This is a genomic window from Pseudomonas sp. OV546, from assembly GCF_900116845.1.
Taxonomy (GTDB): Bacteria; Pseudomonadota; Gammaproteobacteria; order Pseudomonadales; family Pseudomonadaceae; genus Aquipseudomonas; species Aquipseudomonas petroselini.
The window spans coordinates 1-55895 of record NZ_FPCE01000022.1 but is presented as its reverse complement, the minus strand read 5'-3'; the positions used below and the strand labels follow the sequence as shown (position 1 = coordinate 55895).

Here is a 55895-nt window from a genome sequence, read left to right as displayed (position 1 = left end):
CACTGCGGGTAGTCGGTAGCCAGGTGCTCCATGATCATCTGCAGTGCATCCCAGGCGGCCACTTGCATGTGTGGCATCACCAGGTAGCGGCGCGGGTCCTTGTCCAACACCAGGGCGCGCTCGGCCATTTCCGAGCGGTAGTGCTCGTCGATGTCGAAGGCGTGCTCATAGATCGAGCCGGGGTCGCGGGAGATGGCCGGTTCGATGTTCACCGAGTACAGGTAGCTGTCCTCGATAAAGGGAAAGGGAAAACGGCGGATCGCTGCCGGGCTGTTGCGAAAACTGAAATCGTCGCGATAGCTCAGCACGGGGCTCGTTTGCAGGGGCATGGCACTCACTCCTATAGGTCCAGCGAAACGCAGGGGCCGCTGCCGCGCGAGACGCAGGGCATCAGAAAGTCGGCCTGCTCGGCCGGGCTGAGGAAGCTGTCACGGTGTTCGATGGCGCCGCCTTGGTGGCGCGTGATGCATTGCCCGCAGACCCCGCCACGGCACAGGTTGGGCACTTGCAGGCCGGCCTGTTCCAGGGCTTCGAGCAGGCTTTGCTCGGCCTCGACCCGCAGTCGTCGGCCGCTGCGCAGCAGGTGCAGGTCGAACGGCTGGCCGGGTTGTGCGCCCTTGAAGGCTTCCGAATGCACGCGCTTGAGCGGCCAGCCGAGGCGTGTGGCGTGTTGCTCAACCGCCTCGAGCAAGGGCTGCGGACCACAGGTGTAGACGTGGCTGCCCAGCGGCCGGTTGTCGAGAATTGTGTTCAGGTCCGGGCGCCGGTCGTAGGCGTGCAGGCGCGGGCCGAGGCGCTGTTGCAGCTCGTCGAGATACGCGTCGCTGAGGCCCCGGCGGAACAGGTAATGCAGTTCGAAGTCGGCCTGCTGTTGTTCCATTGCGGCGATATAGGCCATGAACGGCGTGATCCCGATCCCGGCGGCGATGAGAATATGCAGGCGCGCGGTGCCATGAGGGGCGAACAGATTGGCCGGCGGCGAAATCTGCAAGGTGTCGCCGACCTGCACCTGCCTGTGCAGGTACTGCGAGCCACCGCGCGAGGCGTCTTGCAGGCGCACGGCAATGCGATAGTGCTGGGGGTGCGCCGGGTCGCTGGTGAGTGAATAGGCGTTGCGCACCGTGCCTTCGGCCAGCGGCAGGTGCACCTGCACATGGCTGCCGGGCGAGAAGCCGGGCAGGCTGCCCGTGGCGGGCGTCAGGGTGAATTCGCGAACGACGGGCGTGAGCATGCGTGCTGCGCTGACCTGGACGTTGAGGGCCGCGCTCATGGCTGGAACCCCGCGTAGGGCTGGTCAGGGTTGATGCACACGCCGAGGTACGCCCCCAGGCGCCGGGAAAAATGCGTGCGGACCTCCAGCCCGACGTGGCAGCCGATGCAGTTCAACAGCGGCGCCGGCCCGGCCGCCTGGGTCAGGCCGCAGTGCGCGCAATACACCTGGCGCAGGCCCGGCGTGGTGCAGGTCATGTCGATCTCGTCGTCTTCCAGGCCCGCGGCACGGGCCTCGCCGTGCACACGCCAGATAAAGGCTTCGTCGCCCAGCAGGTAAAGCCGGCAACCCACGGTGGCGCTGGCCAACGCGTGTTGCAGGCGCCGCGCAAAGTCGGGGTGTTCGCCGTTCAACAGCACGGGCATGTGCAGTTCGCTGATGAACGCTGCGCGGGCGGCGGCGGATTGCATCACCACGATGGGGCGGCTGCGGGTAGGCGTCATGCGGGCTCTCCACGGTGCGTTTTTGTTTCCTGTTGGGAGAGATACTTTCCTATGGGGAAAATCTTCTCAATCTGGAAAAAGGGCTATGCCTTTGGAGATAAGCCTTGTGCGCCGGCCATTCGGGGCATGGAAGTTGCTGGGCTTCTTGACCACGCAGAGCAACCGGACGGGGAGTTATCAAAGAGTGCTGACACGACCAAAAGGCTGGCCGCTCTGGTTGGGGCCTGTACGCCCCGAACAGGCGCGCAGCGTGCGCAGGTTGTTGGCCGGGTTGCCCCTGCACGCTGACGGTGCCTTGTCGGGTTTCCTGGACCGTTTCGACGCACTGCTGCCGCCTGCCAGGCTTAACCTGATCCTCGGCGGCGAAGACCTGGGCCCGACGCGGCGAGGGGCGGTCGACGGCTGCCAGGCCGTCGACCGCTGCCCCTGGCGCGACGCCAGCGTGACGGACGCTCCCCAAGCCTGCGGACCTTGCCGGCAAAGGGGCGTGCACCGTCTGGTGTGCGCTTTGCCCGAGGGTGAAAAGGGCGCATTGCTGCTCGACACCCCTCGGCGGGCCGGTGCCAGTTGGCGCCGGATACTGGAGGAGGCGGCGCAGGCGGTGGGCGTGACCGTACGCCTGCGCTGCCACAACCGTGAGCAGCAGCGCAAACAGGCGACTTCCCGCCACGGCGCCCTGGCCCGTGAGCTGCACGATTCGGTGGCGCAGCAGTTGGGCTACCTGTCGTTCCAGGCCCATGGCTTGCAGTCGCAACTGGGCGAGCCGGCCCTGCAGGACCTGTGCACCGGCCTGAGCCAACTGCAACGCCAGGTGCGCGAGCTGATCACCAGTGCGCGCCTGACCATGGACGGGCGCTCGCTGCGCCAGGCCCTGGCCGATTCGGTCGCGGAGTTCTCGCGGCGTTGCATCATTGTCTTCGAACTCGACAACCGCCTGGCCGACGACGCCCTGAGCCCGGAAACCGAATTGCAGATTCTGCAGATCATCCGCGAGGCCCTGACCAACGCAGTGCGGCATTCCCACGCGCGCCACGTGCGGATCGAACTGCGCCAGACCCAGGAGGGCGACGCCTCGGTGTCGGTGGAAGACGATGGTATCGGCTTGATCCCGGCCTGCGACGAGCACAACCATTTCGGCCTGGCGATTATCCGCGAGCGCGCCGCCAGCATCGGTGCACGGCTGAGCATAGAGGCGATCCGCCCGCACGGGGTGCGTGTGCACCTTGGCCTGCGTCGCCACCACGATCTGCCACAGGGGAGTCTCGATGGACTGCACGACCTTATTACTGATCGATGATCACCCGTTGTTTCGCAAGGGCCTGGCGCAGTTGTTCGATGCCAGCGGCGACTTCGAAGTGGTGGGGCAGGCGGCCAGCGGCCGCGAGGGCATCAACCTTGCCGTGAGCCTGACGCCGCAACAGGTGCTGCTGGATTTGCACATGCCTGGCCTCAGCGGTTTGCAGGTACTGGACGAACTGCGCCAGTTGCGCCTGGATTGCCAGGTGGTGGTGCTCACCGCCTCCATGGACCGCGCCGAGTTGCTCACGGCCTTGCGCCTGGGTGCCAGCGGTTATGTGCTCAAGGAAACCGAGCCGGATGCGTTGCTGGCGTATATGCGCAACTGTCACAAGGGCGCGATCGTACTGGACTCGACCCTGATTGCCTTGCTCGCCGACCAGGCTGAGCCGTCGCCGTCGTGCGACCCCATCGACAGCGGCAACCTCACCGAGCGCGAAGGCCAGACCCTGGCGCTGATCGCCGCCGGCATGAGCAATAAACAGATCGGTCGCGAACTGGGGATCAGCGACGGCACGGTGAAAATCTACGTGCGCAGCCTGTTGCAGAAACTCGGCCTGCATTCGCGCCTGGAGCTGGCGGCCTGGGTGCACAGCGGCGCCTTGATGAAACACGAGGAGCGCCACTAGATGAGGGACAGCCCCGAAGCATTTGCGGCGCCGCCCATGGACGTGATGGATTGCTTTCCCGCCGCCTTAGTGCAACTGCGCGACAACGGCCAGATCGCCCACTCCAACCTGGCCTGGGCCGCGTTGATGGGCCCGCACGGCGCGGAGCGTAACCTGATGGACTACGTGCACCAGGAAGACCGCCCGCTATGGCGCCAGGCCTTGAATGAACTGCGCCGCCGCCCCGACACCTCATTCAACCAGCGCCTGCGTTTTGTGCACCCCAGCGGCGAATTGCGCTGGTTTGACATCAGCCTCAAGCGCGGCCCCCAAGGCTTCTACCTGGTGGCCGGTGACGTTACGGCCCACAAACGCCGCGAAATCGCCTTGCAGGCCAGCCAGCGCAGCAGCATGAGTTTGCTCGACAGCATGCCGGGCCTGATCTATCGCGGCCGCAACAACCGCGACTGGACCATGGAATTCGTCAGCGCGGGCTGCCTGCAACTCACCGGCTACCCCGCCGAGCGCCTGGTGGACAACCATGAGTTCACCTACAACAGCCTGATCCTGGCGCAGGATGCCGACTATGTGTGGCGCGAGGTGCAATACGCGCTGTCACGGCAGGAGCCGTTCGAACTCAATTACCAGATTCGCTGCGCGGATCAGTCGATCAAGCAGGTGTGGGAGAAGGGCGTGGGGATTTATGCGGATACCCGTGAGGTGCTGGGGATCGAGGGGGCGATTTTCGAGCGCAAGCTTTAACGGGTAAACGCACTTCAAATGTGGGAGGGGGCTTGCCCCCGATGAGGGAGTGTCAGTGAATGCATCTTTAACTGACACAACGCTATCGGGGGCAAGCCCCCTCCCACATGGGATTCAATGCGCGCCTGCGGCCTTGTTCAGGTCGCTTTCGGCCCACTCCGTATACACACACGCATCCGCCGTCGCCCAGCGCACACGCACCGGGTCGCCGGCCTTGAGCGGCATGCCGGCAGCGGACAGCGCCTTGACCGTCATCGACGTGCCGCCCAGGGTTTTCACGGTGCAGGTCTGGCTTTCGCCGAGGAACAGCACCTCGCCAACAATCGCCGACACTTCATTCCAGCCCGCCGCCAGCGGTTGTTCGGCGGCCTGTTCGACGCTCAGCGCCAAGGCTTTTTCCGGGCGTACCATCAGCAGCACATCCTGCTCGGTGTGCAGCCCGGTGGTCAGGCGGATCGACAGCGCCTGGCCTTCGAACGACGCCACTGCGTTGCCCTGGGCCTTGAGCTTGAGGAAGTTGGAGTTGCCGAGGAACGAGGCGACAAACGCGTTCGGCGGGTTCTGGTAGAGGTCGAAGCCGCTGCCCAGGCCGACGATCTTGCCGTGGCTGAAAATCGCGATGCGCTGGGACAGGCGCATGGCTTCTTCCTGGTCGTGGGTCACGTAGACGATGGTGATGCCCAAGCGCCGGTGCAGCTGGCGCAGTTCGTCTTGCAGGTCTTCACGCAGCTTCTTGTCGAGGGCGCCGAGGGGTTCGTCCATCAACAGGATGCGTGGCTCGTACACCAGCGCGCGGGCGATGGCGACCCGTTGCTGTTGGCCGCCAGATAATTGCGAAGGGCGGCGATGGGCGAACTGTTCCAACTGCACCAGCTTGAGCATGGCGTCGACGCGCTTTTCGCGTTCGGCGCTGGCCAGTTTGCGAATCGCCAGGGGGAAGGCGATGTTGTCGCGTACCGACAAATGCGGGAACAGCGAGTAACGCTGGAACACCATGCCGATGTCGCGCTTGTGCGGCGGCACGTTGACCAGGGATTGGCCGCTGACCAGGATCTCGCCGCTGCTCGGCGTTTCGAAGCCGGCCAGCATGGACAGCGTGGTGCTTTTGCCCGAGCCGCTGGAGCCGAGGAAGGTGAGGAATTCGCCGTCCTGGATGTCCAGCGAGATGTTGTCCACGGCAGCGAATTCACCGTAGTGCTTGTTCAGGTTGCGCAGGCTGACCAGGGGTTGGCCGTGGCTCTGTGCGACATCGTTGATCACTGCACTCATGTTCTTCTCCTCGGCGCTCAGGCGCGGGTTTCGGTACGCCGGCGAACGGCGGCGGCAATCACCATGACCAGCACCGAGAGGCCGATCAGCAGCGTCGACGCGACGGCGATCACAGGCGTCAGGTCCTGGCGCAGGGTGGTCCACATTTTTACGGGAAGGGTTTGCAGGGTAGGGCTGGCCATCATCACGCTGAGCACCACTTCGTCCCACGAGACCAGAAAGGCGAACAGTGCGCCGGCCACCATCCCCGGGCGAATCGCCGGGAAGGTCACCTTGAACACTGCCTGCAAGCGCGAGGCGCCGCAGATCACCGCCGCGTCTTCAATCGACTGGTCGAACAGCTTCAGCGAGTTGATGATCGAGATGATGGTGAACGGCAGCGCAACGATCACATGGCTGACCACAAACGCGAACATCGTGCCGGTGTAGCCGAGCTTGAGGAACAGCGCGTACACCGCCACGGCGATGATCACCAAGGGCACGATCATCGGCAGGGTGAATAAGCCGTAGAGCAATTCGCGGCCGGGGAAGCGCCCGCGCACCAGGGCAAACGCGGTGGGCAGGCCCAGGGCGACGGCGAACACGGTGGTCAACACGGCCACCTTGAGGCTGGCCATGGCCGCGTTCATCCAGTCGGCGTTGGAGAAGAACTGGCCGTACCATTTCAGCGTCCAGCCGGGCGGCGGGAACACCAGCCATTGCGACGAGCCGAACGACAGCAGCACGATAAACACAATCGGCAGCAGCAGGAAAAGGCCAATCAACCCGGTGGTGGTGTAGAGGCCCAAGCGCATCCTGCGGCTCATGGCATTGGGGGTCAGGAGCATGACGGCTTACCTCGCGTTGCTGGCGCCAACCGGGGATTCCGGCTGGAGCTTCAGGTAGAAGTAGAACAGCACCAGCGTGATGAAGATCAGCAACGCGGCGCCGGCACTGGCCAGGCCCCAATTAAGGAACGATTGCACCTGCTGGATGATGAACTCGGGCAGCATCATGTTCTGTGCACCGCCGAGCAGCGCCGGGGTGACGTAGTAACCGAGGGACATCACGAACACCATCAGGCCGCCGGAAAACAAGCCCGGCCGGCACAGCGGCAGGAAGACGCGGAAGAAGTTGGTCCACGGGCTGGCGCCGCAGATCGAGCCGGCCTGCAGGATCATCGGGTCGATGGCCTGCATGGTCGCCTGCAACGGCAGCACGATGAACGGGATCATGATGTAGCTCATGCCGATCACTACGCCCGTGAGGTTGTGCACCATCTCCAGGGGCACATCGATGATGCCCATGGCCATCAGCGCCTTGTTGATCACCCCGGAGGCTTGCAGCAAGACCAGCCAGGAGTAGGTGCGGGCGAGCAGGCTGGTCCACATCGACAGCAGCACGATGTTGAGGATCCAGCGTCCCCAGCCGCGTGGCACCAGGGTGATCACCCAGGCCAGCGGAAAGCCCAGCAGCAGGCTGAACAGGGTCACCAGGCCTGCCACTGAGAACGTGTTGAGCAGCACTCGGGCATAGGCGGAGTTGGCGAACAGCTGTTCATAGTTGCCCAGGCCCGGCACCGGCTCCAGCACGCCGCGCAGCAACAGGCCGATCAGCGGCGCCAGGAAGAACAGGCCGAGGAACAGCAGGGCCGGGATCAGGTTGCTCGACCCCCGCCAGCGCTGCGCCAGGGACGGCGCCCCGGCCTTGGCCGAAACCGCGCCGGCAGCGCCGAGGGCGCTCCCGGTCGGTGTGGTTGCCGTCATTTTCATTTGACTAGCCATTCATTCCACCGTGTCGCAATGGCCGGGCCGTTCTTGGCCCAGTAGGCGAAATCGAGGGTGATTTGGTCCTTGACGTAGGCGGTCGGCAGGTTCGGCGCGAGCACCGAATCCAGGCGCTGCACGCTGTCGATGTTCACCGGTGCGTAGGCGGTCAGGTTGGAAAAATCCGCCTGGCCCTTGGCGCTGCTGGCATTGGCCAGGAATTTCATCGCAGCCGCTTTGTTTTTCGAACCTTTAGGCACGACGAGGATGTCGGCCATCACCAGGTTCTGCTTCCAGCTCACGCCCACGGGCGCGCCGTCTTCCTGCAGGGCGTGGATGCGACCGTTCCAGAACTGGCCCATGCTGACTTCGCCGGAGGCCAGCAACTGTTGCGACTGCGCGCCGCCGCCCCACCAGACGATGTCTTTCTTGATGGTGTCGAGTTTCTTGAAGGCGCGGTCCAGGTCCAGGGGGTAGAGTTTGTCGGCGGGGACGCCGTCGGCCAGCAGCGCCAGTTCGAGCACGCCGGGGCTTGGCCATTTGTAGAGGGCACGTTTGCCGGGGTAGGTCTTGGTGTCGAACAGCGCGGTCCAGTCCTGAGGCTTACCGGCGCCGAGCTTGCCTTCGTTGTAGCCGAGCACGAAGGAGAAGAAGAACGAGCCCACACCATGGTCGGAGACGAAGCGCGGGTCGATCTTGTCGCGCTGGATCACTGAGAAATCGAGGGGTTCGAGCAGGCCTTCGGCGGCGGCGCGCAAGGCGAAGTCGGCCTCCACATCCACCACGTCCCACTGCACGTTGCCGCTTTCGACCATGGCCTTGAGTTTGCCGTAGTCGGTGGGGCCATCCTGGACCACGGTAATGCCGCTGGCCTTGCTGAACGGGTCGGCCCAGGCCTGCTTCTGCGCATCCTGGGTGCTACCGCCCCAGCTCACGAAATTGACGCTTTCGGCTGCCATGGCCGCGTGAGTGGCCGTAGCCAATAAACCCGCGAACAGCACCGCGGTTGCACGTTTGTTCAACACCATTTTCACGCCCTCATTTGTTTTGTTATTGAGCGGGCTTGGTAATGCCCGCCTATCGGGAGCAGTAGGTCCATCGGGAGCCTCTAATCGAGACCCCAAAAGGCGACCGTGCCAAGGGCTGTTATTGGTGCTCTCCCTGGCGGGCGCACTTGGCAGAAGCGTTCGGTCTATGGAATATCATATTATGGTATTCCAAACTTTGTGCAAGCATTTTGCCTTACCGGTTATCCGTCATTCGGTGAAGGGAATGCTCTCGATCACCTCCAGGTCGTAGCCGGTCAGCCCGGCGTATTTGAGGGGCGGGCCGAGGTGACGCAGCTTGCCGACGCCGAGGTCCTGCAAGATCTGCGCCCCGGTGCCCACTTCAGAATAGATGCGCGACTGCGAACGGTTGAACTGGCGCTGCGCCTGGGTCAGTTGCGGCACGCGTTCCAGCAGCGCCTGGGACGACTCATGGTTAGCCAGCACCACCACCACGCCGCTGCCTTCAGCGGCGACACGTTGCAAGGCCGCCCACAGCGTCCAGTTGGACGGGCCGCTGTAGTCGGCACCGACCAGGTCGCGCAGCGGGTCGATCACGTGCACGCGTACCAGCGCAGGGGTATCGCGGCGCAACTGGCCCATGACCATGGCCATGTGGACGCCGCCGTCGATGCGGTCTTCAAAGGTGATCAGGCGGAACGTGCCGTGCACCGTCGGCAGCTCGCGTTCACCGATGCGCACCACGGTGCGTTCGGTGCTGAGGCGGTAGTGGATCAGGTCGGCGATGGTGCCGATCTTGATGCCATGCTTGCGCGCGAAGATTTCCAGTTCCGGGCGGCGGGCCATGGTGCCGTCGTCGTTCATCACTTCGACGATCACCGACGCCGGGGTGTGCCCGGCCAGGCGCGCCAGGTCGCAGCCGGCCTCGGTGTGGCCGGCGCGGGTCAACACGCCGCCGTCCTTGGCGCGCAGCGGGAAGATATGCCCCGGCTGCACGATGTCGGCCGGCCCGGCATTAACATCGACGGCCGCCGCCACGGTACGCGCGCGGTCGGCGGCGGAGATGCCGGTGGTGACCCCACTGGCGGCTTCGATGGACACGGTAAACGCGGTGCTGAACACGCTGCCATTGCTTGGCACCATCTGTTCCAGGCCCAGGCGCTGGCAGTGTTCGTCGGTGAGGGTCAGGCAGATCAGGCCACGGGCTTCGCGGGCCATGAAACTGATAGTCTCGGCGGTGCAGCAGGCCGCAGGCAGCAGCAGGTCGCCTTCGTTTTCCCGGTCTTCGTCGTCCACCAGGAGCACCATCTTGCCTTGGCGGTAGTCTTCGATGATGTCTGCGATGCTGTTGAAGGACATGGAGAGTGCTCGATTTGTTGGTTGTATGTATTATGGTATACCACAAAAATTCAACAAGAGGATGTCACGATGAAGGCCTACTGGATTGCCCATGTGGATGTGTCTGATGCAGAGCAGTACACCCAGTACACCCAGCGCGCGCCGGCGGCGTTTGCAAAGTTTGGCGGGCGGTTCCTGGCCAGGGGCGGGCGCAGCGAGGCGATGGAAGGCGGGCCGTCACGGCAGCGTAATGTGGTGATTGAGTTTGAGAGCTATGAGCAGGCGGTGGCGTGTTACGCGTCTGCCGAATATCAGGAAGCGAAGGGGCACCGGGAGGGGGCAGGGGTGGCGCAGATTATTATTGTGGAAGGGCTGGCACCCTAGGTCATCAGGCCAAATATGGGCCAAATGTGGGAGGGGGCTTGCTCCCGATAGCGGTAGTTCAGTCACTTCATGTATTGACTGACACACTGCTATCGGGAGCAAGCCCCCTCCCACATTTTGATCCGTGTTTGGCGGTGCGGTCAGCGGATGAAATGAATCTTGCCGCTGTCATCGTTCCCGATATAGATGCCATACACCCCAGCCTGGCGTTCCTCGATATACCGCTCGAGAATCTGCCTGATCGCCGGGTAGTAGATACTGTCCCAGGGAATATCCTCAGGCGCGAAGAACTTATAGTCCAGGGTCTCCGGCCCGAACTGGCCGGTGATCTCCAGCGCGATGGCGCGGAAGATGATGTAGACCTCGCTGATCCTGGGCACGCTGAAGATCGAGTAGGGCGATACGATCTCGGCACGTACGCCGCTTTCTTCCCACACTTCACGCAGCGCGGCCTGTTCGGTGGTTTCGCCACCTTCCATGAAACCGGCAGGCAATGTCCAGGTGCCGGGGCGGGGCGGGATCGCGCGTTGGCACAGCAGGTATTTGCCGTCCTGCTCGATGATGCAGCCGGCGATGATCTTGGGGTTGATGTAGTGGATATAGCCGCAGCCCCGGCACATCAGGCGCTCATGGGTATCGCCCGGTGGCAGTTGGTGACCGAGGTCACTGCCGCCACATGTCGGGCAAAAGCTGGGGCTGGCCAAGGTCAGTGACCTATGCGCGGTTCTTTCAGCGCGATGGGCAGGGTGATTTCCGGAAGCTTGCCGGTTTCTTCCTGTTTGCGCTTGAGGTAGTCCAGGGCCACGGCGGCGGCGGCGCGCACGTGATCGACGCACGCCTGGTGGGCGGCCAGCGGGTCGCCGCTCTTGATCGCCTGGACCATGCGTTCCATTTCCTGGTTGCTGGTGCCGCGACGGTTTTCCTGGGACACCGAGGTGGCGCGCAGGTAGCTGATGCGGGCCTGCAACTGGCGCAGCTGGGTGGCCGCCACATGGTTGCCCGAACCTTCGAGCAGCACGTCGTAGAAGCCCTGCACCGAGTCGATGACCTGTTGCAGTTCTCCGTCCTTGAGGGCCTTGCGGTTTTCTTCAAGGGCTTTTTCCAGGGCCTTGATGTCCTTCGCCTTGGCGCGCAGGGTGAACAATTGCACGATCAAGCCTTCGAGCACGCAACGCAGTTCATAGATGTCGACGGCGTCGGCCAGGGTAATGATCGCTACCTGCGGGCCCTTGGCGTCGGCGAATTCCACCAGGCCTTCGGACTCCAGGTGACGCAAGGCTTCGCGCACCGAGGTGCGGCTGACCCCGAGGCGGTCGCACAGGTCGCGCTCCACCAGGCGGTCACCGGGCAGCAGTTGGAAGTTCATGATGGCGCTGCGCAGTTTTTCCAGCACGATTTCGCGCAGGGTGACCGGGTTGTGATTGACCTTGAAGCTGTCGTCGAGGGGCGCGCGTTTCATGGGGTCTGCTCTGAATTTAGCGGTTAACTGGAGGCCTCGGCCGGCCGGGGCCGATTGAGGGCCGAAAATCGTGCCCAAGTTTATCATGCTGCGTTCTTTAAGCGACAAACCCTCATGGCGCCCTCCCTCCTGCCCCGGCGCGCCTCAGGCCAGGGTCGGCAGCGGGCCCAGCTTGCCCTTGTGGTAGATCATCGGCGTGACCGGTTCCTTGGGCAGGATCAGGTTCTTCACCGCGCCGACGATGATCGCGTGATCGCCGCCGTCGTATTCGCGCCACAGTTCGCACTCGATGATCGCCGTGGCCTTGGCCAGCAGCGGGTTGCCCAGCTCGCTCAGGTGCCACTCGATGCCCTTGGCCTTTTCCTTGCCTTTGCTGGCGAACGCATAGGCCTCGGCGGTCTGGTCGGCGGACAGCAGGTGGATCGCGAAGCGCTTGCTGTCGCGCAGGATCGGGTAGGTGTCCGACGCATAGTTGGGGCAGAACAGCACCAGCGCCGGGTCGATCGACAGCGCGCTGAACGCACTGGCGGTAATGCCGACGATGCCGCCGTCCGGGTCGAGGGTGGTGACAACCGTGACGCCCGAAGGGAACGAGCTCATGACGTCTTTGTAAATGCCGGGTTCGATCATGGTCGGGGTCTCTTAACGCATCACGAAGGGATCAGGCATGGGCGCCTGGGAGAGGTTGATCCACACTGTCTTAAGCTCGGTGTAGGCGAGTACCGAATCGATGCCGCTTTCACGTCCGTAGCCGCTGTTCTTGAAGCCGCCGATGGGCGCCATTGCCGACACGGCACGGTAGGTGTTGACCCAGATGATCCCCGAGCGCACGTCCCGCGCCAGGCGGTGGGCGCGGCCGAGGTCGCGGGTCCAGATGCCGGCGGCGAGGCCGAATTGCGAGTCGTTGGCGATGGCCAGCGCTTCGGCTTCGTCCTTGAAACGGATGACCGAGGCCACCGGGCCGAACACTTCTTCCTGCATGATCTTCATCGAATTGCGGTCGCATTCGAACAGCGTCGGCTCATAGAACCAGCCCTCACCGAGGTTCTGCGGGCGTTTGCCGCCGGTGCGCAGGCGCGCGCCTTCGGCGATGGCATCCGCGACCAGGCCTTCGACCACGGCCAGTTGCTGTGCGGTGGCCATGGGCCCCATTTCGCTGGCGTCGTCCTGCGGGTTACCGATGCGGATGCGCTGGGCGCGTGCCACCAGGCGCTCGACGAATTCGTCGTAGATCTCATCCTGCACCAGCAGGCGCGAACCGGACACGCAGCTCTGCCCGGATGCCGCATAGATCCCGGCAATCGCGCCATTGATGGCGCTGTCGAGGTCGGCGTCGGCAAAGATGATATTCGGCGATTTGCCGCCCAGCTCCAGGGACAGCTTGGCGAAGTTCTCCGCGCTGCTGCGCACCACATGGCGGGCCGTGGCCGCGCCGCCGGTAAAGGCGATCTTGCGCACCAGTGGGTGGCGGGTGAGGGCGGCGCCGGTGCTGGGACCGTAGCCGGTGACCACGTTGACCACGCCCGGCGGGATCCCGGCTTCAAGGGCCAGGCGCGCCAGTTCGAGGATGGTCGCCGAGGCGTGTTCCGACGGCTTGATCACGATGGTATTGCCCGCCGCCAGAGCCGGCGCGAGTTTGATCGCGGTCAGGTACAGCGGGCTGTTCCACGGAATGATCGCCGCCACCACGCCCATGGCTTCGTGCACGGTGTAGGCGAACAGGTCCGGCTTGTCCAGTGGCAGGGTGCCGCCTTCGAGCTTGTCGGCCAGGCCGGCGGTGTAGTGGAAGAACTCCGGCAGGTAGCTGACCTGGCCACGGGTTTCGCGGATCAACTTGCCGTTGTCGCGGCTTTCCAGCTGGGCCAGTTGTTCCTTGTTGTCGGCGATCAGGTCGCCCAGGCGGCGCAGCAATTTGCCCCGTGCGGTGGCGGTGAGGCCACGCCAGGCCGGGCTGTCGAAGGCGCTTTGGGCGGCCTGTACAGCGCGCTCCACATCGGCTTCATCGGCGTCGGGCAGTTGCGCCCAGGGTTCGGCCAGGGCCGGGTTGAGGCTGTCGAAAGTCTTGCCGGACAGGGCATCGACCCATTCACCGCCGATGCACATCTGGAAGCGTGCGAGTGTCATGCAACGATCCCCTTGATTGGATTGTTTTGGGCGTACACCGTGTCGAGGAAGCCCAGCAGCAGCTGGTTGACCAGGCGTGGCGATTCTACCGGCATCATATGCCGTTGCTCGGCCAGCACCGCAACGGTGGCGCCGGGAATACGATCGGCCAGTTGCCGGGCCATTTCCGGGGTTGAACCGGGGTCGAGTTCGCCGGTGGCGACCAGGGTGGGGACGCGCAAACCCTTGAGGTCGTCGGCGCGGTACATGTCCTGGGTCGCAAACAGTTCGTAGGTGGTCAGGTAGCCCTGGGGGTCGTTGCCCGCCAGGGTTTCACGCAGGGCGGCGATCTGCGCCGGGTTGGCGGCCTGGTATTCACGGCTGAACCAGCGCGACAGCGCAGCTTCGGCATTCGCATCCGGGCCGTGTTCGGCGGCCTGGGCGGTGCGTGCGATCACGCCGGCACGCTGTTCGGGGCTGCGGTTGAACACGCTGTTGAGCACCACCAAGGAGGTGAGGCGCTCGGGGTAGTGCAGGGCAAACGCCCGGGCGACCAAGCCACCCATGGAAAAACCGATCACTGTGGCCTGGGGCAGTTGCAGGTGGTCGAGCAGCTCCAGCAACTGGTCGGCATACCCCAGCAGCGGCGTGCCGGCGGCCGGGCGCGGGCTGGCGCCATGGCCGAGCATGTCATAGCTGATCACGCGGTAGTTCGTGGCCAGGCCAACGACTTGCCCGCCCCACATTTCTTTATTCAGGCCCACGCCGTGGATCAAAACCACAGGCTGGCCTTGGCCGGTCGCCAGATAACTGGTGCCAGCCGGGGTGCGTTCAGCGGTGAGCCGAATCATGGAGCGCTCCTGCATGTTTTTTGTTGTGGTGGCCGGCCGTGCTTACTGGGCTTTTTCGGCCGCCAGCTCTTCCAGGTCGATGTAACGGTTACCGATCCGTGGGTGCAGGCGGCCACCGTCGGCGCAACCCAGGACCACGACGATTTCGTCGGCACGCGGCGAATCTTCGATGTGCATTTCCAGGGTGATGTAGTGCGAACGCAGGCCTTCGTCGTCCTTGTGCATCATCGGGATCTGGATCGAAGTGCCCGGGCCGCCGCGCTTGTTGGTGAAGCTCAGGTAGCTCTTGGCCTTGACCGCTTCACGGTAGTGATTGCCGAAGCGCAGGGTGTGGATGATCGCGCTGGCGTGTTCGATCTCGCCATCGGCACCGACCACCGCTGCCTTGCCATACGCCTCGATGTTTTCGGCGCCGCCAATGATTGCTACCAGACGCTCGACCATCTGCGCGCCGAGGTCGGAGCAATTGGCGCGGATTTCCGGCTTGAGGTCTTCGACGAAACCACGACCCAACCACGGGTTCTTCAGCACCACCGCGAGGCCGACCATTTTCACCGGGGTGTCTGCGGCCTTGCCGCCTTCGATAAAGGTTTCTTCTACATAACTGACGATCTTGCGGATTTCGAAACTCATGAGCGGCTCCATCAGGTGTGGGGGAGTGGTTTGCGTATGATGGTATACCATAATACGCAAAGCACAAGCGTCGCAAATGAGTTTGCGTGGGGTGAGGCGATAAAGGGTGATGTGTGAAATTCTTCCGCTGGCGATGTTAAAAAATGTTAGATAGAAAAAATACTTCACATAATCTGTTCATTGGTGGATGATCGATTCCAATTCCAACGCGGCTCGCCGGTGTGGTGTCAGCCGCCGTTTTCCCCTGGAGTACCCCATGAATAATAAGAATGTCGGTGTGATCGGTTTGGGCGCGATGGGGCTGGGCATTGCCCGTTCGCTGTTGCGCGCAGGTTTCAATGTGCATGCCTGTGATGTACGCGAGGCGGTCACCCAGCAGTTCGCTGGCGAAGGCGGAGTGGCGTGCGCGTCACCGGCGCAGATGGCCGAGGCCTGTGATGTGCTCATCACCGTGGTAGTCAACGCCGAACAGACCGAAACCGTATTGTTCGGCGAAGGCGGTGCAGTGGCTGTATTGCGCCCTGCGAGCCTGGTGATCGGTTGTGCCACCGTGGCCCCGACCTACGCCGTCGACCTCGGCCAGCGCTTGGCCGACCACGGCCTGCTGTACCTGGATGCGCCGATTTCCGGCGGTGCGGCCAAGGCCGCCGCCGGTGAAATGACCATGATGACCTCGGGCCCGCAGGCCGCCTATGCCAAGGCCGATGCGGTGCTGGCAGGCATGGCCGGTAAGGTGTATCGCCTGGGCGACGTCCACGGCCTGGGTTCCAAGGTCAAGATCATCAACCAACTGCTCGCCGGTGTGCACATCGCGGCGTCCGCCGAGGCCATGGCCCTGGGCCTGCGCGAAGGGGTGGACGCCGAGGCCTTGTACGAGGTGATCACCCACAGCGCCGGTAATTCGTGGATGTTCGAGAACCGCGTGCCGCACATTCTCAAGGCCGACTACACGCCACTGTCGGCGGTGGATATTTTCGTCAAGGACCTCGGCCTGGTGCTTGATACCGCGCGTGCGAGCAAATTCCCGCTGCCGTTGTCCGCCACCGCGCACCAGATGTTCATGCAGGCCTCCAGCGCCGGTTTTGGTCGTGAGGACGACTCGGCGGTGATCAAGATTTTCCCCGGCATCGACCTGCCGACTGCCAAGCCCGAGCCGGTGTAAGGAACGCTTTATGACTAACCCCACCACGCGCCCGTTGCTGGGCTGCATCGCCGACGATTTCACCGGCGCCACCGACCTGGCCAACATGTTGGTACGCGGCGGCATGCGTACAGTGCAGAGCATTGGCATCCCCAGTCGCGAAGTCGCGGACGGGCTGGATGCAGACGCCATCGTCATCGCCCTCAAGTCGCGCACCACGCCGGTGGCAGAGGCTGTCGAGGAATCCCTGGCCGCGCTGGACTGGCTGCGCGAGCAGGGCTGCGAACAGATTTTCTTCAAGTACTGCTCCACATTCGACTCCACCGCCGCCGGCAATATCGGCCAGGTCAGCGAGGCCTTGCTCAAGGCGCTGGGCAGTGATTTCACCTTGGCCTGCCCGGCGTTCCCGGAAAACGGCCGGACGATTTTCCGTGGCCACCTGTTTGTGCAGGACCAGTTGCTCAATGAGTCGGGCATGCAGCATCACCCACTGACGCCCATGGGCGACGCCAACTTGGTGCGCGTGCTGCAACGTCAGACTGCATTGCCGGTCGGGCTGCTGCGTTACGACGCGGTTGCCGCGGGGGTGGACGCGACCCGCACGAAGATCGCCGAACTGCGCGCGCAAGGCGTGGGCATTGCCATCGCCGACGCGCTGTCGGACCAGGACCTCTACACCCTGGGCAGCGCCTGCGCCGACTTGCCGTTGCTCACCGGGGGCTCGGGCCTGGCCCTGGGGCTGCCGGGCAATTTCCGCCGCGCGGGTAAATTGCGCGACTTCGATGTGAACACGTTGCCCACGGTCAGCGGTGGCGAAGTGGTGCTGGCCGGCAGTGCGTCGGTGGCGACCCTCGGCCAGGTCGCGGCCTGGTGCGAGGCGGGCCGCCCGGCGTTGCGCATCGATCCCATCGCCCTGGCCGCCGGTGAGCCGGTGGTGGCGCAGGCGCTGGCCTTTGCCCGCGACAGTGCACACACCGTATTGATCTACGCCACCAGCACCCCAGCCGAGGTCAAGGCGGTGCAGCAACAGCTGGGTGTCGAACGCGCCGGCGCCTTGGTGGAGAACGCCTTGGGCGAGATCGCTGCCGGCTTGCGCGAGCAGGGTGTGCGGCGCTTTGTGGTGGCGGGCGGGGAGACCTCCGGCGCGGTGGTCAAGGCCCTCGGCGTCAACCTGTTGCAGATTGGTGCACAGATCGACCCCGGCGTGCCGGCCACGGTCAGCAGTTCCACCGAGCCGCTGGCACTGGCGCTGAAATCGGGCAACTTCGGGGGGCGCGATTTCTTTGCCAAGGCCCTTGCGCACCTGGCCGGAGGTGCCCAATGAGCGGCATTGACGAACAGGCCCTGCGCGAAGAAATCTGCGACGTCGGCCACAGCCTGTATCAACGTGGCTACACCGTCGGCAGCGCCGGCAATATCAGTGCGCGCCTGGACGATGGCTGGTTGATTACGCCCACCGACGTCTGCCTGGGTCGCCTGGCGCCTGGGGCGATTGCCAAGGTCAACCTGAAGGGCGAGTGGGTGTCCGGCGACAAACCCTCGAAGACCCTGGCCCTGCACCGTCAGGTGTATGACCGCAACCCTACGGTGGGGGGGGTGGTGCACACCCATTCCACCCACCTGGTGGCGTTGACCCTGGCCGGGGTGTGGCGGGCGGACGATATTCTGCCGCCGCTCACGCCCTATCAGGTGATGAAGGTCGGGCACATCCCCCTGATCGGCTACCAGCGTCCGGGCTCGCCCGACGTCGCCGAGCAAGTGGCGCAACTGGCCAACAGCGTGCGAGGGGTGATGCTCGAGCGCCTGGGGCCGGTGGTCTGGGAAAGCTCGGTGGCCAAGGCCAGCTACGCCCTGGAAGAGTTGGAAGAAACCGCCCGGCTCTGGCTGATGAGCACCCCCCGGCCCGAGCCGCTGAGCCAGGCCGCCTTGGATGAACTGCGCGAGACGTTCGGCGCGCATTGGTAATGCCGTAGACCGACACTGCAAGCCCCCCCGCGAGACCCGCCTGCGGAGCGTGACGGGAGCGGCTTGCGCCAAAAAACAATAACAACAGGACATTCTCGAATGAGCCCACTGATTTTGATGTTGACCGCCGGCGCGGGTATCGCGCTGCTACTGTTTCTGGTCCTCAAGTACAAATTCCAGCCGTTTGTCGCGCTGATGCTGGTGAGTATCGTGGTGGCGCTGGTGGCCGGGGTGAAACCGGCTGACCTGGTGGCGACGATCGAAGGCGGCATGGGCAAGACCCTTGGCCACATCGCAATCATCATTGCCCTGGGGGCGATGATCGGGCGGATCATCGAGCTGTCCGGCGGTGCCGAAGCCTTGGCCAAGTCGCTGATCGAGCGGTTTGGCAACAGCCGTACGCCGCTGGCGCTGACCATCGCCGGGTTCATCATCGGCGTGCCGGTGTTCTTTGAAGTCGGGGTGATTATCCTCATGCCGCTGGCCTACGGCGTGGCACGCCGGGCCCGCAAGCCGCTGCTGATGTTCGCGTTGCCGATGTGTGCGGCGCTGCTCACGGTGCATGCGTTCCTGCCGCCGCATCCGGGCGCCGTGGCCGCCGCCAGCCAACTGGGTGCCGACCTGGGCCGGGTGCTGATGTTCGGCCTGCCGATCACCGCGTTGCTGTGCTACGTCGGCTACCGCGTGGCGGGGCGCATGACGCGGCGCTTCTATCCGATGACCGATGACATCCGTGCCGAAGTCTATGGCCCCCACGTGACCAATGAAGACCTGCGGGCCTGGACCAACGGCAACCACCAGGCGGTGCAACCGAGCGCTGTGGCCGAGTCCCCTATGGGCCTGGAAGAGTCCACCAGCGCCATCGCCGCCAAGTTGCCGGCGGCGCCTGCGCCGGGGTTCGGGCTGATCGTCGGCCTGATCCTGCTGCCGATTGTCTTGATTCTGCTGGGTACCCTGGCCACCTCGCTGCTGCCGATCGAATCGACGTTGCGTGGGGTGATGACCGTGCTGGGCGCGCCGTTGGTGGCGCTGCTGATCGACACCTTGCTGTGCGCCTGGCTGCTCGGCTCGCGCCGTGGCTGGAGCCGCAGCCAGGTCTCCGACGTGATCGGCTCGGCGTTGCCGGGCGTGGCCATGGTGATCCTGATTGCCGGTGCCGGTGGGGTGTTCGGTAAAGTGCTGGTGGACACCGGGATCGGCGCGGTGGTCTCCGACATGCTGCGCACCACCGGCCTGCCGGTGCTGGCCCTGGGCTTCTTGCTGACCATGCTGTTGCGGGCGGTGCAGGGTTCCACCACAGTGGCGCTGGTGACCACCGCCGGTATCATCAGCCCGCTGATCGCCACCCTCAACCTGACGCCCAACCACCTGGCGCTGCTGTGCCTGGCCATGGGCGGTGGCGGGCTGGCCATGTCGCATATCAACGATGCCGGCTACTGGATCTTCACCAAGCTTGCCGGGCTCAACGTGGCCGATGGTCTGCGCACGTGGACGGTGATCACCACCTTGCTCGGCACCTTGGGTTTCGTGATTACATTGCTGATCTGGCCTTTTGTCTGATTTCCAGGAGTTCCTATGCCTCGTTTTGCTGCCAACCTGAGCATGCTTTACCCGCAATATGACTTTCTCGAGCGCTTCAGTGCCGCGAAGGCCGATGGGTTTGACGCGGTGGAGTACCTGTTTCCTTACGAGTACGACGCGCAGGTGCTCAAGCAGCGCCTGAGTGATAACGGCCTGGTGCAGGCGTTGTTCAACGCACCGCCCGGTGACTGGGCTGCAGGGGAGCGGGGCATCGCGAGCCTGCCGGGGCGTGAGGCCGAGTTTCGCAGCGGCTTCGACCGCGCGTTGGAATACGCCGCCGTGCTCGGCAATGACCGCGTGCACGTCATGGCCGGTTTGCTGCCCTCGGAAAACCTGCGCCAGCGCCATCAGGCCGTGTACCTGGAAAACCTCGCCTACGCCAGTGCGGCGGCGGCTGAGGTCGGCGTCACCGTGTTGCTGGAGCCGATCAACACCCGCGACATGCCGGGCTTTTTCCTCAACCGCCAGGACCAGGCCCACGCCATCTGCCGTGAAGTCGGCGCGCGCAACCTCAAGGTGCAGTTTGACTGCTACCACTGCCAGATCGTCGAAGGCGACTTGGCCACCAAGCTGCGCCGCGACTTCGACGGCATTGGTCATATCCAGATCGCCGGGGTACCGGACCGTCACGAGCCTGACCTGGGCGAGCTGAACTACGCGTACCTGTTCGAACTGATGGACCAGTTGGGCTATGACGGCTGGGTCGGCTGCGAGTACCGGCCAAAGGGCGACACCTCGGCGGGCCTGCAATGGTTGCGGGACTGGAAAGGGGCTCGATAGTCGACGAGCCTGTGCGTCGCTTTGGTTCAAAGGGGAAGGGGCGGTGCGACGATTCGACTTGCCCCTGATAGCGGTGTGTCAGCCGACACCTCTACCCGCAATGCCGCCGCCATCGAAGCCTCGCTAACGCTCGACATCTCCCACAGGGGACCAGCGGTGACCCACTTCCCACCTGCCAACCGAACTCAAATGTGGGAGGGGGCTTGCCCCCGATAGCTGTGTGTCAGCCAACACACCTGCCAACCCTGGCACCGCCATCGAAGCCTCGCTAAAGCTCGACCTCTCCCACAAAGGAAGGGCATCACGCCGGCAACGGATCACCTGGCAGCATCAATTCAATCCCTCGCTTGCGGATGCCATCCGCCGCCGCCGGCGCCAGGCCGTCGTCACTGATGATCACGTCGAACGGTTCCAGCCCGGCGATGCGGTACATGCTGAAGGTGCCGTACTTGGAACTGCTCGCCACCAGTACGACCTGGGACGCCGATTGCATTGCCACTTGCTTGACCTCGACTTTCAGCGCCGAGGGGGTGGTGATGCCTCGGTGCAAATCCCAGGAGCTGGTGGACACAAAGGCGATGTCCGTGACTACCTGGCGCAAGGTCGCCACCGCCAGCCCGCCGACCGAAGAATGGTTGTCATGGTCCAGTTGGCCGCCGGTGTGGATCACCGTGACCTGCGTCGCATCCATCAAGGCCTGTACGATCCCGAAGTCGTTGGTGACCACCGTCATCCCCGACAGCGCCTTGATGTAAGGGACGATCTCCAGGGTGCTGGTGCCTGCATCCAGGTACACCGTCATGTCCGCGTGCAGCAACCGCGCGGCCAGTCGTGCCATCGCCTGCTTTTGCGGCAATTCCACCACGGCTTTGGATTGATGGCTGGGCTCGCTGTGCAGCTGGCTGGCGATCCTGACCCCTCCGGTGACGGAGTACGCCCGGCCTTCCTGCTCCAGCAGTGCAATATCACGGCGCACGGTCATGTGCGAGCAGTCGAACATCTCCATCAACTGGTGCACGCTCATCACCTGATGCTTGCGCAACTGCCGCAGGATTTGTTCGCGACGCTGCTCGGGGATCATCGGGGTGCTGCTGTCGGCGGCCGTGTCCTTGGGGGTGGGCATTAAGGCTCCAAAGGTAAGGTGCGGGGGAGTGCGTGGCTATAGTAGCCAATACACGCCCCCGCAAGCGACCCCGGTGTGACGGCGGTTAGAACTTGAACCGCCCCACCAAGCCCTTGAGCTGACCCGAAATATCCGTCAACCGACCTGACCCGGTCTGCGCCGAGTGGGCGAATTCTTCAACCAATTGCGCATCGGCATGGATCTGCGCGATGTGCCGGTTGATCTCTTCGGCCACTTGGTGTTGTTCCTCGGCGGCCGTGGCGATCTGGGTATTCTGGTCGCGGATCGAGTCCACCGAGCCACGGATCTTGTCGAAGCTGTCGCGGGCCTGCTGGATGCGTTCCACGCTGGTGTGGGACACCTGCAGGCTGCCTTGCATCTGCTGCGTGACTTCCTGGGTGCGGCGGGCGAGGTTGCCGAGCAGGCTGTCGATTTCACCGGTGGAGTCGGCGGTGCGGCGCGCCAGGGCGCGGACTTCGTCGGCGACCACGGCGAAGCCTCGGCCCTGGTCACCGGCGCGCGCGGCTTCAATCGCGGCGTTGAGCGCCAGCAAGTTGGTCTGTTCGGCAATCGAACGGATGGTGTCGAGGATGGTGTTGATGTTTTTGCTGTCCTGCTCCAGCAGTTGCATGGTCTGGGTCGACTTCTGCAGGTCCTCGCTGAGTTTGAGGACGCTGCCGGTGGCTTCGCCGATGTGCTGCTGGCCGTCGTGCACGTCGCGGTAGCCTTCGTCGGCACTGGTGGCGGCGGCGCTGCAGGAACGGGCGACTTCGTTGGCGGTGGCCACCATTTCGTTGAACGCGGTGCTGACCAGCTCCACCGCTTCACGCTGGCGGCCGGCGGCCTGGTTCATATTGTGGGCGACTTCGCTGGTGTCGGCGGCGGCGGTTTGCAGGTCGGAAGAGGCGTTGCCGATGCGCTGCACCAGCTGCGCGATCATGCTCAGGAACTGGTTGAACCAGCCGGCCAGGCTGGCGGTTTCGTCCTTGCCTTGCACCTTGAGTTGGCGCGTCAGGTCGCCTTCGCCTTCGGCGATTTCTTGCAGGCCGTCGGCCACGCCGCGAATCGGGCGCACGATGACGCTGGCAAAACTGGCGCCGACAATCGCGAACACCAACGCCAATACTGCTGCGATGGCCGCGATCAACCAGGTCAGGCGGGTGGCGCCGGCCATCACTTCGTCGCGCTTGATCAGGCCGATAAACCGCCAGCCGAGGTCCTTGGAACTGACCATGTTGGCCATGTAGGCCACGCCATCAATGTCGATCTGGCTCACGCCGTCGCCGCGCTTGGCCAGTTCGGCGTAGTTGGGGCCCAGGTCGGCCAGGGGCTTGAAGTTGTGCTTGGCATCGCTGGGGTCGACCAGCACGTTGCCGTTGCCTTCCACCAGCATCAGGTAGCCGCTGTCGCCCAGCTTGATGTTGCGCACCAGCTCGGTGAGCTGCTTGAGCGACACGTCCAGGCCAACCACGCCGAGGATATTCCCGCTGCCGTCGGCGACGGTGTGTACGGTGCCGATCAGCGTCACATCGTCCGGCGCCCAATAGTAGGCGCCGGTGCGCACGGTTTTACCCGGCGCGGCGATGGCCGCCTGATACCAGGGGCGTACGCGCGGGTCGTAGTTGTTCAGTTTGGTGTCATCAGGCCAGCTGGCATAACCGCCGTCGGCGAGGCCCAAAGACAAGTAGGCGGTGCTCGGGTGGCTTTTGGCGAACTGGTCGAAAATCGCCAGCAGGTCTTTGTTGGTCTGGGTCAGGGGGATTTGCGCGGCGTCGGCGCCGGCGTAACTCTTGAGGTCCTTGGCCGCGACAACGCGCGGGTCCTTGGCGACGAAGTCGACGTTCTGGCTGATGCCGTCGAAGAACTGTTTCATGCCATTGTCGATCTGACGGATTTCGCGGCCGCTGCTGTCGAGGAAATTGGCCACGGCCCCCTCGCGCACATTCAGTACAACTAACACAGCGACCAAAATAACCGGGACGCACGCGATGGCGGCAAACGCCCAGGTCAGCTTTTGCTTGATATTCATGACTTCACCCGCGGGTATTTATATTTTTGGCAAGGAGAAAACAGTAGTGTCGAGCGTCGCATGTGTTGTTGTGAGGGGGATATGGCCCATGCGTACCCCCTGTATATCGACCGCGGGGGCAAGCACTTGAGGGCCGAGGGCAGGTTTAACCGATGCGCTCGCCACCGAGAGCGTCACGCTGCATCGACTGCAGGTTTTTCTCGATGGTTTCGCAGATGGTTTCCATCTGGATCTGGTGTTCGCTGGAGTTGAACGGGCTTTGCAGGTCGGTGCCGATGCGTTCGATGGCGAGCAGCATAAAACCGACCACCGTCGACGCCAGCGGGGTAAACCAACCCAGGGATTCCACCAGGCCCACCGGCACGATCAGGCAGAACAGCGAGATAAACAGCCGTGGGAAGTACACGTAAGGGTAGGGCAGTGGCGTGTTGGCGATGCGCTCCATGCCGCCCTGGGCGTTGGACAGATCCACCAGGGTCGACTCCAGCCGCGCCAGGCGGATGCTGTCCAGGTGCCCGGCCTTGTATTCCTTGGCCAGCAACGCCGCCGACCCGGTGAGTATGTCATTGGCAAAGTTATTGGTGGCACCGTTGCGCGCAAATTCCTCGGCCGGGATAAACGCCCGCACTTCTTCGGGGCATGGCTCGCCTTTAAGGTGGGCGGCCAGGCAATTCACGTAGGCCACATGGCGGCGCAGCAGGGTGGCCTTGACCGGGTTCACTTCGCCGTCGGGGTCGTCCAGCAGGGTCAGTACCTGGCGGGCAAAGCTGCGCGAGTTGTTGACCATCGCACCCCACAGGGTACGGGCTTCCCACCAGCGGTTATAGGCGCTGCTGTTACGGAAACTGATCAGCACCACCAGCGCCGAGCCCAGCAGGGTGAGCGGCATCAGCGGCAGATTGATCTTGGCGGTGAGAAACAGCATGAAGTCCACGGTGACGGCGACGTCCCACAGCAACAGCCAGAACAGCGCCCAGCCCACGTAGCCCATGGTCTTGATGATCAAACGGTATTTTTTGATGATGGCGGCTTTCAAACGAGGCCCTCGCGGCGAGCAGTAAGCAACAGTGCTAAAGCTCGGACGTCGGCTTGCGGGGAAGGTTCGCTGCGGCGACTGAAACGGTTAAGCCATCGAGGTCTTTTTGGAACAATTTTGGTAGCGACGGTGTCCTCTGCGCTAATCACGATAGATTGCGCTCAAGGCAAAACGCCATTATCGGTGCTGCAATTGAGATCAGTGAATCCAAGTTGTTTGATCAGGGCTCTTTCTCATGTGCAGTGGTTCGTTGAAGTTGGCGATAGAACAGTCGGCGCGGGCGTTTGAGCGTCATGTGGATTTTGAAGCGTGTATTCGTTCCCATTATTCGATTTTGTTGGAGTGCTATTCAAAAAGACCGTTTTTCTATAAGACCGCACTCAAGTTCAGTCGCTTGATGGTGTCCTTTACCTTATTGAGCACGTATTTCTCCAAGCCCGTTCCCTTACTGTCCGAGGTGAAGGCGTTTTGTGTGGCGCGCGGGTTCTGTTCCAGAAACAGCCTGGAGTCGATCTTCCTGCTGTTCAGGGCGCTGGGGTTCATGACGGTGTCCAGGCATCCGGATGACAGCCGTTTGCGGGTATTCAGCCCGTCATCCCAAGCCTGCGAGGAGATCCGGCGGATGCTCACCTCCGTGGTCGAGCCGCTGGGTGTGATGTGCTCGGGAACGGCGGTGTGCGGGTCAATGGGCGGGTTGGATGATCGCGCCTATCTGGCACGTTATTTCAAAGGATTTTCGGTCCTTCTCTCCCATAACGTGACCATCGACCTGTTGATGCCTGATTGTTATTGGCTGGTAAAACGCGATGCCGGGCATATGTTGATGCTGGCGATCTATAACGATGCGTGTGCGCTCGATAATCAAGGGGCAAGTTTCAGGTCTTCGTCCTACCTTTCCATCGCTGAGCAACTCTCGGTATCCAAGACCCACGTTATTCGTCTGGTTCAAGAGGGGGCCGACCGGGGCTATTTCAAGATTCATTCCAAGACATTGCTTGAAGTCCTGCCACCTTTTATGGTGTTGGTCAGGCGGTTTATGGCTTACTCGTTTGCGACCGGCCTCCACAGTCTTCAACTGAGTCATGCCGATAGCACACCGGCCACTCATTCACAGGGAGTGACGGGATGCCGGCTAATGTGAAGCTCAGGCCACGGATGCAAAGACTGTTGTCGCCCGCGATCGCCAAGGCTGAACTGATCGGGATTTTCGCCTGGCTGGCGGTGTTGCTGGTGGACCGCTGGGCGATGTTTGGCTGGCCGGTCGCGCTGGTCACGATCGGGCTGTGCGGGGTGTATGGGGTTCACCGAGTGGTGACTCATTATGTGCTGTGGCGGGCGCTAGGTGTGGCCTACATGGTGCTGCTGTCTGCGGGTTTTGCCTATGTGGTTCACGTCCATCCCGCGCTGCAGGTGTTTGCCTTGCCGCTGGCCGTGACCTTGGTGCTGAGCAGTGCAATCCTGTTTATCGTGGTTCAGGATTTTCTGGTCTGCGCCGCCTTGGTCTGGTTACTGACGTGGCCCAGCATTCAGATGAGCCTTTACGAAGGCGTCGATATCTACGTGTTTATCTTTTGTGCCGCGTCGGTGGCGATCGGCTTTATCTTGAATGTCTACTACCTGAAGAACCTGCGTTCGGTGTTAATGGTGGAGAGTGAGTTTAGGGAGTTGGCCGAGACCGATTACTTGACCTCCATCCTGAACCGGCGGGCCTTTATGGAGAGCTTTGCCAAACTGATTGCGGCCGGTGATACCGGCTACTTCATGATGCTGGATATCGACAGTTTCAAATTAAAGAATGACCAGTTCGGTCATGACGTCGGCGACAGGATTCTCTGCGCCATGGCCGCGTGCCTTAAATCCACCCCAGGCAGCCACAGTTTCGGCAGGATTGGCGGCGAAGAATTCGGAGTGTTGCTGGTGGGCGATGACCCTGGTCTCGCCACCGATTACGCGCTGCGCCTGCTGCAAGCGATCCGCAGCAGTGTCGCGCCGCCCCATGACTACACCTGCAGTGCGGGCATGACGCATTTTACGCTCGGGGCCGATATGTCGGCGGTTCTCAAGCGTGCCGACCGCAACCTCTACACCGCCAAGGGCAACGGCAAGGACCGCGTGTACCTAGATGGCGCGCGGGTGTCTCACGGTTCGATTTCCACCCCGGAGGCCCTATGAAAGTTGGCGTGATTTCCGATACCCATGGCCTGCTGCGACCTGAAGCCGTGGTGGCTTTGCAGGGATGTGAGCAGATCATTCATGCCGGCGATATCGGCAGCCCTGAGATTCTTCAGCAATTGGCGCAGATCGCGCCCCTGCACGTGGTGCGCGGCAACAATGACCAGGACGCGCCGTGGGCAGAGCAGGTGCCCGACCATCTGCTGCTGGATGTGGACGGATGGCGGACGTTGGTGGTGCATGACATCGCCGACGTACCCGCCTTACTCGACACGTCTACTCGGCTGGTGATCACCGGCCATTCGCACAAGCCCCTGATCGAATGGCGCGGCGCAATGCTGTATGTGAACCCCGGCAGTGCAGGGCGGCGGCGCTTCAAGTTGCCGGTGACGTTGGCGGTGCTGGAGGTGCAGGAGCTGACGATCGAGTCGCGGCTGGTTGCGCTGCTGGACTGAGCCGGGTTTTATTGTTGCGCCAGGATGCTCTGCAATAACCCCGGAAACCGTTCCTCAAGCACATCGCCGCGCAGTGAATTCATATGGGTAGTGCCCACGCTGCGGGTGTGTACCAGGCCGGCATCGCGCAGCACCCGGAAGTGATGGGACATGCTCGACTTGGGCCGCCCGCCATCCAATTCGCCGCAGGTGGCTTCGGGCACACCGGCCAGGCAACGCACGATTTCCAGGCGCACCGGATCACTCAGCGCATATAGCAGGCGCTCGAGGGTCAGGTCTTCCAGAGGGGGATGTTTAAAGGCTCGCATGAAACGAATCATAACAGGGGGGTATCATCGAATACCATAGTTCGATTACCATCGAACTATCGAATCATCCACTCGCTCCCGGAGTTCTCAATGTCCGCTTTGTTCGAACCGTTCAAACTCAAAGACGTCACCCTGCGCAATCGCATCGCCATACCGCCAATGTGCCAATACATGGCGGATGACGGCATCGTCAACGACTGGCACCTCGTGCACCTGGCCAGTATGGCGCGTGGCGGCGCCGGTTTGCTGGTGGTTGAAGCCACCGCTGTAGCGCCCGAGGGGCGTATCACCCCCGGTTGCGCCGGTCTCTGGAGCGACGCCCACGCCGAGGCCTTCGTGCCCATGGTCAAGGCCATCAAGGCCGCCGGCTCGGTGCCAGGCATCCAGATCGGTCACGCCGGTCGCAAAGCCAGCGCCAACCGCCCGTGGGAAGGGGACGACCATATGCCTGCCTCCGATGCGCGCAGCTGGGAAACCATCGCACCGTCGGCCATCGCCTTTGGTGCCAACCTGCCGCAAGTGCCACGCGCCATGACCCTGGACGACATCGCCCGTGTGCGCCAGGACTTCGTCGATGCTGCCCGCCGTGCCCGTGACGCCGGCTTTGAGTGGATCGAACTGCACTTCGCCCACGGTTACCTGGGCCAGAGCTTCTTCTCCGAGCATTCCAACCAGCGCACCGACGCCTACGGTGGCAGCTTCGACAACCGCAGCCGTTTCCTCCTGGAAACCCTGGCCGCCGTGCGTGAAGTCTGGCCGGAGAACCTGCCGCTGACCGCGCGTTTCGGCGTGATCGAATACGACGGCCGCGACGAGCAGACCCTCACCGAATCCATCGAACTGGCCCGCAACTTCAAAGCCGGTGGCCTGGACCTGCTGAGCGTCAGCGTCGGTTTTACCATTCCCGACACCAATATCCCGTGGGGCCCGGCTTTCATGGGCCCGATCGCTGAACGTGTACGTCGTGAAGCCGGTATCCCGGTGACGTCGGCCTGGGGCTTTGGCACACCGCAACTGGCAGAAGGCGCATTGCAGGCCGGGCATCTGGACCTGGTCTCGGTCGGTCGTGCGCACCTGGCTGACCCGCATTGGGCGTACTTTGCGGCCAAGGAACTGGGCGTGGAGAAATCCTCCTGGACCTTGCCTGCGCCTTACGCCCATTGGCTGGAGCGCTATCGCTGATCGGATCCTGACGTCGTATAGCAATCCAACTGTGGGAGGGGGCTTGCTTCCGATAGCAGTGTGGCAGTCACAACATCGGTGTCTGGCACACTGCTATCGGGCGCAAGCCCCCTCCCACATTGAGTTCGCATCAAACTTGCTGCTTATCGATACAAAGCTGTTACCTGAAAAATAATGAATGAGAATAGATGTCAAACGCGAATGGATTGGTATACCATCCCCGCGAATTTTTGGCAGGTTTGCCGCCCCTTCTGGCTCATTCACTAGGTTCAACATCCATGCGTCGTACCTTGATTTCCCTCTGTGTGCTTCAGGCATTTTCGCCTTTTACTTGGGCTGAGGTTGTCCCTGCCGACAAAGCCAGTCTTGAGCTGCAAGCCACCAATGTCACGGGCGAGGCGGACTACGAGACGGCTCAAGGGCCGGTCAAGGGCTACCACGCCACACGTTCAGCCAGTGCGACGCGCACCGACACCTCCATTCATGAAACCCCGCAGTCCATCACCGTGGTGTCCAAGGCCGTGGTCGACGACATCGGCGCCACTCGCCTGCAGGACGCGCTGGATTACGCCGGCGGTGTCGGGCGTGCGAACAACTTTGGCGGCCAGGGGCTGACCACGTTCACCGTGCGCGGCTTTACCACCGGCGAGTTCTACCGCAACGGTTTCCCGATCAACCGCGGTTACCCGAACATGCCGGACGCCAACACCATCGAGCGCCTGGAAGTGCTGCGCGGCCCGGCGACCATGCTCTACGGCCGTGGTGATCCCGGCGGCACCTTCAACGTGGTGTCCAAGCAACCGCTGGCCGAACCCACCGTCACCCTCGGCAGCCAGTTGGATGACCAGGGCATGCAGCGCGCCACGCTTGACGCATCGGGCCCACTGGACGAGCAAGGTCGCCTGGCCTATCGCCTGAACGTGGTGGGCGAGGGCGGCGATACCTTCCGTGATCATGTCGAAACCGAGCGCTACGGCGTGACCCCGGTCATCACCTGGCAAGCCACCGACGACACCAAGGTGATCTTCGAAGGCGACTTCATGCGTAACAACCACCCGTTGGACCGTGGCTTGACGCGGTACCCGAACCAAAAAGGTACGCCTTCGCGCGACACTTTCTGGGGGGATAAAGATGTCGGTAAATTGCACAACGACAACAACATGGCTCAGTTGCGTTTCGAACATATGCTCAACGACAACTGGACCCTGGGCGGCGGTATGCAATGGTTGGATGGCACGCTGCAAGGCAACGCGATTGAGGCCAATGGTACGACCAGCCTCAACGCTGACGGCCGCACGCTGCAACGCAACTTCAATTACCGTAAGTTGGAATGGACCGACAAGGACTACCAGCTCAACTTGACCGGGCACTTCTCTACCGGCGGTTTTGATCACACGTTGCTGACCGGTATCGAGTACGAGGACTACGACTACAAGTCGATCATCCAACGTTCCAGCGCTGCCGTGGGTACTTACCCGATTGATATCTTCGACCCGGTCTACGGCCAGGCGCGTCCACCGCTGACCCGCACGCCGACACATGACAAGGAAAACCTCAAAACCTACGCGGCGTTTGTCCAAGACCAAGTGGCACTGACCGAGCGTTTGAAAGTGTTGGCCGGTGCGCGTTTCGAACGGTTTGAGCACGATTACGAGAGTTACGTGCCAGGCACTAAAAGCTGGCAAGCCGCTGATAACGCCGTCACCCCACGTGTCGGTGTGATCTACGACCTCACCGACACCGTCGCGGTGTACGCCGACGCCGCGCGCTCGTTCAAGCCCAACACCGGCGCCAGCCGCCAGGGCGGCGGTTTTGCGCCGGAAAAAGGCAAATCCTACGAGATGGGCGTCAAGTGGGAAGCCCTGGATCGCCAGTTGAGCGTCGACGCTGCGATCTACCAGATCGAGAAGAAAAACGTGCTCACCACCGACCCCCAGGACTCGACCTTCAGCGTCGCCGCCGGCCAAGTGCGCAGCCGAGGTTTCGACCTGAACGTGACGGGCAATATCACCCCCGAGTGGCGCGTGATCGGCGGCTATGCCTATGTGGACGCCGAAGTCACCAAGGACAACACCCTGCGCACCGGCACCCGTTTGCTGAACATCCCGCGCAACAGCTTCAGCTTGCTTAACGTCTACGAATTCCAGGACGGCGCCCTCAAAGGCCTGGGCCTGGGGGCGGGCGGCAAATACGTGGATGAGCGCGCCGGGCAGACGTCCAACACCGCGTTCTCGATGGATGCCTACACCGTGGTGGACTTGCTCAGCTACTACAAGGTCAACGACAAAGTGCGCCTGAACCTCGACGTGAAGAACCTGTTCAACCGCGAGTATGAAGAAGGCGCGTTCGGCAACGTCTACGCCTACCCAGGCGAGCCGCGCACCGTGCAGGTCGGAATCGCCTACACGCTATAACGGTGTACACCGCTTCAATGTGGGAGGGGGCTTGCTCCCGATAGCGGTGGATCAGTCAACGCAATATTGACCGGTCTACTGCCATCGGGAGCAAGCCCCCTTCCCACATGGGGTCCTGGGTATGCCTTGGAGTCAGAGCGGCGTGAGCACGTTCATCACCGTATCCAACGCCACTCGCGTGTCATCCAGCTGCACCAGCGACGCATGCCGTGCCCCGAGGGCGTCACGGTTCTGGATCGCGGTGAGGATCGCCTTGTGCCGGGGCAGGCTCAGGCCCTGGATATCCGGGCGGCGGTTGGTGATGTTGATCGACTCGCGCAACGGCAACGACAGCATGTTGCACATATAAGCGAGCAGGTCGTTGCGGGTGGCATCGGCAATCGCGCGGTGAAAATCCAGGTCGGCCTGCAACAGGTCTTCGTGGGTCTTCGCGGTTTCCATGCCCCGGTAGGCCTGTTCAATGGTTGCGATGTCTTCATCGGTGGCGGTAGTCGCGGCCATTGCGGCGATTTCCGGTTCGAGGATGCGCCGCACACCCGCCAAGGTATTGAAGAACTCACTGTGGGGCGTGGACTGCATCAACCAGGACAACACGTCCGGGTCGAGCAGGTGCCATTTCAACCGGGGCCGCACCACCGCGCCCACCCGAGGCTTGGAATACACCAGGCCCTTGGCGCTGAGCACCCGCGTGGCTTCACGCAGCACCGAACGGCTGACCTTGTACTCCTCGCAGAGCGTGGCCTCCATGGGCAGCCGCTCTTCAGGCTTGAAGCGACCGGAAACGATGTGCATGCCCAAGTCCTGAACGATCTGGGCATGCTGGCTCTTGCGCGGCTTGGACGGCTGGTGATCCATAACGACAGGGAGGCTCTGACTTAAATTCGCGGCATCATAGCATCCCAATTAGTGGGAATGCCGGGGGACTTCGGCCCCACGGCACCCTACCAGGAAGTCAAAGTCACAGCCCTGGTCGGCCTGCAGCACATGGTCGATATACAGCTGGCGATAGCCGCCGACGATCAGGTTTTGTGGCGGTTTCAGGTCGGCCATGCGCGCCGCCAGCTCTGCGTCGGGGATGTCCAGGTGCAGACGGCCGTTGGCGCAGTCCAGTTCGATCCAGTCACCTTCCTTCACCGTGGCCAACGGCCCGCCGGCAGCGGCTTCGGGCGCCACGTGCAACACCACCGTGCCGTAGGCGGTGCCGCTCATGCGCGCATCGGAAATCCGCACCATATCCGTTACGCCCTGGGCCAGCAGCTTGGCCGGCAAGCCCATGTTGCCGACTTCGGCCATGCCTGGGTAACCCTTGGGCCCGCAGTTTTTCATCACCAGGATCGAGTTGGCGTCCACGTCCAGCTCCGGGTCGTTGATGCGCGCCTTGTACATGTCGAAATTCTCGAACACCACCGCGCGGCCACGATGCTGCATCAGCTCCGCGCTGGCGGCGGACGGCTTGAGCACCGCGCCCAACGGGGCGAGGTTACCGCGCAACACGCAAATGCCGCCGTCGGCGCGGATCGGGTTGTCGAGGGTGCGGATCACTTCGTCCTGGCCGTAGATCGGCGAGTCCTTGGTGTTCTCGCCCAACGATTTGCCGTTGACGGTCAGGGCATTCGGGTGCGGGATCAGGTTGGCCTCACCGAGGCGACGCAGCACGGCAGGCAGGCCGCCGGCATAGTAGAACTCTTCCATGAGGAAACGCCCTGACGGTTGCAGGTCGACGATGGTCGGCATGCCACGGCCGATGCGGGTCCAGTCGTCCAGGTCCAGTTCGACGCCGATGCGCCCGGCGATGGCTTTCAAGTGAATCACGGCGTTGGTCGAGCCGCCGATGGCCGCATTCACGCGGATCGCGTTTTCAAACGCTTCTTTGGTGAGGATTTTCGACAGTTTCAAATCTTCGCGCACCATCTCTACCGCCCGCATGCCGGACATATGCGCCAGCACATAACGCCGTGCATCCACTGCCGGGATCGCCGCGTTGTGGGGCAGGGAGGTGCCCAATGCCTCGGCCATGCAGGCCATGGTCGACGCGGTGCCCATGGTGTTGCAGGTGCCCGCCGAACGCGACATGCCGCCCTCGGCCGCGAGGAAGTCGTCCAGGGTGATGGTGCCGGCCTTGACCTGTTCACTTAATTGCCACACCACGGTGCCGGAGCCGATGTCCTGGCCCTTGTGCTTGCCGTTGAGCATCGGCCCACCGGTCACGACGATGGCCGGTACGTCGCAACTGGCGGCGCCCATCAGCAGGGCGGGGGTGGTCTTGTCGCAGCCGGTCAGCAGCACCACACCGTCAATCGGGTTGCCGCGAATGGCTTCTTCCACGTCCATGCTCGCCAGGTTGCGCGTGAGCATCGCAGTGGGGCGCAGGTTGGATTCGCCATTGGAGAACACCGGGAACTCAACCGGGAAGCCACCGGCCTCGATCACGCCACGCTTGACGTGCTCGGCGATCTGGCGGAAATGCGCGTTGCACGGGGTCAGCTCCGACCAGGTGTTGCAGATACCGATGATCGGCTTGCCATGGAACTGATGGTCGGCAATGCCCTGGTTCTTCATCCAGCTGCGGTACATGAAACCGTTTTTGTCGGCGGTACCAAACCACTGGGCGGAGCGTAGGCCGGGCTTTTTATCAGACATGATCGATTCTCTTATTGTATGACTATATGTTCTATGCGTGCTTAAACATAAGCGCAAAATCGATGCTTTGGAAGAGTTGTTTTGCAAATAGTCCTACTATATAGTCGGTCTCAACTGAGGTATGACCCTGGCGGATTTTCGCGAGAGGCGTCCCCCGAGCTTCTATAAAAACAACAATCGGAGATCGACCCCCATGAGCCAGGAACTGCGGCTTATTCGGCGCATCACGCTGAAACTGATTCCCTTCCTGATCCTGCTGTACCTGATCGCCTACGTGGACCGCTCCGCCGTGGGCTTCGCCAAATTGCACATGGGCGCCGACGTGGGTATCGGTGACGCCGCCTACGGCCTGGGCGCGGGGTTGTTCTTCATTGGCTACTTCCTGTTCGAGATCCCCAGCAACCTGATGCTCGACCGCTTCGGCGCGCGGCGCTGGTTTGCGCGGATCATGATCACCTGGGGCGCCATCACCATCGGCATGGCCTTTGTACAGGGCCCGCACAGCTTCTACGTGATGCGCTTTCTGCTCGGCGCGGCGGAGGCGGGGTTCTTTCCGGGCGTCCTGTACTACATCACCCAGTGGTTCCCGGTGCGTCATCGCGGCAAGATCCTCGGGCTGTTCATCCTGTCGCAACCCATCGCGATGATGATCACCGGCCCGGTGTCCGGCGGTTTGCTGGGCATGGACGGCATCCTTGGCCTGCACGGCTGGCAGTGGCTGTTCATCGTCATCGGCACCCCGGCGATCCTGCTGACCTGGCCGGTGCTGCGCTACTTGCCGGACGGCCCCAAGCAGGTCAACTGGATGAGCGATGACGAAAAGGCTTGGCTCACCGGCGAACTGGCTAAAGACCTGCAAGCCTACGGCCAGACTCGTCACGGCAACCCGCTGCATGCCCTGAAAGACAAGCGCGTGCTGCTGCTGGCGCTGTTCTACCTGCCGGTGACCCTGAGCATCTACGGCCTGGGCCTGTGGCTGCCGACCCTGATCAAGCAATTCGGCGGCAGCGACCTCACCACCGGCTTTATCTCGGCCGTGCCGTATATCTTCGGCATCATCGGCCTGCTGATCATCCCGCGCAGTTCCGACCGTTTGAATGACCGCTACGGCCACCTCGCCGTGCTCTATGTGCTCGGTGCCATCGGCCTGTTCTTCAGTGCCTGGCTGAGTGTGCCGGTGCTGCAAATGGCGGCGCTGTGCCTGGCGGCGTTCGCGATGTTTTCCTGCACGGCGGTGTTCTGGACCCTGCCGGGGCGCTTCTTTGCCGGCGCCAGTGCGGCGGCGGGCATTGCCTTGATCAACTCGGTGGGCAACCTCGGCGGCTACATTGGCCCGTTCGTGATCGGCGCGCTCAAGGAATACACCGGCAACCTGGCTTCGGGCTTGTACTTCCTGTCCGGGGTGATGGTGTTCGGGCTGCTGCTGACCTTCGTGGTCTACCGTGTGCTTGAGCGCAAGCACGTATTGCCTGCCGACCAGTTCGCCGCCAGCGCCCGTGGCGCCACACGTACTTAATCTGGGAGAAGTTTCATGCGTTTAGTTCAGTTCGAATTGCACAACGGTGAGCGCCGCGTCGGCGTGGTGGAAGGCAGCACATTGCGTGAAGTGAACACGGCGCGCAGCGTACGCGAACTGGCCCTGGCCGCCATCGAGGCAGGTATCAAGTTGCAGCAGCAGGTCGAGACCCTCGGCCTGGGCGACAGCCATGACTACGCCGCACTGCTGGCCGACCTGAGAGTCCTGCCGCCGCTGGATCACCCGGACCCGGCCCATATGCTGATCAGCGGCACCGGCCTGACTCACCTGGGCAGTGCCTCGGCACGCGACAAAATGCACCAGGCCGGTGACGACACCGCACTGACCGACACCATGCGCATCTTCAAATGGGGCGTCGAGGGCGGCAAGCCCGCAGCCGGCCAAGCCGGTGTGCAGCCGGAGTGGTTCTACAAGGGCGATGGCAGTATCGTCGTGCGCCCTGGCGAAGCCTTCCCGGTGCCGCCATTTGCCGAAGACGCCGGTGAAGAACCGGAAATTGGCGGCCTTTACGTCATCGGCCCGGACAGCAAGCCCTATCGCCTCGGCTTTGCGGTAGGCAACGAGTTCTCCGACCACATCATGGAGCGCAAGAACTACCTGTACCTGGCCCACTCCAAACTGCGCAGCTGCAGCTACGGTCCCGAGCTGCGCGTGGGCGAATTGCCCCAACACCTGGCCGGCACCAGCCGTATCCTGCGTAACGGCGAGGAAATCTGGCGGAACGAATTCCTCAGTGGCGAGGCCAATATGTGCCACAGCCTGGAAAACCTCGAATACCACCACTTCAAATACCGTCAGTTCCTCAAGCCCGGCGATGTGCATATTCATTTCTTCGGCACCGCCACGCTGTCATTCGCCGACGGTATACGTACCCAACCGGGCGATGTGTTCGAGATCAGCCAAGCCGAGTTCGGCGCGCCGCTGGTCAACCGTGTCGGCAGTGCCGATGCGGCCTTTGAACCCGGTAACGTCATCACCCTTTAAAGGAGACCCCCATGACCCAGTTCCTCGGCCACAACTACATCGGCGGCCAGCGCAGCGCCAACGGCAGCGTCAAGCTGCAAAGCGTCGACGCAGCCACCGGCGAAGCCTTGCCCCAGGACTTCTACCAGGCCACCCCGCAGGAAGTCGACGCCGCCGCCAAGGCCGCCGCGCAGGCCTATCCCGCGTACCGCGCCTTGAGTGCGGCGCGTCGCGCGCAGTTTCTGGACGCGATCGCAGACGAACTGGATGCCCTGAGCGATAACTTCATTGAATTGGTCTGCCGCGAAACCGCATTGCCGGCCGCGCGTATCAAGGGCGAGCGCGGGCGTACCAGTGGCCAGATGCGCCTGTTTGCCACCGTGTTGCGTCGCGGTGATTTCTACGGCGCGCGCATCGACAAAGCGTTGCCCGATCGCCAACCGCTGCCACGTCCGGACCTGCGCCAATACCTCATCGGCCTGGGCCCGGTCGCGGTGTTTGGCGCGAGCAATTTCCCCCTGGCGTTTTCTACGGCGGGCGGCGACACCGCCGCAGCGCTGGCCGCAGGTTGCCCGGTCGTGTTCAAGGCTCACAGCGGCCACATGGCCACGGCGGAACAGGTCGCCAATGCGATCATCCGTGCCGCCGAGGCCACCGAGATGCCGGCCGGCGTATTCAATATGATCTTCGGCGGTGGCGTCGGTGAAGCGCTGGTCAAGCACCCGGCGATCCAGGCGGTCGGCTTTACCGGTTCGCTCAAGGGCGGTCGTGCGTTGTGCGATATGGCCGCGGCGCGCCCGCAACCGATCCCGGTGTTTGCCGAGATGTCGAGCATCAACCCGGTGATCGTATTGCCCCAGGCGTTGCAGGCCAGGGCCGACACCGTTGCCCGCGACCTCACCGCCTCGGTGGTGCAAGGCTGTGGCCAGTTCTGCACCAACCCTGGCTTGGTGATCGGGATTGCTTCGCCAGCCTTCACCGCGTTCACCCAACAGGTGGCGCAACTGATCGGCGAGCAACCGGCGCAAACCATGCTCAATGCCGGCACCCTGAGCAGCTACGGCAAAGGCCTGGAAAAACTCCTGGCGCACCCCGGCATCCAGCACCTGGCGGGCAATGCCCAGGCAGGCAACCAGGCGCAGCCGCAGCTGTTCAAGGCGAATGTGGGCTTGTTGATCGACGGCGATGACGTGCTGCAGGAAGAAGTTTTCGGCCCCACCACCGTGTTTGTCGAAGTGGCTGACCAGGCGCAACTCAGCGCTGCCTTGCATGGCCTGCACGGCCAACTCACCGCCACGATCATTGGCGAGCCGGGCGACTTTCAGCAGTTCGCCGAACTCACGCCACTGCTCGAACAGAAAGTCGGGCGCATCCTGCTCAACGGTTACCCGACCGGTGTGGAAGTCTGCGATTCGATGGTTCACGGCGGGCCGTACCCGGCGACGTCGGATGCCCGTGGCACTTCGGTGGGCACCCTGGCCATCGACCGTTTCCTGCGCCCGGTGTGCTTCCAGAACTACCCGGACAGCCTGCTGCCCGACGCGTTGAAAAACGCTAACCCGTTGCGGATCCAGCGGCTGGTGGATGGCACGCCATCGCGCGATTCGTTGTAAAAAACCAGGAGGCGTCATGTCGTGTACCGCCGTCACCGCGCACCGCGCGCAACTGGGGGAGGGCCCGTTCTGGGACGTGCCCACCCAGGCCCTGTATTGGGTCAACATTGCCGGCAAACAGGCGCTGCGCCTGATGGGCGGGCAGTTGCAGATCTGGCAGTTGCCCGAGCATGTCTCGGCCTTTATCCCGTGTGAAAGCGGCGATGCGTTAGTGACCTTGAGCAGCGGCGTGTACCGGCTGGACCTGGCCACCGAGGCCCTGACCTTGCTGTGCGTGGCCGACCCGCATACGGGCAACCGTGGCAATGAAGCGCGCTGCGATGCCCAGGGCCGGCTGTGGCTGGGCACCATGCAGAACAACATCGGCGAACACGGTGAAGACGTGCCGATCACCCGACGTTCCGGCGGCCTGTTTCGCATCGATGCCGATGCACAGGTGACGCCGTTGCTGAGCGGGCTGGGCATTCCCAACACCTTGCTGTGGAGTGATGACGGCTGCCAGGTGCATTTCGGCGACAGCCTGGATGGCACGCTGTACCGGCATGCGATCCACGCGGACGGCCAGCTCGGTCCGGCGCAAACGTGGTTTGGTCCACACGAGCGCGGCGGGCCGGACGGCTCGGCGATGGATGTTGAAGGCTACCTCTGGAACGCGCGCTGGGACGGCAGTTGCCTGCTGCGCCTCACGCCCGCAGGAGAGGTGGACCGCATCATCGAACTGCCCGTCAGCCGTCCCACCAGTTGCGTATTCGGTGGCCCCAACCTCACCACCCTGTATATCACCAGCGCTGCCAGCCCATTGGATCACCCCCTGGATGGTGCGGTATTGGCCATCGAGGTCGACGTGCCAGGCAAACCCTGTCACCGCTTTGCCGGATAACCCTAATGGGAGTGGGTTCCTTGCCAGCCCGCTTCTAGAGTTCTACCTAAAAACAACAACAAGGAGTCACCCGTATGAATCGTCGTCGTGGTATCCGTTCCCTGTGCTGCGCCGCTGTGGCGGTCTCGGCCATGAGCCTGAGCGGGCTGTTGCTGGCCGCTGAAGAAGTGAAGATCGGTTTTCTGGTCAAGCAGGCTGAAGAGCCGTGGTTCCAGACCGAGTGGGCGTTTGCCGAAAAAGCCGGCAAGGAACATGGCTTCACTGTGATCAAGATCGCCGTGCCCGATGGCGAGAAAACCCTCTCGGCCATCGACAGCCTGGCGGCCAACGGCGCCAAGGGTTTTGTGATCTGCCCGCCGGACGTGTCCCTCGGCCCGGCCATCGTCGCCAAGGCCAAAGCCAATGGGCTGAAAGTCATCGCCGTGGACGACCGCTTCGTCGACGCCAAGGGCGCCTTCATGGAAGACGTGCCGTACCTGGGCATGGCCGCCTTCGAAGTGGGCCAGAAGCAGGGCGCGGCCATGGCGGCTGAAGCGAAAAAACGTGGCTGGGACTGGAAAGACACCTACGCCGTGATCAACACCTTCAACGAACTCGACACCGGCAAGAAACGCACCGACGGCTCGGTCAAGTCCCTGGAGGAAGCCGGCATTCCCAAGGATCACATCCTGTTCACCGCCGCCAAGACCCTGGATGTACCGGGCAGCATGGACGCCACCAACTCGGCCCTGGTCAAGCTGCCCAGCGGCGCGAAAAACCTGATCATCGGCGGCATGAACGACAACACCGTACTCGGCGGCGTGCGCGCCACCGAAAGCGCCGACTTCAAAGCCGCCAACGTGATCGGTATCGGCATCAATGGCACCGATGCCATCGGCGAACTGAAGAAACCCAACAGCGGCTTCTTCGGCTCCATGCTGCCTAGCCCACATATCGAGGGCTACAACACGGCGCTGATGATGTACGAGTGGGTCACCAAAGGCACCGAGCCACCGAAGTACACCGCCATGGACGAAGTGACCCTGATCACCCGCGAGAACTTCAAGGAAGAACTGACCAAGATCGGGTTGTGGAACTGAGTGTTTGGCATGGCGGCCCCCACAACGGGGCCGCCGGTTTGGTGTGACGAGGTGGTTATGCACGCGCAATTACAGACACACAACGCTGCTGCCCAGTTGAGCTTCAACGGCATCGGCAAAACCTTTCCTGGGGTCAAGGCGCTGGATGGCATCAGCTTCACCGCCTACCCAGGGCAAGTGCACGCCTTGATGGGCGAAAACGGCGCGGGCAAGTCGACGCTGCTGAAAATCCTCGGCGGTGCTTATATCCCCAGCAGTGGCACGCTGCAGATCGGCGAGCAGACCATGGCCTTCAAAAACGCCGCCGACAGCATTGCCAGCGGCGTGGCGGTGATCCACCAGGAACTGCACCTGGTGCCGGAAATGACCGTGGCCGAGAACCTGTTCCTCGGGCATTTGCCGTCGCGTTTCGGTGTGGTCAATCGCAGCCTGTTGCGCCAGCAGGCACTGGCCTGCCTTAAAGGCCTGGCCGATGAAATCGACCCGCAGGAAAAGCTCGGCCGCCTGTCCCTGGGCCAGCGCCAACTGGTGGAAATTGCCAAGGCGCTGTCCCGTGGTGCCCATGTGATTGCCTTTGACGAACCCACCAGCAGCCTCTCGGCGCGCGAGATCGACCGCTTGATGGCGATCATCACGCGCCTGCGCGACGAGGGCAAAGTGGTGCTCTACGTGTCCCACCGCATGGAAGAGGTGTTCCGCATCTGCAACGCCGTGACGGTGTTCAAGGACGGCCGCTACGTGCGCACCTTCGATGACATGAGTGCGCTGACCCACGACCAGTTGGTCACCTGCATGGTCGGCCGCGATATCCAGGACATCTACGACTACCGTCCGCGTGAACAGGGCGAAGTGGCGCTCAAGGTCGACGGTTTGCTCGGCCCAGGCCTGCGTGAGCCGATCAGTTTCAATGTGCGCAAAGGCGAGATCCTCGGCCTGTTCGGGCTGGTGGGCGCCGGACGTACCGAGTTGTTCCGCCTGCTCAGCGGCCTGGAACGTGCCAGCGCCGGTCAACTGGAACTCTGCGGGCAAGCCTTGCAACTGCGCTCACCGCGCGATGCCATCGCCGCCGGTGTGCTGCTGTGCCCGGAAGACCGCAAGAAGGAGGGCATCATTCCGCTGTCCAGCGTGGCCGAGAACATCAATATCAGTGCGCGCGGTGCTCATTCCACGTTCGGCTGGCTGCTGCGTGACGGCTGGGAAAAACGCAACGCCGACCAGCAGATCCAGGCGATGAAAGTCAAAACGCCGAATGCGGCGCAGAAAATCATGTACCTGTCCGGCGGCAATCAGCAGAAGGCGATCCTGGGACGCTGGCTGTCGATGCCGATGAAAGTCCTGCTGCTGGACGAACCCACGCGTGGCATCGATATCGGCGCCAAGGCCGAGATCTACCAGATCATCCATAACCTCGCGGCCCAAGGCATTGCGGTCATCGTAGTGTCCAGCGACCTGATGGAAGTGATGGGTATCTCCGACCGCATCCTGGTGCTGTGCGAAGGCGCGATGCGCGGCGAACAAACCCGCGAACACGCCACTGAATCCAACCTGCTGCAGCTGGCTTTGCCGCGTAGCCTGGCGAACTGAGAGACGATCATGACAATCCAAAACAATGCGCTGCCGACCGCGCGCAAACCCCTGGACGTGCGTGCACTGCTGGACAACTGGGCCATGCTGCTGGCGGCGGTGAGCATCTTTTTGCTCTGCGCCTTGCTCATCGATAACTTCCTCTCCCCATTGAACATGCGCGGGCTGGGCCTGGCGATTTCCACCGTGGGCATTGCCGCCTGCACCATGCTGTTCTGCCTGGCGTCGGGGCACTTCGACTTGTCGGTGGGCTCGGTGATTGCCTGCGCCGGGGTGGTCGCGGCGATTGTGATGCGCGATACCGACAGCGTCATGCTGGGCATCGGCGCCGCGCTGCTGATGGGCCTGGTCGTGGGGCTGATCAACGGCATCGTGATCGCCAAGCTGCGGGTCAACGCGTTGATCACCACCTTGGCGACCATGCAGATCGTGCGCGGCCTGGCGTACATCTTTGCCAACGGCAAGGCGGTGGGGGTGTCCCAGGATCAGTTCTTTATCTTCGGCAACGGCCAACTGCTGGGCGTGCCGGTGCCGATCATCATCACGATCCTGTGCTTCATGTTTTTCGGCTGGTTGCTCAACTACACCACCTACGGGCGCAACACTATGGCCATCGGCGGCAACCCGGAAGCGGCGTTGCTCGCGGGGGTGAACGTCGACCGTACCAAGATCCTGATCTTTGCCGTACACGGTGTGATCGGCGCATTGGCCGGGGTGATCCTGGCGTCACGCATGACCTCGGGCCAGCCGATGATCGGGCAGGGTTTTGAACTGACCGTCATCTCGGCCTGCGTGCTGGGCGGGGTGTCGTTGAGCGGTGGGGTCGGGATGATCCGTCATGTGATCGCCGGGGTGTTGATTTTGGCGATCATCGAGAATGCGATGAACCTGAAGAACATCGACACCTTCTACCAGTACGTGATCCGTGGCTCGATCCTGCTGCTGGCCGTGGTCATCGACCGCATGAAACAACGCTGAGTCATGCCATATGAGGATTAAATGTGGGAGGGGGCTTACCCCCTCCCACATGTTTAGTTTGCGGAGAATTTGAAGACGGTGCTCTGGGTGTAGGTTTGCCCTGGGTTCAGGCGGGTGGAGGCAAATGTCGGTTGGTTTGGCGCATCCGGAAAGTGCTGGGTCTCCAAGGTGAAACCACTCCAGTGCAGGTAGGTCTTCCCAGCCTTGCCCTTCACCGAACCGTCGAGGAAGTTACTGGTATAGAACTGCACCCCTGGCTCGGTGGTGTACAGCTGCAAGCGCCGACCTGACTCAGGGTCATGCACCTCGGCGGCCAATTGCTTCACGTCGCCTTTGGTGTCCAGCGCCCAGTTGAAGTCAAACCCGCCTTGTTTGGGCTCGGCAAATTTGAGCTGCGGATGATCCTCCTTGATGTGCTGGCCGATCGGCGTCGGTTTGAGGAAGTCCATCGGCGTGCCCTTGACGGGGGCCAGTTCGCCGGTCGGAATCAAGGTGGCATTCACCGGGGTGTAATGGCTGGCATGCAAGGTGGCGACCTGCTTGAGAATGTCGCCATTCCCCGCGCCGGCGAGGTTGAAGTAGCTGTGGTTGGTGAGGTTGAGCACTGTGGGTTTGTCGGTGGTGGCCTTGTAGTCGATGTGCAGTTCGTTTTTATCGTTGAGGCGGTAGGTGACTTCGGTTTTCAGGTTGCCGGGGAAGCCCATTTCACCGTCCTTGGACAGGTAGGTGAGGGTGACGCCGACCGAGTCCTTGGATTTGACGGGCGAGGCCTTCCAAACATGCTTGTCGAAGCCTTGTGCGCCGCCGTGCAGCGAGTTGGGGCCGTCGTTGAGTGGCACCTGGTAGCGCTTGCCGTCGAGCTCAAAGGCACCGCCCGCGAGGCGATTGCCGAAACGCCCGATGGTCGCACCGAAAAACGCGGTGCCAGCCTGGTAGCCCTGCACGTCGTCGAAGCCGAGTACCACGTCGTCGACCTTGCCGTTTTTATCCGGCACTTTCAGCGACTGCAGCACGCCGCCGTAGGTGATCACCGTGGCTTGCATGCCGTGGCTGTTGCGCAAGATGTACTGTTCGACGGCGGTGCCGTCGTTGGTTTTACCAAACGGTTTGTGTTCGCTGGTGAGCCCTGCGGCCTGGGCGCCGCCACTGGCGATCAGCAAGGACATGGCCAGGCCCGAGAGCAGGTATCGAGGGTGCTTCATGATCGAACTTCCTTTTGTTGTTTTGAGTGGAATAGTTCTACTAATGTGCGATATTTTGTCGATAAGACAGCGAATTTATAGCCTTTAATGCCGTATTTGCAAAATAAAATAAGACTAATTGAGCGAGGCACCTGTTCTATGAGCACTCAACACGCCGTTTACCCCGACCTTGAAGGCAAGACCGTCCTGATTTCCGGAGGCGCCTCGGGCATTGGTGAATTCATGGTGCGCGCCTTCGCTGCGCAAGGCGCCAAAGTCGGGTTTGTGGACCGCGCGCAAAGCCAGGGCGAACGCCTGGCGGCGCTGCTCAGTTCGCGCGGGCACACCGTGGAGTTCGTGAACTGCGACATCACCGATGAAATCGCCTACAAGGCGGCCATCGGGCGTTTCGAACACTCCCTTGGGCCGATCACCGTGCTGGTGAACAACGCCGCCAATGACGTGCGCCACACCCTGGAAGAAGTCGACTCGGAGATGTTCGACCGGCTGATCTCCGTCAACCTCAAGCACGCCTTCCTGGCCGCCAAGGCCGTGGTGCCGATGATGAAAGGCGCGGGCGGCGGGGCGATCATCAACCTCGGCTCGGTCGGCTGGATGATGGCTTCCGCCGGCTACCCGGTGTACGCCGCCAGCAAAGCCGCCGCCCACGGCATGACCCGCGCCCTGGCCCGGGAACTGGGGCCGAGCCGCATCCGTGTGAACACGCTGGTGCCGGGTTGGGTGATGACCGAGAAACAACTGGCGATGTGGGTCGATGATGCCGCCAAGGAACTGATCAGCCGCAGCCAGTGCCTGCCGGGCAGTGTGCTGCCGGAGCACATCGCCAATATGGCGCTGTTTCTCGCCTCTGACGCCTCGGCGATGTGTTCGGCGCAGAACTTTATTGTGGATGGCGGCTGGGTCTGAGCCGGGCTGCACAGGCCGAATGTGGGAGGGGGCTTGCCCTAATGCCAGTCAGTTAAGAAGCAGCAAGAGCGAAAAGTACCCCGTGGCGAGGGAAGCTTGCTCCCGCTGGACTGCGCAGCAGTCCCAGTCTTTTGAAACAAAGCGCTGGGGCCGCTTCGCGACCCAGCGGGAGCAAGCTCCCTCGCCACAGGTACGGTGCTCATCCTTAACTGACTGGCATTAGGGCAAGCCCCCTCCCACATTGGATAGGGGGGGTTATTCGATCGGGTACTTCTTGAAAGCCGGGTGCTGTTCGAGGCGCTCGGCATGGTGCTTGAGGTTGGGAAACGCACCCGCCTTGACCACCGACGCCACGGTGAACTGGCTGAACGTGGGAGAGGGCCTGCCCTAATGCCAGTCAGTTAAGAAGCAGCAAGAGCGAAAAGTACCCCGTGGCGAGGGAGCTTGCTCCCGCTGGACTGCGCAGCAGTCCCAGTCTTTTGAAACAAAGAGCTGGGCCCGCTTCGCGACCCAGCGGGAGCAAGCTCCCTCGCCACAGGTACGGTGCTCACCCTTAACTGACTGGCATTAGGGCAAGCCCGCTCCCACATTGGATAGGGGGTGTTTATTCGATCGGGTACTTCTTGAAAGCCGGGTGCTGTTCCAGGCGCTCGGCATGGCGCTTGAGGTTGGGAAACGCATCCGCCTTGACCACCGACGCCACGGTGAACTGGCTGAACGTGGGAGGGGGCCTGCCCTAATGCCAGTCAGTTAAGAAGCAGCAAGAGCGAAAAGTACCCCGTGGCGAGGGAGCTTGCTCCCGCTGGACTGCGCAGCAGTCCCAGTCTTTTGAAACAAAGAGCTGGGGCCGCTTCGCGACCCAGCGGGAGCAAGCTCCCTCGCCACAGGTACGGTGCTCACCCTTAACTGACTGGCATTAGGGCAAGCCCCCTCCCACATTGGATAGGGGGGGTTATTCGATCGGGCACTTCTTGAAAGCCGGGTACTGTTCGAGGCGCTCGGCATGGTGCTTGAGGTTGGGAAACGCACCCGCCTTGACCACCGACGCCACGGTGAACTGGCTGAATGTGGGAGGGGGCCTGCCCTAATGCCAGTCAGTTAAGAAGCAGCAAGAGCGAAAAGTACCCCGTGGCGAGGGAGCTTGCTCCCGCTGGACTGCGCAGCAGTCCCAGTCTTTTGAAACAAAGAGCTGGGGCCGCTTCGCGACCCAGCGGGAGCAAGCTCCCTCGCCACAGGTACGGTGCTCATCCTTAACTGACTGGCATTAGGGCAAGCCCCCTCCCACATTGGATAGGGGGGGTTATTCGATCGGGTACTTCTTGAAAGCCGGGTGCTGTTCGAGGCGCTCGGCATGGTGCTTGAGGTTGGGAAACGCATCCGCCTTGACCACCGACGCCACGGTGAACTGGCTGAACGACCAGGCCACTGCCGCGGTAATCGAGGCCTGGCTCAGTGCTTCACTGTCGCTCAGCTGTTTTTCCAATAACGAATAAGCGGCCAGCAACTGCCCGCTGACGCGGTCGAGCCAGGGCGCATGCAGCTTCTCGGCCGGGCGCAGGTTGTGTTCATAGACGATCTGCACGCTTTTCTCACAGGCCGCCAGGGCCAGCCCGAGTGTTTGCAGGTCGCGGGCACGCGCGGCGGGTTGCGACGGGAGCAGCTTTTTATCCGCCGGGGCCAGGGTTTCCAGGTAGTCCAGGATCAGGCTGGAGTCCATCAGCACCGTGCCATCGTCCAGCACCAGCGTCGGCGCCTTGACCACCGGGTTGATCTGGGAGAACTCGGTGAACGTGCGGAACACCGACAGCGGCTCATGCACAAAATCCACCCCGTATAACTCCAGGGAAATGGCCACGCGGCGTACGTAGGGCGAGTCCAGCATACCGATCAGTTTCATGAAGCCTCCATTGCTCACAAGGTGATGGACTCAAGAGATTAAGGGCGCGGGGTCGACGAGCGCAATGGCCTCGCGCAGGGACTGATACGCCTCCACCAATTGCTCCAGGCTGAACGCCAGGTTGCGTCCGCTCGGGTTGGGCAACACCCACACCGACGCACCGCCCAGCCGCTGCGGCTGCAACCCCCAGCCGATCTCGCGTTGACCGGACAGCGCGCTGTAGCCGGCCTTGCCGAGAAATGCCACGAAACGCGGTGCGTGGCGGTGGATTTTCTGTTCAAACGCTGCCGCCGCGTCGGTGAATTCATGCCGTGCCAGCTCGCCCGCGCTCGCGGTAGGGCGCTCGACCACGGTGGTCAAGCCGCAGTGATAGTCCAGTAACGTACGGCCGTCCTCCGGGCGGATTTCTTGGGGCGTGAAGCCCGCCCGGTGCAAGGTGCGCCAGAAGCGATTGCTGCGATTGGCAAAGTGCAGGCCCAGGGCGGCGGAGCCCTTGCCGGGGTTGATGCCGCAGAACACCACGTCCAGGCGGTCGGCCAGGATGTCGTCGAGGCGAGCGTTCATGCCGGGCTCCGCAGGGTGTGGCGGCTGGCCCCCGGTGGCTGGCCGGTGATGCGCTTGAATGCACGGCTGAACGCCGCCTGGGAGGTGTAGCCCAGGCGCAGTGCGACGTCTTCGATGGGCAACCGCTCCAGGGTCAGCCATTGGCTGGCCAGGCGCATGCGCAGTTCCGTCACGTAGCGCAAGGGGGGGATACCCAGGGTGGCCTGGAAGCGCTCGGCGAACACCGAACGGGAGGTGTGACAGTGCGCGGCCAGCTCGGCCACGCTCCAAGCGCGGCCGGGTTGCTGGTGCAGGGCGAGCAGGGCACCGGCCAACCGTGCGTCGCGCAGCGCCGCCACCAGCCCCGACGCATTGCCGCAGGCGCATTCCACCCAGCCGCGCACGATCATCGCGGCCACCACATCGGCCAGGCGCGCGAGGATGCCGGAGTAGCCGACGCGAGCGGCGCTGACTTCGCGTTCCATCACCGCCAGGATCGGCATCAGGCCGGGGTAACGCTGGCCCTGGGCGTCGATCAGCATCAAGGCCGGCATCAGGCTGCCGAGCCCCTGGATACTGCCAAGCTCGAACGCCATGCAGGCGCTGAACAGCAAGGTGCTCGGGAGCGTGTCGGGCGATGCATCCACCGCGCAGACGGTCTCGCCTAGCGGCGTGGCGTCAAAGCCCTTGATGTCCTGCACCGGCCCGTCCGCGGTGGATGACAGCGCATGGGCGCCGCCGTGGGAGATGAACACCGCATTGCCCGCCGACAACTCAAACAGGCTGCCGTCGTCGGTACGCAGGGTGGCCGTCCCTGCAGCCAGGAAGTGGAAATAGGCGTGTCCAGGTTTGGCCTCAAAGCCCATGCCGAAGCTCGGCCCGGCCTGGATGCGCCGGTACTGCACCCCGCGCAGGCGCATGCCGCGCAGCAGCTCGTCGATAAGGTCGGAGGACAGGTTGAAAGGGGCCGCTGTCGTCATGTTCGGGGTTTCGGTCAAAAACTCAAGGGTTTGCATCATAGATCATCCGATGTGACGAACCTAGACTGGCCGTCGCGCTAATTTCCCGAGGATGTCGTGTGATGAATGATTGTGTAGCTCAACCCTCTGTCCATTCGCAGGCGGAGCCCACAGACCCGGCCTGGATGGCGGTGTTTTCCCTGGCCATGGGGGTGTTCGGATTGTTGACGGCGGAATACCTGCCGGCCAGCCTGTTGACGCCGATGGCGATGGACCTTGGCGTGTCAGAGGCGCTCGCCGGCCAGGCGGTGACCGTGACGGCCGTGGTGGCGTTGTTCGCCGGGTTGCTGGTGCCCGGCCTGACGCGTGGCATCGACCGACGCGTGGTGCTGTTGGGTTTTTCCTTGCTGATGATTGCGTCCAACCTGTTGGTGGCGCTCTCTTCCAGCCTGGCGGTGCTGCTGTTGATGCGCATCCTGCTGGGCGTCGCCCTGGGCGGTTTCTGGAGCATGGCGGCAGCGGTGGCGATGCGCCTGGTGCCGGCGGCGCTGCTGCCCCGTGCGCTGTCGATCATCTTCAGTGGCATTGCGGTGGGCACGGTGGTCGCCGTGCCGCTGGGCAGCTTCCTTGGTGGTTTGTATGGCTGGCGCAGTGCGTTCGTCGCCGCAGCCGCCGTCGGTGTGATCACGCTGGCGTTCCAGCTGTTCACACTGCCACGCCTGGCCCCCACGGGCACCGCACGTTTGCGCACGATACTGGATGTGCTGCGGCGTCCGGGCATCGCCATCGGCATGTTTGGCTGCGTATTGGTGCACACCGGGCATTTCGCGCTGTTCACCTACATCCGGCCATTCCTGGAAAGCACCACAGGCGTGGGCACCGAAGGGCTGGCCTTGATGCTGCTGGGGTTCGGCGCCGCCAACTTCGTCGGCACGCTGTTGGCCGGATGGATGCTGGTGCGTTATCCACGCGGCACGTTGGTGCTGATGCCGATCTTGGTGGGCGTCGCGGCGCTCGCCCTGGTGCTGCTGCCGGCCTCGCTGCCGAGCCAGGCGTTGCTGCTGGCGCTGTGGGGCATGGCCTTTGGCGGGGTGCCGGTGGCGTGGTCGAACTGGGTGGCCCGCGCGGTGCCGGATCAAGCTGAAAGTGCCGGTGGCATGGTGGTGGCGTCGGTGCAATCCGCTATTGCGGCAGGGGCTGCGGGGGGTGGCGTGATGTTCAGCCTCAGCGGTATCGACGGCGTGTTTATCGGTGCCGGTGTCTTGATGCTGCTGGCCGCCTTGTTGATCGCGTTACGGGTGCAGGTGCCTCGGCAGCATGCGGCGGCGGGTAAAGCGCTGCAGGTGTGACGCGCCATCAACCTTTGGTTTAGTCTGGAGCGCTTCGCTGATCGCAAGCACGCCTGGAGCAGTAAGCATGACCGATTACGTACCCCCAACAGTGTGGACCTGGGACACCGAAAACGGCGGCACCTTCGCCAGTATCAACCGACCCATCGCCGGCGCCACCCATGACAAGGCACTGCCGGTGGGCAAGCACCCGCTGCAGCTGTACTCCTTGGCCACGCCCAATGGACAGAAGGTCACGATCCTGCTGGAGGAGTTGCTCGCGCTGGGCCACACCGGTGCGGAATACGACGCCTGGCTGATCAAGATCGGCGACGGTGACCAGTTCGGCAGTGGCTTTGTCGGGGTCAACCCGAACTCCAAGATCCCGGCCCTGCTGGACCGCAGCGGCGCCACGCCGATTCGGGTGTTCGAGTCGGGCGCGATTTTGCAGTACCTGGCGGAAAAATTCGGTGCGTTCTTCCCGACTGAGCCTGCGGCGCGTGCGGAATGCCTGTCGTGGTTGTTCTGGCAGATGGGCAGCGCGCCGTACCTGGGCGGTGGCTTCGGGCACTTCTATGCGTATGCGCCGAGCAAGATGGAATACGCGATCAACCGCTTCGCCATGGAGACCAAGCGTCAGCTCGACGTACTCGACCAGCGCCTGGCGGTGAGCGAGTACATTGCGGGTGATGAATACACCATCGCCGATATCGCGATCTGGCCCTGGTATGGCGGGTTGGTCAAAGGCCGCTTGTATGGCGCGGCGCAGTTCCTGTCGGTGCATGAGTACACGCACGTGTTGCGCTGGGCGGACGCGATCGAAGCGCGGCCGGCGGTGCAGCGGGGGCGGCGGGTGAACCGGGTGTCTGGCGAGGAACAGTTACCCGAACGGCATGACGCAAGCGACCTGGACTGAGTGTGGGAGGGGGCTTGCTCCCGATAGCGGTGGGTCAGGCACGGATGTATCAACTGACCCACCCTCATCGGGAGCAAGCCCCCTCCCACAGTGTGCGCTGGGTACGACAGGCTATCTGTAGCGCTGCTCAAACACCGCCACCTGCTCGGGCTTGATCAGTTCGAACGGCACCCACACCTCCGGCTCAATCGGCTCACCCTTGATCATCCGCACCGCGGCGTGCACCGCCTGGGTCGCCTGGGCTTTCGGGTCCTGGAACACCGACGCCGTGAGCATCCCACGCTTGATCGCCGCCAGGCCGTCGGGCAAACCATCGATGCCGACAATCGCGATCTCGCCCTTGGTTTTGCCGGCCTGCTGCAAGGCCATGGCCGCGCCAATCGCCATTTCATCGTTATTGGCCACGATGGCATCGAACTGGGTGCCCGCCAGCAGCCAGTTGCTGGTCAGGTCCATGCCCTTGCTGCGTTGCCATTCGGCGCTTTGCTGCTCGACCACCTTGATACCGGGAAAATCCTTGAGCACCTGTTTGGCGCCTTCGGTGCGGTCATGGGTGGCGTTCTGCGCGAGGTCGCCCATGATGATCGCCACATTGCCCTTGCCGCCGAGCTTTTCCGCCAGGTAGCGCATCTGCAACTGCCCGGCTTCGATGTCGTTGGAGGCCACGGTGACCACGCCCTTGGGCAGGGTGCGTTCGTCCGGGTGACGGTTGACGTACACCAGCGGTGTCTTCGCCGCCACGGCGGCGCGGGTCATGTTGGCGGTGGCGGCGGTGTCCACCGGCAGTACGATCACCGCGTCGACCTTCTGGTTGAGGAAACCTTCGACCTGATTGAGCTGGCGCACCACATCGCCCTGGGCGTCTTCGAACTGGATCTGCACATCCTGCTGCTTGGCGGCGGCTTCCAGGCCGGTGCGCACGTAGGTCATGAAGTTATCGTCGACCCGGGCAATGCTCACGCCGATGCGATAGGCGGCGAAGGTCCATTGGCTGAACAGCAACACCAGCGTGGCAACGATCAATGAATAGCGGTTCATAAGGGTGTTCCTTTTATTGTTATAGGGTGAACGCTTGGCGAAATCGCTCCAGGGCCAACTCGCTGTCGCCGCTGGCCCAGCCTTCCAGGCCGACCACGCCGCGGTAGCCCATGGCGTGCAGGGCCCTGGCTATGGCTGGGTAGTGGATTTCACCGGTGCCGGGCTCCTGGCGTCCCGGCACGTCGGCCACCTGGATTTCACCGATGTGTGTACCGGCGCGCTGGATCAGCTCGATCAGGTTTCCTTCGCCGATCTGCGCGTGGTACAGGTCCAGGTTCATCTTCAAGTGGGGGCTGCCCACGGCCTCGACCAGCGCCAGGGTGTCGTCGGCGCGGGCAAAGGGCGTGCCGGGGTGGTCGACCTCGGTGTTGAGGTTTTCCAGCAGGAACACACGGCCGGCGTCTTCCCCCAGGCGGGCGATTTTTTCCAGGGTCTTGCAGGCGCTCAGCCACATGCGGCCGGTGGTCTGGCTCACGGGTTGAACGGGCAGGCCGCCGTCACCCAGGCCGGTACCGTGCAGGTTGAGGCTGGGGCAATTCAATTGCTCGGCGACCCCTAAGGATTCGCGGGCGCTGTCGAGCAACTGGCGGATGCCGTCGGGGTCGGTGAGGGTGCCGCTGATGTAGCCGGTCATGGACGTAAAGTCGGCACCGGTGGCGGCGAGGGCGGCGATGTCCTTGTGGGTCCAGTTCCAGATTTCAACGCTGAAGCCCAGCGCATGAATACGCTGTACGCGCTCGATGAAGGGCTGGTCGAGAAACACCATCTCCGCGCTGATCGCGAGCTTGAACGGGCTCATAGGGTCACCGCCTTGCCCGTTTCGAACGATTCGATACAGGCACGGGCAATCGCCAGCGCCGCGCGTGCGTCTTCACCGCTGGCCAGGGGCTTGGCGCCGCTGCGCAGGCAATCGACAAAGTGGTTGAGCTCGGCGATGTAGGCGTCGCGCAACAGGTCGGTGTCCATGCGCTGGGTGTCGGCCTGGATGCCTTGGGCGAGGTAGCGCACCAAGTCGGACTCGTTAAGGCTGCCCATGCTCAGCATGCCGGCGCTGCCGAACACTTCGCCGCGCACGTCGTAGCCATACACGGCCTGGAAATTGGCTTCGGCAGTGGCGATGGCGCCGTTGTCGAAGCGGATCGCAACCACCGCGGTGTCGAGGAAGCCTTTGTTTTTGTAATCGGGCGCGATCAGTGCGTCAGCCATCACGTACACCTGCACCGCCTCGGCGCCGGGATTGAGGTAGCGCAGCGTGTCGAAATCGTGGATCAGGGTCTCGAGGAAGATCACCCATTGCGGCGAAGCGGCCGGGTTGTTCAGCGCCGGGTCGCGGGTCAGCGAGCGCAGCAGCTGCGGGGTGCCGATGCGGCCGGCGGCGACGTCGAGGTGCGCGGTGCGAAAGCTCTTGGCGAAACGCCGGTTGAAACCGACCTGCAGCGGCACCCGCGCATCGGCCGCGGCCGCGATGGCACGGTCGGCCTCATCCAGGGTGATGGCCATGGGTTTTTCGCAGAAGATCCCTTTGCCCGCGCGGGCGGCGCTGATCACCAGCTCGGCGTGGCTGCGGGCGGGGGCGGCGATGAGTACGCCGTCGATGTCCGGGTCGTCGAGCAATTGTTGAGGGTCGGTGTAAACCTTGCTCACGCCCAGTTCAGCGGCGAGGCGGGCGGCCTGGCCTGGCGTTGGGTCGGCAATCGCCGCCAGGCTGGCGCCGGGGATATGCCGAGCGGCGGTCAGGCCGTGGAAGCTGCCCATGCGACCGGCACCGATCAAACCCAGGCGGATGTGCTGTGTACTCATGAAATAACCCCTTGTTGTTATTGGCCCCAGGACGGTCCTGGTGGGCTAAGGGGTAGGAGCAAGGCCTGTGCCAATTCATAACTCATTGATAAATAGCGATTTATTATTATTCATAAGCGAAAAGTGTTCATTTAATGAACATGTCTATACTGACATGTCAAAAACATGAACATGGATACCGCCCCAATGAGCATGGCGTTCAGCGTGCAAGACCTCGACTACCTCACAGCCCTTGGGCCTGCTGCGTTGAATGATGGCCCGGTGGCCACGCTGGAGCAGGCCTGGCGCGACTGCCTGGCCGGTCAGGTCGAGCGCCCGGCGCACGTGCGCCAAGTGATCTGGGATTCGTGGCGGCGCAGCGTCGCGGCCGGTATTGACCCGGCAGACAACGCGTACCGCTTCGTGGCCGCCGAAACCCTGGCCGCCACCCAGGCCACCCACCGCGTGCTGATCGCCGCCGCCGCGCAAGTCATGCGAGGCTTGCTGGCCTACAACCCGCGCGGCCATATCAACCTTACCGATGCCGACGGCACCACCCTGTATTTCTGCGGGCTGGACATCACCCCCGTGGGCAGTCGTCTGCTGGAATCGGTACAAGGCACCAACTGCACCGGCCTGGCGCTGGCCGAAGATCGCCTGGTGTACGTGCTGGCCGAGGAAAACTTCGGTATCGGCCTGCGCCAGCGCCGCATGCACTGCGCCGCTGCGCCGATCAAGAATGCTCAAGGCCAGACCCTGGCCATGCTGACCCTCACCGCCGAGCCCGGCTGGTTTCACTTCCATACCCTCGGCACGGTGCAGGCTGCGGCCGACGCCGTATCGCGGCAGATGGCCCTGCAAGGTCTGTTGGAAGAACAGCAAACCGTCCTCGAAGTGCTCAACGAAGGCCTGGTGGTGCTGGATGAGCGTGGCTGCATCAAGGCGCTCAACCGCTATGCCCGGCACCTGTTCGGGGTGGGGCTGGAGCTGATCGGTCAGCCGTTTCAGCAGTTGGGGCGCAGCGAATTGAGCGACTCGATGGGCGAGGCCGTTCGCGACCTCGACTGCACCTTCCACCTGCACAACCGCAGCCAACTCGCCTGCCTGGTCTCGGTGTGCCCGCTGGAGCAGGGCGGGGTGATCGTGTCACTGCGGGAGAACCGCCGCATCCGCGAAATCACCCGACGCCTCATCGGCACCCAGGCCAGCTACACCTTCGACACCATCCAGGGGCACTCGCGGGCGATCCAGGACGCGCTGCACCTGGGGCGCATCGCCAGTCGCAGTGATTCCACCACGCTGATCCTGGGTGAAAGCGGCACCGGCAAGGAGCTGTTCGCCCAGGCCATCCACAACGGCAGCGACCGCTGCAACGGCCCGTTTGTGGCGGTCAACTGCGGCGCGATTCCACGCGACCTGGTGCAAAGCGAGCTGTTCGGGCATGTCGAAGGCGCGTTTACCGGCTCGGCGCGTGGCGGCTCGGCGGGTAAGTTTGAACTGGCGGATGGCGGTACGATTTTTCTGGATGAGATTGGCGACATGTCCTTCGATGCCCAGGTGAGCTTGCTGCGGGTGTTGCAGGAAGGTGAGATCACCCGTGTCGGCGCGAAAAATTCGCGGCAAGTGGACGTGCGCATCATCGCCGCCACCCACCGCAACCTCAGCCAGGCAGTAGCGGAAGGCGCGTTTCGCGAAGACCTCTACTACCGCCTCAATGTGCTCAACCTGACCGTGCCGCCACTGCGCATGCGCCGTGAAGACATTCCGCTGCTGGCGCGGCACTTTCTGGCCCGCTGTGCGCGCTCGTTGCGTAAGTCGGTGCAGGGCTTTTCACCGGAGGCGATGGCATTGCTCTCGGCCTATGGCTGGCCGGGCAATGTGCGCGAGTTGGAAAACAGCATCGAGCGGGCGACCAACTTGGCGACGGGGGCGCTGATCGAACCGGTGGACCTGCCATTGGAAAACCGCCAACGCGCCCCGCTGCGCGGCTACGAACCGCACCCTGCCCAGGACCTGAGCAGCCACGAAATGCACGCCATCGTCGCCGCGCTTAAAAGCACCGGTGGCAATATCCGCCTGGCTGCGCGGCAACTGAACGTGTCGCGGGGCGGGCTGTACAACAAGATGAGTCGGTTTGGGCTGAATGCCGGGGATTTTCGTGGCGACTGAGATTTAAGCCTGGCGCAGTTCAAATGTGGGAGGGGGCTTGCTCCCGCCGGTGGCCTGACAGCTGACCACAATCTAACTGTTACCTCGCGATCCAAATGTGGGAGGGGGCTTGCCCCCGATAGCGGTGTGTCAGTCGATTCATCAGGTGACTGATTCGGCGCCATCGAGGCATCGGTATCTACACAATTCTGGCTATGGCGCAGGACCTGTGGCGAGGGAGCTTGCTCCCGCTGGCGGCCTGACAGCCCACCGCCATCTAACGGTTAGACCGCGATCCAAATGTGGGAGGGGGCTTGCCCCCGATAGCGGTGTGTCAGTCGATTCATCAGGTGACTGATTCAGCGCCATCGGGGCCTCGGTATCTACACAATTCTGGCTATGGCGCAGGACCTGTGGCGAGGGAGCTTGCTCCCGTGGCGGCCTGAAAGTCGAGCTCCCTCTAACGGTTAGGCTGCGATCCCAATGTGGGAGGGGGCTTGCCCCCGATAGCGGTGTGTCAGTCGATTCATCTGGTGACTGATTCAGCGCCA

General features: G+C 62.9%; 52 protein-coding genes and 3 pseudogenes (1 of these 55 running past the window's edge). 25 read left to right on the top strand and 30 right to left on the bottom strand.

Going from position 1 to position 55895, the window contains the following annotated elements:
• The 3 genes in view from BM403_RS30020 to BM403_RS30010 are tightly spaced (at most 11 nt apart) and all read right to left on the bottom strand, a layout consistent with a single transcriptional unit that may run on beyond the window.
• Positions 1 to 329, bottom strand: partial view of a heme-dependent oxidative N-demethylase family protein gene (locus BM403_RS30020; RefSeq protein WP_093546754.1) — the 5' portion only. 688 nt of this gene lie to the left of the window's left edge; 329 of the gene's 1017 nt are visible here — the first part of the coding sequence; its start codon is at positions 327 to 329; its stop codon lies off the left edge, out of view.
• Between the two features lie 11 nt (positions 330 to 340).
• Positions 341 to 1270, bottom strand: coding sequence for a PDR/VanB family oxidoreductase (locus BM403_RS30015; protein ID WP_093546751.1), 930 nt, complete (start codon positions 1268 to 1270; stop codon positions 341 to 343).
• On the bottom strand, positions 1267 to 1713 hold the full coding sequence (locus BM403_RS30010; protein ID WP_012723562.1) for a dimethylamine monooxygenase subunit DmmA family protein: 447 nt from the start codon (positions 1711 to 1713) through the stop codon (positions 1267 to 1269). The genes BM403_RS30015 and BM403_RS30010 overlap by 4 nt, the downstream gene beginning before the upstream one ends.
• 250 nt (positions 1714 to 1963) lie before the next feature.
• On the opposite strand from BM403_RS30010, the gene BM403_RS30005 reads away from it, so the two are divergent.
• From BM403_RS30005 to BM403_RS29995, 3 genes are read left to right on the top strand one after another with little or no spacing between them, the layout of a single operon-like run.
• A complete protein-coding gene (locus tag BM403_RS30005) occupies positions 1964 to 3010 on the top strand; it encodes an ATP-binding protein (protein WP_093546763.1) in 1047 nt (348 codons plus the stop codon).
• Positions 2979 to 3638: a response regulator gene (locus tag BM403_RS30000; protein WP_046035758.1), complete on the top strand. Its 660-nt coding sequence runs from the start codon at positions 2979 to 2981 to the stop codon at positions 3636 to 3638. The genes BM403_RS30005 and BM403_RS30000 overlap by 32 nt, the downstream gene beginning before the upstream one ends.
• A complete protein-coding gene (locus BM403_RS29995) occupies positions 3639 to 4379 on the top strand; it encodes a PAS domain-containing protein (RefSeq protein WP_093546748.1) in 741 nt (246 codons plus the stop codon).
• A gap of 114 nt (positions 4380 to 4493) precedes the next feature.
• On the opposite strand, the gene BM403_RS29990 is transcribed toward BM403_RS29995, so the two are convergent.
• From BM403_RS29990 to ribBA, 5 genes are all read right to left on the bottom strand, one after another.
• A complete protein-coding gene (locus BM403_RS29990) occupies positions 4494 to 5648 on the bottom strand; it encodes an ABC transporter ATP-binding protein (protein ID WP_012723566.1) in 1155 nt (384 codons plus the stop codon).
• 17 nt (positions 5649 to 5665) lie between these two features.
• The gene (locus tag BM403_RS29985; protein WP_010567348.1) at positions 5666 to 6475 is read right to left on the bottom strand and encodes an ABC transporter permease; all 810 of its coding nucleotides are present in this window, start codon (positions 6473 to 6475) and stop codon (positions 5666 to 5668) included.
• Positions 6476 to 6481: 6 nt separating this feature from the next.
• Complete coding sequence (locus tag BM403_RS29980; protein ID WP_175538120.1) at positions 6482 to 7399, bottom strand: ABC transporter permease; 918 nt, start codon at positions 7397 to 7399, stop codon at positions 6482 to 6484.
• Complete coding sequence (locus tag BM403_RS29975) at positions 7396 to 8421, bottom strand: ABC transporter substrate-binding protein (protein WP_027603596.1); 1026 nt, start codon at positions 8419 to 8421, stop codon at positions 7396 to 7398. Before BM403_RS29975 ends, BM403_RS29980 begins: the two co-directional genes overlap by 4 nt.
• A gap of 228 nt (positions 8422 to 8649) precedes the next feature.
• Entirely contained in the window at positions 8650 to 9759 is a 1110-nt protein-coding gene (ribBA, locus tag BM403_RS29970; RefSeq protein WP_093546742.1) for a bifunctional 3,4-dihydroxy-2-butanone-4-phosphate synthase/GTP cyclohydrolase II, read from the bottom strand.
• Between the two features lie 69 nt (positions 9760 to 9828).
• Here ribBA and BM403_RS29965 point away from each other — a divergent pair, with 69 nt between their 5' ends.
• The gene (locus tag BM403_RS29965) at positions 9829 to 10122 is read left to right on the top strand and encodes a DUF1330 domain-containing protein (RefSeq protein WP_012723570.1); all 294 of its coding nucleotides are present in this window, start codon (positions 9829 to 9831) and stop codon (positions 10120 to 10122) included.
• A gap of 140 nt (positions 10123 to 10262) precedes the next feature.
• Here the strand turns inward: BM403_RS29965 and BM403_RS29960 are convergent, their stop codons facing one another.
• The 6 genes from BM403_RS29960 to BM403_RS29935 form a co-directional block, all read right to left on the bottom strand.
• A complete protein-coding gene (locus tag BM403_RS29960; RefSeq protein WP_093546739.1) occupies positions 10263 to 10826 on the bottom strand; it encodes an NUDIX hydrolase in 564 nt (187 codons plus the stop codon).
• A gap of 2 nt (positions 10827 to 10828) precedes the next feature.
• The gene (locus BM403_RS29955; RefSeq protein WP_012723572.1) at positions 10829 to 11581 is read right to left on the bottom strand and encodes a GntR family transcriptional regulator; all 753 of its coding nucleotides are present in this window, start codon (positions 11579 to 11581) and stop codon (positions 10829 to 10831) included.
• A gap of 144 nt (positions 11582 to 11725) precedes the next feature.
• On the bottom strand, positions 11726 to 12211 hold the full coding sequence (locus BM403_RS29950; protein WP_012723573.1) for a flavin reductase family protein: 486 nt from the start codon (positions 12209 to 12211) through the stop codon (positions 11726 to 11728).
• Positions 12212 to 12223: 12 nt separating this feature from the next.
• The gene (locus BM403_RS29945) at positions 12224 to 13705 is read right to left on the bottom strand and encodes an aldehyde dehydrogenase (protein ID WP_012723574.1); all 1482 of its coding nucleotides are present in this window, start codon (positions 13703 to 13705) and stop codon (positions 12224 to 12226) included.
• Positions 13702 to 14535, bottom strand: a complete 834-nt coding sequence (locus BM403_RS29940) for an alpha/beta fold hydrolase (RefSeq protein WP_043205174.1) — start codon at positions 14533 to 14535, stop codon at positions 13702 to 13704. Before BM403_RS29940 ends, BM403_RS29945 begins: the two co-directional genes overlap by 4 nt.
• 42 nt (positions 14536 to 14577) lie before the next feature.
• The gene (locus tag BM403_RS29935; RefSeq protein WP_012723576.1) at positions 14578 to 15168 is read right to left on the bottom strand and encodes an amino acid synthesis family protein; all 591 of its coding nucleotides are present in this window, start codon (positions 15166 to 15168) and stop codon (positions 14578 to 14580) included.
• 187 nt (positions 15169 to 15355) lie between these two features.
• On the opposite strand from BM403_RS29935, the gene ltnD reads away from it, so the two are divergent.
• The 5 genes from ltnD to otnI all read left to right on the top strand — a co-directional run bounded on the left by ltnD (position 15356) and on the right by otnI (position 20635).
• Positions 15356 to 16330, top strand: a complete 975-nt coding sequence (ltnD, locus tag BM403_RS29930) for an L-threonate dehydrogenase (protein WP_256577250.1) — start codon at positions 15356 to 15358, stop codon at positions 16328 to 16330.
• 10 nt (positions 16331 to 16340) lie between these two features.
• Entirely contained in the window at positions 16341 to 17633 is a 1293-nt protein-coding gene (otnK, locus tag BM403_RS29925) for a 3-oxo-tetronate kinase (RefSeq protein ID WP_093546734.1), read from the top strand.
• Complete coding sequence (locus BM403_RS29920; protein WP_093546731.1) at positions 17630 to 18274, top strand: 3-oxo-tetronate 4-phosphate decarboxylase; 645 nt, start codon at positions 17630 to 17632, stop codon at positions 18272 to 18274. The genes otnK and BM403_RS29920 overlap by 4 nt, the downstream gene beginning before the upstream one ends.
• 99 nt (positions 18275 to 18373) lie before the next feature.
• Entirely contained in the window at positions 18374 to 19834 is a 1461-nt protein-coding gene (locus BM403_RS29915; RefSeq protein WP_012723580.1) for a GntP family transporter, read from the top strand.
• Positions 19835 to 19849: 15 nt separating this feature from the next.
• Positions 19850 to 20635 carry a 2-oxo-tetronate isomerase gene (otnI, locus tag BM403_RS29910; protein ID WP_012723581.1) on the top strand — a complete coding sequence of 262 codons (786 nt, stop codon included), beginning with the start codon at positions 19850 to 19852 and terminating at the stop codon, positions 20633 to 20635.
• 301 nt (positions 20636 to 20936) lie between these two features.
• On the opposite strand, the gene BM403_RS29905 is transcribed toward otnI, so the two are convergent.
• From BM403_RS29905 to BM403_RS29895, 4 genes and pseudogenes are all read right to left on the bottom strand, one after another.
• Positions 20937 to 21758, bottom strand: a complete 822-nt coding sequence (locus BM403_RS29905) for a DeoR/GlpR family DNA-binding transcription regulator (protein WP_046035749.1) — start codon at positions 21756 to 21758, stop codon at positions 20937 to 20939.
• Positions 21759 to 21843: 85 nt separating this feature from the next.
• Positions 21844 to 22611: a methyl-accepting chemotaxis protein gene (locus BM403_RS32730; protein WP_370636901.1), complete on the bottom strand. Its 768-nt coding sequence runs from the start codon at positions 22609 to 22611 to the stop codon at positions 21844 to 21846.
• Positions 22612 to 22707: 96 nt separating this feature from the next.
• Positions 22708 to 23631: pseudogene (locus BM403_RS32725) on the bottom strand (cache domain-containing protein); the annotation flags it as partial.
• A 301-nt stretch (positions 23632 to 23932) separates the two neighbouring features.
• Positions 23933 to 24823: a bestrophin family protein gene (locus tag BM403_RS29895; RefSeq protein WP_012723584.1), complete on the bottom strand. Its 891-nt coding sequence runs from the start codon at positions 24821 to 24823 to the stop codon at positions 23933 to 23935.
• 235 nt (positions 24824 to 25058) lie between these two features.
• On the opposite strand from BM403_RS29895, the gene BM403_RS29890 reads away from it, so the two are divergent.
• The 3 genes from BM403_RS29890 to BM403_RS29880 are packed head-to-tail and all read left to right on the top strand — an operon-like array spanning position 25059 to position 27450.
• Positions 25059 to 25964 (top strand): hypothetical protein, encoded by a 906-nt coding sequence (locus BM403_RS29890; RefSeq protein WP_046035748.1) that lies wholly within the window; start codon positions 25059 to 25061, stop codon positions 25962 to 25964.
• Positions 25949 to 26995: a GGDEF domain-containing protein gene (locus BM403_RS29885; protein ID WP_093546728.1), complete on the top strand. Its 1047-nt coding sequence runs from the start codon at positions 25949 to 25951 to the stop codon at positions 26993 to 26995. Before BM403_RS29890 ends, BM403_RS29885 begins: the two co-directional genes overlap by 16 nt.
• Positions 26992 to 27450: a metallophosphoesterase family protein gene (locus BM403_RS29880; protein WP_093546725.1), complete on the top strand. Its 459-nt coding sequence runs from the start codon at positions 26992 to 26994 to the stop codon at positions 27448 to 27450. Before BM403_RS29885 ends, BM403_RS29880 begins: the two co-directional genes overlap by 4 nt.
• An 8-nt stretch (positions 27451 to 27458) precedes the next feature.
• Here BM403_RS29880 and BM403_RS29875 read toward each other — a convergent pair whose 3' ends face one another.
• Positions 27459 to 27770 carry an ArsR/SmtB family transcription factor gene (locus BM403_RS29875; protein WP_093546722.1) on the bottom strand — a complete coding sequence of 104 codons (312 nt, stop codon included), beginning with the start codon at positions 27768 to 27770 and terminating at the stop codon, positions 27459 to 27461.
• 78 nt (positions 27771 to 27848) lie between these two features.
• Here BM403_RS29875 and BM403_RS29870 point away from each other — a divergent pair, with 78 nt between their 5' ends.
• Together BM403_RS29870 and BM403_RS29865 are read left to right on the top strand one after the other, a co-directional pair.
• The gene (locus tag BM403_RS29870; RefSeq protein WP_046035747.1) at positions 27849 to 28940 is read left to right on the top strand and encodes an NADH:flavin oxidoreductase/NADH oxidase; all 1092 of its coding nucleotides are present in this window, start codon (positions 27849 to 27851) and stop codon (positions 28938 to 28940) included.
• A 278-nt stretch (positions 28941 to 29218) separates the two neighbouring features.
• The gene (locus BM403_RS29865; RefSeq protein ID WP_093546719.1) at positions 29219 to 31354 is read left to right on the top strand and encodes a TonB-dependent siderophore receptor; all 2136 of its coding nucleotides are present in this window, start codon (positions 29219 to 29221) and stop codon (positions 31352 to 31354) included.
• A 132-nt stretch (positions 31355 to 31486) separates the two neighbouring features.
• Here BM403_RS29865 and BM403_RS29860 read toward each other — a convergent pair whose 3' ends face one another.
• On the bottom strand, positions 31487 to 32209 hold the full coding sequence (locus BM403_RS29860; protein ID WP_064052938.1) for a FadR/GntR family transcriptional regulator: 723 nt from the start codon (positions 32207 to 32209) through the stop codon (positions 31487 to 31489).
• 48 nt (positions 32210 to 32257) lie between these two features.
• The gene (locus BM403_RS29855; protein ID WP_012723592.1) at positions 32258 to 33994 is read right to left on the bottom strand and encodes an IlvD/Edd family dehydratase; all 1737 of its coding nucleotides are present in this window, start codon (positions 33992 to 33994) and stop codon (positions 32258 to 32260) included.
• A gap of 193 nt (positions 33995 to 34187) precedes the next feature.
• On the opposite strand from BM403_RS29855, the gene BM403_RS29850 reads away from it, so the two are divergent.
• From BM403_RS29850 to araH, 7 genes are all read left to right on the top strand, one after another.
• Positions 34188 to 35510, top strand: a complete 1323-nt coding sequence (locus BM403_RS29850) for an MFS transporter (RefSeq protein WP_012723593.1) — start codon at positions 34188 to 34190, stop codon at positions 35508 to 35510.
• A 15-nt stretch (positions 35511 to 35525) separates the two neighbouring features.
• Positions 35526 to 36515, top strand: coding sequence for an AraD1 family protein (araD1, locus tag BM403_RS29845; RefSeq protein ID WP_012723594.1), 990 nt, complete (start codon positions 35526 to 35528; stop codon positions 36513 to 36515).
• An 11-nt stretch (positions 36516 to 36526) separates the two neighbouring features.
• Complete coding sequence (locus BM403_RS29840) at positions 36527 to 38107, top strand: aldehyde dehydrogenase (NADP(+)) (protein ID WP_093546716.1); 1581 nt, start codon at positions 36527 to 36529, stop codon at positions 38105 to 38107.
• Positions 38108 to 38123: 16 nt separating this feature from the next.
• Complete coding sequence (locus BM403_RS29835) at positions 38124 to 38987, top strand: SMP-30/gluconolactonase/LRE family protein (protein WP_012723596.1); 864 nt, start codon at positions 38124 to 38126, stop codon at positions 38985 to 38987.
• A 74-nt stretch (positions 38988 to 39061) separates the two neighbouring features.
• Positions 39062 to 40066, top strand: a complete 1005-nt coding sequence (locus tag BM403_RS29830) for a substrate-binding domain-containing protein (RefSeq protein ID WP_093546713.1) — start codon at positions 39062 to 39064, stop codon at positions 40064 to 40066.
• Between the two features lie 57 nt (positions 40067 to 40123).
• Positions 40124 to 41650, top strand: a complete 1527-nt coding sequence (gene araG / locus BM403_RS29825) for an L-arabinose ABC transporter ATP-binding protein AraG (RefSeq protein WP_093546710.1) — start codon at positions 40124 to 40126, stop codon at positions 41648 to 41650.
• A 9-nt stretch (positions 41651 to 41659) separates the two neighbouring features.
• The gene (gene araH, locus BM403_RS29820; protein WP_064052942.1) at positions 41660 to 42628 is read left to right on the top strand and encodes an L-arabinose ABC transporter permease AraH; all 969 of its coding nucleotides are present in this window, start codon (positions 41660 to 41662) and stop codon (positions 42626 to 42628) included.
• 53 nt (positions 42629 to 42681) lie between these two features.
• Here the strand turns inward: araH and BM403_RS29815 are convergent, their stop codons facing one another.
• A complete protein-coding gene (locus BM403_RS29815; RefSeq protein WP_093546707.1) occupies positions 42682 to 43830 on the bottom strand; it encodes an aldose epimerase family protein in 1149 nt (382 codons plus the stop codon).
• 138 nt (positions 43831 to 43968) lie between these two features.
• Between BM403_RS29815 and BM403_RS29810 the strand changes: the two genes are divergently transcribed.
• Positions 43969 to 44736, top strand: a complete 768-nt coding sequence (locus BM403_RS29810) for an SDR family NAD(P)-dependent oxidoreductase (RefSeq protein WP_012723601.1) — start codon at positions 43969 to 43971, stop codon at positions 44734 to 44736.
• 604 nt (positions 44737 to 45340) lie between these two features.
• Here the strand turns inward: BM403_RS29810 and BM403_RS31780 are convergent.
• The 5 genes and pseudogenes from BM403_RS31780 to BM403_RS29795 all read right to left on the bottom strand — a co-directional run.
• Positions 45341 to 45457: pseudogene (locus tag BM403_RS31780) on the bottom strand (glutathione S-transferase); the annotation flags it as partial.
• 231 nt (positions 45458 to 45688) lie between these two features.
• Positions 45689 to 45805 (bottom strand): annotated as a pseudogene (locus tag BM403_RS32330) (glutathione S-transferase); the annotation flags it as partial.
• 231 nt (positions 45806 to 46036) lie between these two features.
• On the bottom strand, positions 46037 to 46633 hold the full coding sequence (locus BM403_RS29805; protein WP_093546705.1) for a glutathione S-transferase family protein: 597 nt from the start codon (positions 46631 to 46633) through the stop codon (positions 46037 to 46039).
• A 30-nt stretch (positions 46634 to 46663) separates the two neighbouring features.
• On the bottom strand, positions 46664 to 47197 hold the full coding sequence (gene mug, locus BM403_RS29800) for a G/U mismatch-specific DNA glycosylase (RefSeq protein ID WP_093546702.1): 534 nt from the start codon (positions 47195 to 47197) through the stop codon (positions 46664 to 46666).
• A complete protein-coding gene (locus BM403_RS29795) occupies positions 47194 to 48192 on the bottom strand; it encodes an AraC family transcriptional regulator (protein ID WP_052308707.1) in 999 nt (332 codons plus the stop codon). The genes mug and BM403_RS29795 overlap by 4 nt, the downstream gene beginning before the upstream one ends.
• A gap of 65 nt (positions 48193 to 48257) precedes the next feature.
• Between BM403_RS29795 and BM403_RS29790 the strand changes: the two genes are divergently transcribed.
• Both BM403_RS29790 and yghU read left to right on the top strand, forming a co-directional pair.
• The gene (locus BM403_RS29790; RefSeq protein WP_043205176.1) at positions 48258 to 49484 is read left to right on the top strand and encodes an MFS transporter; all 1227 of its coding nucleotides are present in this window, start codon (positions 48258 to 48260) and stop codon (positions 49482 to 49484) included.
• A gap of 67 nt (positions 49485 to 49551) precedes the next feature.
• Positions 49552 to 50379, top strand: a complete 828-nt coding sequence (yghU, locus tag BM403_RS29785; protein WP_012723606.1) for a glutathione-dependent disulfide-bond oxidoreductase — start codon at positions 49552 to 49554, stop codon at positions 50377 to 50379.
• Between the two features lie 111 nt (positions 50380 to 50490).
• On the opposite strand, the gene BM403_RS29780 is transcribed toward yghU, so the two are convergent.
• Genes BM403_RS29780 through BM403_RS29770 form a run of 3 tightly spaced genes read right to left on the bottom strand, consistent with a single transcriptional unit; the run spans position 50491 to position 53217 of the window.
• The gene (locus BM403_RS29780) at positions 50491 to 51417 is read right to left on the bottom strand and encodes a sugar ABC transporter substrate-binding protein (protein WP_012723607.1); all 927 of its coding nucleotides are present in this window, start codon (positions 51415 to 51417) and stop codon (positions 50491 to 50493) included.
• A 19-nt stretch (positions 51418 to 51436) separates the two neighbouring features.
• Positions 51437 to 52216 carry a TIM barrel protein gene (locus BM403_RS29775; RefSeq protein WP_012723608.1) on the bottom strand — a complete coding sequence of 260 codons (780 nt, stop codon included), beginning with the start codon at positions 52214 to 52216 and terminating at the stop codon, positions 51437 to 51439.
• Positions 52213 to 53217: a Gfo/Idh/MocA family oxidoreductase gene (locus BM403_RS29770; protein WP_012723609.1), complete on the bottom strand. Its 1005-nt coding sequence runs from the start codon at positions 53215 to 53217 to the stop codon at positions 52213 to 52215. The genes BM403_RS29775 and BM403_RS29770 overlap by 4 nt, the downstream gene beginning before the upstream one ends.
• A gap of 186 nt (positions 53218 to 53403) precedes the next feature.
• On the opposite strand from BM403_RS29770, the gene BM403_RS29765 reads away from it, so the two are divergent.
• Positions 53404 to 55365: a sigma-54 interaction domain-containing protein gene (locus BM403_RS29765; RefSeq protein WP_093546699.1), complete on the top strand. Its 1962-nt coding sequence runs from the start codon at positions 53404 to 53406 to the stop codon at positions 55363 to 55365.
• Positions 55366 to 55895 lie beyond the last annotated feature (530 nt).

What these genes read in the sequence shown, in the direction of transcription:
- BM403_RS29870 (WP_046035747.1), top strand. Translation starts at nt 27,849, where the DNA reads ATGTCCGCTTTGTTCGAACCGTTCAAACTCAAAGACGTCACCCTGCGC.
- BM403_RS29855 (WP_012723592.1), bottom strand. Translation starts at nt 33,994, where the DNA reads ATGTCTGATAAAAAGCCCGGCCTACGCTCCGCCCAGTGGTTTGGTACC.
- BM403_RS29975 (WP_027603596.1), bottom strand. Translation starts at nt 8,421, where the DNA reads ATGGTGTTGAACAAACGTGCAACCGCGGTGCTGTTCGCGGGTTTATTG.
- BM403_RS29765 (WP_093546699.1), top strand. Translation starts at nt 53,404, where the DNA reads ATGAGCATGGCGTTCAGCGTGCAAGACCTCGACTACCTCACAGCCCTT.
- BM403_RS29865 (WP_093546719.1), top strand. Translation starts at nt 29,219, where the DNA reads ATGCGTCGTACCTTGATTTCCCTCTGTGTGCTTCAGGCATTTTCGCCT.
- BM403_RS29780 (WP_012723607.1), bottom strand. Translation starts at nt 51,417, where the DNA reads ATGAACCGCTATTCATTGATCGTTGCCACGCTGGTGTTGCTGTTCAGC.
- BM403_RS29830 (WP_093546713.1), top strand. Translation starts at nt 39,062, where the DNA reads ATGAATCGTCGTCGTGGTATCCGTTCCCTGTGCTGCGCCGCTGTGGCG.
- otnI (WP_012723581.1), top strand. Translation starts at nt 19,850, where the DNA reads ATGCCTCGTTTTGCTGCCAACCTGAGCATGCTTTACCCGCAATATGAC.
- BM403_RS29795 (WP_052308707.1), bottom strand. Translation starts at nt 48,192, where the DNA reads ATGCAAACCCTTGAGTTTTTGACCGAAACCCCGAACATGACGACAGCG.
- BM403_RS29940 (WP_043205174.1), bottom strand. Translation starts at nt 14,535, where the DNA reads ATGATTCGGCTCACCGCTGAACGCACCCCGGCTGGCACCAGTTATCTG.
- BM403_RS29875 (WP_093546722.1), bottom strand. Translation starts at nt 27,770, where the DNA reads ATGATTCGTTTCATGCGAGCCTTTAAACATCCCCCTCTGGAAGACCTG.
- BM403_RS30010 (WP_012723562.1), bottom strand. Translation starts at nt 1,713, where the DNA reads ATGACGCCTACCCGCAGCCGCCCCATCGTGGTGATGCAATCCGCCGCC.
- araG (WP_093546710.1), top strand. Translation starts at nt 40,124, where the DNA reads ATGCACGCGCAATTACAGACACACAACGCTGCTGCCCAGTTGAGCTTC.
- BM403_RS29955 (WP_012723572.1), bottom strand. Translation starts at nt 11,581, where the DNA reads ATGAAACGCGCGCCCCTCGACGACAGCTTCAAGGTCAATCACAACCCG.
- araD1 (WP_012723594.1), top strand. Translation starts at nt 35,526, where the DNA reads ATGCGTTTAGTTCAGTTCGAATTGCACAACGGTGAGCGCCGCGTCGGC.
- BM403_RS29885 (WP_093546728.1), top strand. Translation starts at nt 25,949, where the DNA reads ATGCCGGCTAATGTGAAGCTCAGGCCACGGATGCAAAGACTGTTGTCG.
- BM403_RS29915 (WP_012723580.1), top strand. Translation starts at nt 18,374, where the DNA reads ATGAGCCCACTGATTTTGATGTTGACCGCCGGCGCGGGTATCGCGCTG.
- BM403_RS29815 (WP_093546707.1), bottom strand. Translation starts at nt 43,830, where the DNA reads ATGAAGCACCCTCGATACCTGCTCTCGGGCCTGGCCATGTCCTTGCTG.
- yghU (WP_012723606.1), top strand. Translation starts at nt 49,552, where the DNA reads ATGACCGATTACGTACCCCCAACAGTGTGGACCTGGGACACCGAAAAC.
- BM403_RS29840 (WP_093546716.1), top strand. Translation starts at nt 36,527, where the DNA reads ATGACCCAGTTCCTCGGCCACAACTACATCGGCGGCCAGCGCAGCGCC.
- BM403_RS30000 (WP_046035758.1), top strand. Translation starts at nt 2,979, where the DNA reads ATGGACTGCACGACCTTATTACTGATCGATGATCACCCGTTGTTTCGC.
- BM403_RS29880 (WP_093546725.1), top strand. Translation starts at nt 26,992, where the DNA reads ATGAAAGTTGGCGTGATTTCCGATACCCATGGCCTGCTGCGACCTGAA.
- BM403_RS29905 (WP_046035749.1), bottom strand. Translation starts at nt 21,758, where the DNA reads ATGCCCACCCCCAAGGACACGGCCGCCGACAGCAGCACCCCGATGATC.
- BM403_RS29985 (WP_010567348.1), bottom strand. Translation starts at nt 6,475, where the DNA reads ATGCTCCTGACCCCCAATGCCATGAGCCGCAGGATGCGCTTGGGCCTC.
- BM403_RS29860 (WP_064052938.1), bottom strand. Translation starts at nt 32,209, where the DNA reads ATGGATCACCAGCCGTCCAAGCCGCGCAAGAGCCAGCATGCCCAGATC.
- ribBA (WP_093546742.1), bottom strand. Translation starts at nt 9,759, where the DNA reads ATGTCCTTCAACAGCATCGCAGACATCATCGAAGACTACCGCCAAGGC.
- BM403_RS29995 (WP_093546748.1), top strand. Translation starts at nt 3,639, where the DNA reads ATGAGGGACAGCCCCGAAGCATTTGCGGCGCCGCCCATGGACGTGATG.
- BM403_RS29770 (WP_012723609.1), bottom strand. Translation starts at nt 53,217, where the DNA reads ATGAGTACACAGCACATCCGCCTGGGTTTGATCGGTGCCGGTCGCATG.
- BM403_RS29990 (WP_012723566.1), bottom strand. Translation starts at nt 5,648, where the DNA reads ATGAGTGCAGTGATCAACGATGTCGCACAGAGCCACGGCCAACCCCTG.
- BM403_RS29935 (WP_012723576.1), bottom strand. Translation starts at nt 15,168, where the DNA reads ATGAGTTTCGAAATCCGCAAGATCGTCAGTTATGTAGAAGAAACCTTT.
- BM403_RS29790 (WP_043205176.1), top strand. Translation starts at nt 48,258, where the DNA reads ATGAATGATTGTGTAGCTCAACCCTCTGTCCATTCGCAGGCGGAGCCC.
- BM403_RS29850 (WP_012723593.1), top strand. Translation starts at nt 34,188, where the DNA reads ATGAGCCAGGAACTGCGGCTTATTCGGCGCATCACGCTGAAACTGATT.
- BM403_RS29965 (WP_012723570.1), top strand. Translation starts at nt 9,829, where the DNA reads ATGAAGGCCTACTGGATTGCCCATGTGGATGTGTCTGATGCAGAGCAG.
- BM403_RS29890 (WP_046035748.1), top strand. Translation starts at nt 25,059, where the DNA reads ATGTGCAGTGGTTCGTTGAAGTTGGCGATAGAACAGTCGGCGCGGGCG.
- araH (WP_064052942.1), top strand. Translation starts at nt 41,660, where the DNA reads ATGACAATCCAAAACAATGCGCTGCCGACCGCGCGCAAACCCCTGGAC.
- BM403_RS29945 (WP_012723574.1), bottom strand. Translation starts at nt 13,705, where the DNA reads ATGACACTCGCACGCTTCCAGATGTGCATCGGCGGTGAATGGGTCGAT.
- ltnD (WP_256577250.1), top strand. Translation starts at nt 15,356, where the DNA reads ATGATCGATTCCAATTCCAACGCGGCTCGCCGGTGTGGTGTCAGCCGC.
- BM403_RS29775 (WP_012723608.1), bottom strand. Translation starts at nt 52,216, where the DNA reads ATGAGCCCGTTCAAGCTCGCGATCAGCGCGGAGATGGTGTTTCTCGAC.
- mug (WP_093546702.1), bottom strand. Translation starts at nt 47,197, where the DNA reads ATGAACGCTCGCCTCGACGACATCCTGGCCGACCGCCTGGACGTGGTG.
- BM403_RS29835 (WP_012723596.1), top strand. Translation starts at nt 38,124, where the DNA reads ATGTCGTGTACCGCCGTCACCGCGCACCGCGCGCAACTGGGGGAGGGC.
- BM403_RS29950 (WP_012723573.1), bottom strand. Translation starts at nt 12,211, where the DNA reads ATGATCGAACCCGGCATTTACAAAGACGTCATGAGCTCGTTCCCTTCG.
- otnK (WP_093546734.1), top strand. Translation starts at nt 16,341, where the DNA reads ATGACTAACCCCACCACGCGCCCGTTGCTGGGCTGCATCGCCGACGAT.
- BM403_RS29920 (WP_093546731.1), top strand. Translation starts at nt 17,630, where the DNA reads ATGAGCGGCATTGACGAACAGGCCCTGCGCGAAGAAATCTGCGACGTC.
- BM403_RS29805 (WP_093546705.1), bottom strand. Translation starts at nt 46,633, where the DNA reads ATGAAACTGATCGGTATGCTGGACTCGCCCTACGTACGCCGCGTGGCC.
- BM403_RS30015 (WP_093546751.1), bottom strand. Translation starts at nt 1,270, where the DNA reads ATGAGCGCGGCCCTCAACGTCCAGGTCAGCGCAGCACGCATGCTCACG.
- BM403_RS32730 (WP_370636901.1), bottom strand. Translation starts at nt 22,611, where the DNA reads ATGAACCAGGCCGCCGGCCGCCAGCGTGAAGCGGTGGAGCTGGTCAGC.
- BM403_RS29810 (WP_012723601.1), top strand. Translation starts at nt 43,969, where the DNA reads ATGAGCACTCAACACGCCGTTTACCCCGACCTTGAAGGCAAGACCGTC.
- BM403_RS29980 (WP_175538120.1), bottom strand. Translation starts at nt 7,399, where the DNA reads ATGAAAATGACGGCAACCACACCGACCGGGAGCGCCCTCGGCGCTGCC.